The sequence below is a fragment of the Oceanihabitans sediminis genome, assembly GCF_003337215.1.
Lineage (GTDB): Bacteria > Bacteroidota > Bacteroidia > Flavobacteriales > Flavobacteriaceae > Oceanihabitans > Oceanihabitans sediminis.
Genome location: NZ_QPIG01000006.1, coordinates 57,672 through 99,847, shown reverse-complemented (window position 1 = coordinate 99,847; position 42,176 = coordinate 57,672). Strand labels below are relative to the sequence as shown.

At 32.7% G+C, this 42,176-nt stretch carries 38 protein-coding genes and 1 other RNA gene (1 of these 39 only partly in view); 25 read left to right on the top strand and 14 right to left on the bottom strand.

Annotated features, from left to right (window positions below; translation table 11 throughout):
- From DU428_RS13005 to ssrA, 5 genes are all read right to left on the bottom strand, one after another.
- A partial coding sequence (locus tag DU428_RS13005) for an HYR domain-containing protein (protein ID WP_114436865.1) occupies positions 1-839 on the bottom strand: 839 nt, incomplete at its 3' end.
- Between the two features lie 903 nt (positions 840-1,742).
- Positions 1,743-2,018, bottom strand: a complete 276-nt coding sequence (locus DU428_RS13000) for a DIP1984 family protein (protein ID WP_394340980.1) — start codon at positions 2,016-2,018, stop codon at positions 1,743-1,745.
- The gene (locus DU428_RS12995; protein WP_113966688.1) at positions 2,015-2,458 is read right to left on the bottom strand and encodes a TlpA family protein disulfide reductase; all 444 of its coding nucleotides are present in this window, start codon (positions 2,456-2,458) and stop codon (positions 2,015-2,017) included. The genes DU428_RS13000 and DU428_RS12995 overlap by 4 nt, the downstream gene beginning before the upstream one ends.
- A gap of 96 nt (positions 2,459-2,554) precedes the next feature.
- Complete coding sequence (locus DU428_RS12990; RefSeq protein WP_072352975.1) at positions 2,555-2,743, bottom strand: hypothetical protein; 189 nt, start codon at positions 2,741-2,743, stop codon at positions 2,555-2,557.
- A gap of 193 nt (positions 2,744-2,936) precedes the next feature.
- Positions 2,937-3,330: a transfer-messenger RNA gene (gene ssrA, locus DU428_RS12985) on the bottom strand.
- A gap of 397 nt (positions 3,331-3,727) precedes the next feature.
- Here ssrA and DU428_RS12980 point away from each other — a divergent pair.
- Together DU428_RS12980 and DU428_RS12975 are read left to right on the top strand one after the other, a co-directional pair.
- Complete coding sequence (locus DU428_RS12980) at positions 3,728-4,933, top strand: NAD(P)-dependent oxidoreductase (protein ID WP_072352976.1); 1,206 nt, start codon at positions 3,728-3,730, stop codon at positions 4,931-4,933.
- Positions 4,934-4,961: 28 nt separating this feature from the next.
- Positions 4,962-5,741, top strand: coding sequence for an SDR family NAD(P)-dependent oxidoreductase (locus tag DU428_RS12975; RefSeq protein ID WP_083585170.1), 780 nt, complete (start codon positions 4,962-4,964; stop codon positions 5,739-5,741).
- 74 nt (positions 5,742-5,815) lie between these two features.
- Here the strand turns inward: DU428_RS12975 and DU428_RS12970 are convergent, their stop codons facing one another.
- Together DU428_RS12970 and kdsA are read right to left on the bottom strand one after the other, a co-directional pair.
- The gene (locus DU428_RS12970; RefSeq protein ID WP_072352978.1) at positions 5,816-6,676 is read right to left on the bottom strand and encodes a hypothetical protein; all 861 of its coding nucleotides are present in this window, start codon (positions 6,674-6,676) and stop codon (positions 5,816-5,818) included.
- A 19-nt stretch (positions 6,677-6,695) separates the two neighbouring features.
- Entirely contained in the window at positions 6,696-7,514 is an 819-nt protein-coding gene (gene kdsA, locus DU428_RS12965; RefSeq protein ID WP_072352979.1) for a 3-deoxy-8-phosphooctulonate synthase, read from the bottom strand.
- Positions 7,515-8,211: 697 nt separating this feature from the next.
- Here kdsA and typA point away from each other — a divergent pair.
- The 4 genes from typA (at position 8,212) to DU428_RS12940 (ending at position 13,733) form a co-directional block, all read left to right on the top strand.
- Complete coding sequence (typA, locus tag DU428_RS12955; RefSeq protein WP_072352981.1) at positions 8,212-10,011, top strand: translational GTPase TypA; 1,800 nt, start codon at positions 8,212-8,214, stop codon at positions 10,009-10,011.
- A 384-nt stretch (positions 10,012-10,395) separates the two neighbouring features.
- The gene (locus DU428_RS12950; protein WP_243633545.1) at positions 10,396-11,268 is read left to right on the top strand and encodes a GNAT family N-acetyltransferase; all 873 of its coding nucleotides are present in this window, start codon (positions 10,396-10,398) and stop codon (positions 11,266-11,268) included.
- Entirely contained in the window at positions 11,265-12,365 is a 1,101-nt protein-coding gene (locus DU428_RS12945) for a DegT/DnrJ/EryC1/StrS family aminotransferase (protein ID WP_072352983.1), read from the top strand. Before DU428_RS12950 ends, DU428_RS12945 begins: the two co-directional genes overlap by 4 nt.
- A gap of 63 nt (positions 12,366-12,428) precedes the next feature.
- The gene (locus tag DU428_RS12940; RefSeq protein WP_072352984.1) at positions 12,429-13,733 is read left to right on the top strand and encodes an O-antigen translocase; all 1,305 of its coding nucleotides are present in this window, start codon (positions 12,429-12,431) and stop codon (positions 13,731-13,733) included.
- Between the two features lie 15 nt (positions 13,734-13,748).
- Here the strand turns inward: DU428_RS12940 and DU428_RS12935 are convergent, their stop codons facing one another.
- Positions 13,749-14,900, bottom strand: coding sequence for a glycosyltransferase (locus tag DU428_RS12935; protein ID WP_113966690.1), 1,152 nt, complete (start codon positions 14,898-14,900; stop codon positions 13,749-13,751).
- 114 nt (positions 14,901-15,014) lie between these two features.
- On the opposite strand from DU428_RS12935, the gene DU428_RS12930 reads away from it, so the two are divergent.
- Positions 15,015-16,106 carry a glycosyltransferase gene (locus DU428_RS12930; RefSeq protein WP_072352986.1) on the top strand — a complete coding sequence of 364 codons (1,092 nt, stop codon included), beginning with the start codon at positions 15,015-15,017 and terminating at the stop codon, positions 16,104-16,106.
- On the top strand, positions 16,103-16,516 hold the full coding sequence (locus tag DU428_RS12925; RefSeq protein WP_072353026.1) for a sugar 3,4-ketoisomerase: 414 nt from the start codon (positions 16,103-16,105) through the stop codon (positions 16,514-16,516). The genes DU428_RS12930 and DU428_RS12925 overlap by 4 nt, the downstream gene beginning before the upstream one ends.
- Here DU428_RS12925 and DU428_RS12920 read toward each other — a convergent pair.
- The 3 genes from DU428_RS12920 to DU428_RS12910 all read right to left on the bottom strand — a co-directional run bounded on the left by DU428_RS12920 (position 16,499) and on the right by DU428_RS12910 (position 19,129).
- Positions 16,499-17,446 (bottom strand): glycosyltransferase family 2 protein, encoded by a 948-nt coding sequence (locus tag DU428_RS12920; protein ID WP_113966691.1) that lies wholly within the window; start codon positions 17,444-17,446, stop codon positions 16,499-16,501. The two genes, DU428_RS12925 and DU428_RS12920, sit on opposite strands and share 18 nt — an antisense overlap.
- Positions 17,443-18,339, bottom strand: a complete 897-nt coding sequence (locus tag DU428_RS12915) for a glycosyltransferase family 2 protein (RefSeq protein ID WP_113966692.1) — start codon at positions 18,337-18,339, stop codon at positions 17,443-17,445. Before DU428_RS12915 ends, DU428_RS12920 begins: the two co-directional genes overlap by 4 nt.
- A 106-nt stretch (positions 18,340-18,445) precedes the next feature.
- Positions 18,446-19,129 carry a cell division ATP-binding protein FtsE gene (locus DU428_RS12910; protein WP_072352989.1) on the bottom strand — a complete coding sequence of 228 codons (684 nt, stop codon included), beginning with the start codon at positions 19,127-19,129 and terminating at the stop codon, positions 18,446-18,448.
- A 187-nt stretch (positions 19,130-19,316) separates the two neighbouring features.
- Here DU428_RS12910 and DU428_RS12905 point away from each other — a divergent pair, with 187 nt between their 5' ends.
- From DU428_RS12905 to DU428_RS12885, 5 genes are all read left to right on the top strand, one after another.
- Complete coding sequence (locus tag DU428_RS12905; RefSeq protein WP_113966693.1) at positions 19,317-22,337, top strand: tetratricopeptide repeat protein; 3,021 nt, start codon at positions 19,317-19,319, stop codon at positions 22,335-22,337.
- Between the two features lie 52 nt (positions 22,338-22,389).
- Entirely contained in the window at positions 22,390-24,117 is a 1,728-nt protein-coding gene (locus tag DU428_RS12900; RefSeq protein WP_113966694.1) for a TonB-dependent receptor, read from the top strand.
- Positions 24,118-24,288: 171 nt separating this feature from the next.
- Complete coding sequence (locus tag DU428_RS12895) at positions 24,289-25,911, top strand: amidohydrolase (protein ID WP_113966695.1); 1,623 nt, start codon at positions 24,289-24,291, stop codon at positions 25,909-25,911.
- 32 nt (positions 25,912-25,943) lie between these two features.
- Positions 25,944-26,474 carry a DUF2059 domain-containing protein gene (locus tag DU428_RS12890; RefSeq protein WP_072352993.1) on the top strand — a complete coding sequence of 177 codons (531 nt, stop codon included), beginning with the start codon at positions 25,944-25,946 and terminating at the stop codon, positions 26,472-26,474.
- A gap of 3 nt (positions 26,475-26,477) precedes the next feature.
- Positions 26,478-27,197: a hypothetical protein gene (locus DU428_RS12885; RefSeq protein ID WP_113966696.1), complete on the top strand. Its 720-nt coding sequence runs from the start codon at positions 26,478-26,480 to the stop codon at positions 27,195-27,197.
- Here the strand turns inward: DU428_RS12885 and DU428_RS12880 are convergent.
- Positions 27,160-27,888, bottom strand: a complete 729-nt coding sequence (locus DU428_RS12880) for a class I SAM-dependent methyltransferase (RefSeq protein ID WP_072352995.1) — start codon at positions 27,886-27,888, stop codon at positions 27,160-27,162. The genes DU428_RS12885 and DU428_RS12880 overlap by 38 nt on opposite strands.
- 104 nt (positions 27,889-27,992) lie before the next feature.
- Here DU428_RS12880 and DU428_RS12875 point away from each other — a divergent pair, with 104 nt between their 5' ends.
- From DU428_RS12875 to DU428_RS12860, 4 genes are all read left to right on the top strand, one after another.
- Positions 27,993-28,487 carry a YkgJ family cysteine cluster protein gene (locus DU428_RS12875; RefSeq protein ID WP_072353027.1) on the top strand — a complete coding sequence of 165 codons (495 nt, stop codon included), beginning with the start codon at positions 27,993-27,995 and terminating at the stop codon, positions 28,485-28,487.
- Between the two features lie 68 nt (positions 28,488-28,555).
- Complete coding sequence (locus DU428_RS12870; protein ID WP_113966697.1) at positions 28,556-29,401, top strand: sterol desaturase family protein; 846 nt, start codon at positions 28,556-28,558, stop codon at positions 29,399-29,401.
- Between the two features lie 11 nt (positions 29,402-29,412).
- Complete coding sequence (locus tag DU428_RS12865; RefSeq protein WP_113966698.1) at positions 29,413-30,231, top strand: glycerophosphodiester phosphodiesterase family protein; 819 nt, start codon at positions 29,413-29,415, stop codon at positions 30,229-30,231.
- A gap of 251 nt (positions 30,232-30,482) precedes the next feature.
- Complete coding sequence (locus DU428_RS12860) at positions 30,483-31,178, top strand: hypothetical protein (protein ID WP_072352998.1); 696 nt, start codon at positions 30,483-30,485, stop codon at positions 31,176-31,178.
- 52 nt (positions 31,179-31,230) lie between these two features.
- Here DU428_RS12860 and DU428_RS12855 read toward each other — a convergent pair whose 3' ends face one another.
- A complete protein-coding gene (locus DU428_RS12855) occupies positions 31,231-32,478 on the bottom strand; it encodes an exo-beta-N-acetylmuramidase NamZ family protein (RefSeq protein WP_072352999.1) in 1,248 nt (415 codons plus the stop codon).
- Positions 32,479-32,486: 8 nt separating this feature from the next.
- Here DU428_RS12855 and DU428_RS12850 point away from each other — a divergent pair, with 8 nt between their 5' ends.
- Both DU428_RS12850 and DU428_RS12845 read left to right on the top strand, forming a co-directional pair.
- A complete protein-coding gene (locus DU428_RS12850) occupies positions 32,487-33,722 on the top strand; it encodes an ABC transporter permease (RefSeq protein WP_113966699.1) in 1,236 nt (411 codons plus the stop codon).
- Positions 33,723-33,877: 155 nt separating this feature from the next.
- On the top strand, positions 33,878-34,858 hold the full coding sequence (locus DU428_RS12845) for a PLP-dependent cysteine synthase family protein (protein WP_072353001.1): 981 nt from the start codon (positions 33,878-33,880) through the stop codon (positions 34,856-34,858).
- A 79-nt stretch (positions 34,859-34,937) separates the two neighbouring features.
- Here DU428_RS12845 and DU428_RS12840 read toward each other — a convergent pair whose 3' ends face one another.
- Positions 34,938-35,657, bottom strand: a complete 720-nt coding sequence (locus tag DU428_RS12840) for a 3-ketoacyl-ACP reductase (RefSeq protein WP_113966700.1) — start codon at positions 35,655-35,657, stop codon at positions 34,938-34,940.
- A gap of 160 nt (positions 35,658-35,817) precedes the next feature.
- On the opposite strand from DU428_RS12840, the gene DU428_RS12835 reads away from it, so the two are divergent.
- The 6 genes from DU428_RS12835 to DU428_RS12810 form a co-directional block, all read left to right on the top strand.
- A complete protein-coding gene (locus DU428_RS12835) occupies positions 35,818-37,092 on the top strand; it encodes a DUF2851 family protein (protein WP_072353003.1) in 1,275 nt (424 codons plus the stop codon).
- Between the two features lie 73 nt (positions 37,093-37,165).
- Positions 37,166-37,393, top strand: coding sequence for a PspC domain-containing protein (locus tag DU428_RS12830; protein ID WP_072353004.1), 228 nt, complete (start codon positions 37,166-37,168; stop codon positions 37,391-37,393).
- Positions 37,394-37,397: 4 nt separating this feature from the next.
- A complete protein-coding gene (locus tag DU428_RS12825) occupies positions 37,398-38,423 on the top strand; it encodes a potassium channel family protein (protein ID WP_072353005.1) in 1,026 nt (341 codons plus the stop codon).
- A 93-nt stretch (positions 38,424-38,516) separates the two neighbouring features.
- Entirely contained in the window at positions 38,517-40,586 is a 2,070-nt protein-coding gene (locus DU428_RS12820; protein ID WP_113966701.1) for an alanine/glycine:cation symporter family protein, read from the top strand.
- A 9-nt stretch (positions 40,587-40,595) separates the two neighbouring features.
- Positions 40,596-41,495 (top strand): ComEA family DNA-binding protein, encoded by a 900-nt coding sequence (locus DU428_RS12815; RefSeq protein ID WP_113966702.1) that lies wholly within the window; start codon positions 40,596-40,598, stop codon positions 41,493-41,495.
- 26 nt (positions 41,496-41,521) lie between these two features.
- Positions 41,522-42,176 carry the 5' portion of an acyl-CoA dehydrogenase family protein gene (locus DU428_RS12810; RefSeq protein ID WP_113966703.1) on the top strand. It continues 515 nt past the right edge of the window, so 655 of the gene's 1,170 nt are visible here — the first part of the coding sequence; it begins with the start codon at positions 41,522-41,524; the stop codon falls past the right edge of the window.

Sequence of the window (42,176 nt, the reverse complement as noted above, 5' to 3'; positions counted from 1 at the left end):
GAAACATGAGCTACCGTAATCGTACCAGAGCAATTATCCGTTTCATCAGTAACAACCGTTACATCAGGCGTAGGAACATCACCAGCACACTGTACATTAATAGGCGCTGGGTTAGATGCTGTTGGATCCTCATTATCCTCAACAGTTACAGTAAAGCTACAAGTAGCAGTATTTCCAGAGGTGTCTACAACTGTCCAATTAATTGTAGTGCCATTAGGGATTTGTTCTCCATTTAATGTAGATCCACTGTTAATATTGTTTGTAACCGAAGCAATTCCACAGTTATCATTTGTAATTGGGTCAAACTCAGCACCTGAAACGGTATAATAACATTGTCCATTGTCTGCTGATTTTGTTTGGTCTCCAATACATGTGATGGTTGGGTCTTCAGTTTCAAGTATTGTAACTGTAAATTCGCAGATTGTAGGTGGAATGGTTGTTGCACCACCTACGAGCCATCTTTCTTCATATTTTATTGTTGTTGTTCCAATAGGGAAAATAGACCCGGGAGGTGGACCTTCAATGGGAGTCATTCCTGCGCCTAAAGTGGAGCTTGTAGGAGGAAACCATGTAACAATAGTGCTACAAAAGCCAGATATTGTGTTTTGTATTATATCTGAAGGACAATTTTCTACCCCTCTCAAAAAGGAAGTATCTTCTTTGTCTATATCATAGCCCGGTCGGAAAGAAACATAGTTTTCTAACGGACTGTTAAAGAAAAAAGGGTTCTCCTTGTGAACGGAAGAAGATTCATTAATATTAATTGGTTTGGATAATCCTGAAAAACTAAATATAAGTGATGTTATTAATAGCGATACAAAAGTGGATTTTTTAATCATATGAAATTGATTTTAGCACGATTTGGTTGTAATAAGTTTTTTTATTTCTTTTTTAAAAAAAAGAAATAGGTGTAAGCTATTAATCTAAAGGGTAAGTTGAATTTAGGCGGTTTTATCTGATATTCAATTATTTATTCGTTAAAATGCAGGGATATTCTTTAACATGTATATATACTTCAATTTTAGTTTAGTATTGTTTTTGAAAACGCACTTTAATTTGTGTTTTGCTTATAATATGATAAAGTATAGTTGAATATGTTGAAAGTATGTTTGTTGTTTAGGGAATATTTTGTGAATATGATACGATGTGTGTGTCGGAAAAATCTCCAAACTTACATATATGATTATGTAGTTTTTTTAATTTGAAACAAGGGGTTATATTTAATCCTAACTTGGTAGTGTTTTCTGTAAAAAAAACTGTGTTTTAATTTAGTCTAAGTTTTTGTAAGCCAGTTTTTAATAGTGTAAGAAAAATTAAGCTGTATAACTATATTAGGATTTGTTTATTAATCTGTATAGTTGTTTTAGGGCGGGTCAATTAACTGCATATCTAATAGGTATAGCGTATATATACCGTATATGCCCTATAGATACTCCGTAGATACCTCGTAGTATGCTTATAGATAATAAAGCTGTCCTTGGATATAAAAAAGGAATAAAAAGGGAGGAAATAAGTTAAGCGAACAGTTGCTTTTGTGGGGGTAATAAAAAAGAATGATCGGTCAGTACCTGGTAGTACAATTTACGTTTTACTATTGTAATAGGTAAGCAGTAATGGGTCTTAAGCAGTAAGCTTTGCTGCAACCCTAGCAGCTGCTTTCTAGCAGTGTTTTCTGTTTACAACGAAAACCTTACTAGTAAAAAAAGGGACTGACACTAGCCCCGACCATTTCGCCTTTCGGCTTATTCTTTAAGCTCTGTGAGCCAGTTAATTTCTTGAATCTTGCTATCTATTTCTCTAAAAGCTCTTGCCGTTTGATCCATTTCCGCTTGTAGCTTTTTGATATCAATAGTGGTTTTTAGATTAGTATCTCCGCTATTATTTATTTGTGCAGCATCACGAACGGTTCGAAGTTTTTCCGAAAGCATTTTTAAAGAATCTCTTTTAGCTAATGCTTCCATAAGAGAGCTTTCTCCTTCTATAGTAGTTTCGTTATTTGTTTTATTTTCTTCAGTTATTCTTGTAAATCCATTAGACTTTCAAGTGCGTAATACAGTCGGTTTTGCGTGTTGTCCTGCGAACCGAAAACAGATCGGTATATTACTCCTTTTTCAGAAATTAATAACCAATGTGGTGTACCTTCTGCTTTAAAAGTGTCATAGATTTTATGATGTTCGTCTATATATATAGGAAACGGAACTTCGCCACTAGTAAAAATACTCTTAATAGCTTCTTTGTCTGCTTCACGATTAGGGAAATTGGTGTGAATTCCCAGCACTTGAATAGAGGGATATTTCTGTTGAAAATCATAAGCTAAAGGGATAGCTCTTCCGGTGCAACCCAAACAATCATTATTATATATAATAACAAGTAAAACCTGATTCTTATAGGTTTTCATTAAATCAACAGTTTGCCCGTCTAAATCTCTAACTTCTATAGATTGTATTGCTGTTTGCATCAGAATTTCTTTAAAAAAGCAAAGTTAAGGTATAATTAGTATATGAACCCTTTTTTTAAAAGAATCCATACTTTTTCACTAAAGTCATTTGTAGGTTTATTTCTTAGCATCTTTAATTAATTTAAAGATTCCTAATGCAAATAAAACTCCAAAAAATACAATGCAGGCAGTGCCTATGATTTTACCAATAAGCATTTCGCTTGTTTCTAGAATGTAAATGCCTAGTAAAATAAACAATAAGGAAAATCCGAAACCTTTAAAGGCAGTCAGTAATTTGTTAGTCATTTTAGCTTAAATTATCAAAAGGTGTTCGTTTCATAAAATAACTGTAGAACTTGGCTATTAAAATTTGTTCGACAGTCTAATTTAAGAAATAAATAGAGAATTGTACACTAGGAAGAATGATTTTGAATGCAAATTATCCACTAATTTATCACCTAAAAAAAAAACCTTGTATGTCGGTACATACAAGGGTTTTTTGTGGAGTCGGAGAGAATCGAACTCTCGTCCAAACAAGTAACCAAATAGCTTTCTACACGTTTATTCTTTTCTTGTTTTTTCGATTGCAAGCTGGTTAAAGACAACCCACTTACAACTTAGCTTCTAAATCTCGAAAGTGCATCAAAGCGCTACACCATCTTAGTTAACTTTTACGATGCCTCTAATAGAACGCCATTAACCAAGGCTTTCAGGAGACATTTAGCCTTCCTACCTAGTAGGACGAGGCATAATCTTACTGAAATTCAGATTACGCAGCTAAAGCGTAGTTATTCTCGCCGTTTAAAATTTGGTCTAGCCTTTTACGTGTATCAATGCCATTACACGACGTGCTTACCATTTCATTAATCTCGCTGTCAAAACCAGTCGACCCCGTTTTAATAATGATATTATTTTGGGCGTTACGCACTTTTGCTTTTAAGGGCAAAAGTGCGTCAGGCTTTCCGCTGTATCTTTTTGTAAATCAGATAGAAATCAACTAAAAGTAATTTCATTTATAAACAATACTTTTCTTACAAAAACTCTCATTTATAAGCTTTACAAAAAGGATGCCGCTGCAATCCTTAACGCATACAAACCTACGCAAAAGCTTCGGTTTGCAGTGCAAAGTTATTAAAAAGTTTGTATAACCATGCAATTCCTATTACTTTAGTGCAAAAATTATTCCAGTCACAACTATCAGACAAAATTTCATAGCACAGTGACAATAATAAACCAACCAATTAAATAATTCGATTGTCACTTTAGTGGCAATAAAAAACCAAGATTTCTATGAAGTTCGCAATCATAAAAGAACGTAAAAATCCGCCAGATAGGCGAGTGGTGTTTTCTCCAGAAAAATTAGCCGAAGCTCGTGAGCAATTTCCGCAAGCCGAGTTTATAGTAGAATCTAGTGATATCCGAATATTCCCAGACGAAGCCTACAAAGCACTAGGGTTTACAGTAACCGATGATGTGTCAGACTGTGATGTAATGCTAGGGGTAAAAGAAGTGCCAATAGAAAACTTAATTCCTAATAAAAAATATTTCTACTTTTCACATACAATAAAAAAGCAACCATACAACCGTAAGCTACTTCAAGCTATGCTTGAAAAAAATATCGAAATGTATGATCATGAAACCATTGTAAAAATGAGTGGTGCTCGTTTAATCGGTTTCGGACGATATGCCGGACTAGTAGGAGCATATAACGGATTTAGAGCATTAGGCTTACGTGACGGATTATTTAACCTGCCAAAAGTAGAAACCTTAGCAGATCTAGATGCTGTAAAAGCAGAACTAGATAAAATTACCATTCCAAATATTAAAATCCTTCTTACAGGAACAGGAAAGGTGGCTCAAGGAGCAAAAGAAATTTTAGACCACTTGCAAATAAAAGAAGTAAGTGATGCTATTTACCTAACCACTCCAAAGTTTACCGAGCCAGTGTATGTAATGGCAGATGTTATGGAATATAACAAACGTATAGATGGTAAAGTAGGAAATAAAAGAGAATTCTATAAAGATCCTTCAGGCTACCAAAGTAATTTCATGCCTTACGCCAAAGAAACCGATTATTTTATTGCAGGGCATTTTTACGGAAACGGAGCACCTTATTTATTTACAAGAGAAGATGCTAAATCATCAGACTTTAGAATAAATCTTATAGCAGATGTTTCTTGTGATGTAGACGGGCCAGTTGCATCAACATTGAGAGCATCCACAATTGCAGATCCTTTTTATGGTTATGATGCAAAAACAGAAAGCGAAGTAGCTTATAATGCAAAAAATGCAATTACGGTAATGGCAGTAGATAATTTGCCATGTGAATTGCCTAAAGATGCAAGTGAAGGTTTTGGAGAAATGTTTCTAGAAAACGTGCTTCCAGCATTTTTTAATGGAGATCAAAGAGGAATTCTAAAGCGTGCTAAAATTACCCAAAACAAAAAACTTACCGATAAATATTCTTATTTGCAGAATTATGTAGATGGAAAATAATAGTTTTGTGTGTAACCAAAACCAAACAATGACCAAAACAGCTTTAGTAACAGGAGCAGCATCAGGATTAGGGTATGAGCTAGCACAATTACTAGCAAAAGACGCTTACAGCTTAATCTTAGTAGATATAAATGCAGATAATTTAGCCAAAGCTAAAGCAGATATAGAAAGTACATTTGGAGTTCAAGTTATAGTTTTAACCAAAGACTTAAGTCTTCCAAACATAGCCCGAGAAATAATAGATGATATTCAAAACAGACCAATTGATGTGTTAATTAATAACGCAGGATTTGGTCTTTTTGGTTCTTTTGCAGAAACAGATTGGGAACGCGAATCTGCAATGTTGCACGTGCATATAATGAGTACAACACACCTTACCAAGCTAGTACTAAAAGGCATGGTAGCCAGAAATTCTGGTAAGATTTTAAATATGTCTTCCCTTGCAGCTTTTCAGCCTGGACCCTTAATGTCTATTTACTACGCTTCCAAAGGTTATATGTTGTCATTTTCAGAAGCTATTGCCAACGAACTAAAAGGAACAGGAGTAACAGTTACTGCCTTTTGCCCAGGGCCAACCAAGACTGCATTCCAAGAAACAGTTTCAGAAGATTGTAAAGACAATAAAATTACATTCAATATGGCAGAAGCAAAATCTGTGGCAGCCTATGGTTATAAAGCTATGTTAAAAGGAAAAGCCTATGCTATTCCGGGTGGGTTTAATAAGTTTCTAGCAACCCTGCCAAGGTTTATACCTAGAAATACCGCAGCGGCTATTGTAAGAAGAATTCAAGAAAAGAATAGGGAGTAAAGATCTTTTAGATAAATAAAAAGACCTCTTAAGATAATAACTTAAGAGGTCTTTTTTTTATGGGGTGTGTTGGTTTAGATTCTAAACCGTCCACCAAAAGAAATGACACGTTGTAAGAACCAAAAATGTTGCGAAGCACTTTCACTGGTGTTACTTGTAGTTCTTATGTCTGGCATATTTATAAATCCACCTCTTAAATCGGTTTCAATAAAAAAGTATTTAAAGAAGGTGAAGTTAAGTCCGAGATTTAAAGATAAACCATAACCTGCTAGATGAAATTCGTCATATCTTTCTTTTTGTAAAAGCGTGGTGTTGGTTTTAGGATATAATATTCCTGCTCCAAATCCTTCGGTGATATTTACTTGAAATTTATCTGTATTATTTATTTTAAAAATAGAAGAGATATCATCAAATCTATTGAATTCTAAATACACATAATTTAAACCGTTGGTATGTTCAAATAATAAAAAGTCTTCAGAAACAAAATAAGGGTCTCCAGTAAATTGTTGGTTGTAGATGCTTCCGGCTTCTTCTGCAGGAAGATCAATATATCCAGAAACATTTTTATACTGGTTTTCTTTCATTACATATTTCATATGGTCTATACCAAATGCAATATTATATTTATCAGAAAGGAAATAACCAACTTTCAGGTTTGTCTGCGGAATGGTCATTCTTGTAGGATTGATATAGTCAATATGCCAACCTTTAGGTTTATCAACAGCAGAGGCATCATGAATGGTAAAATCATAACCCTCTCCTTTAAAACGTATATCTGATTTTGAAAAAGATTCTCTGTTTCCTCCCCAGCTAATAAAGAATTTTCCTTTATTGTTAGCTGTGTATCTTTCTACTTCTGTTTCTTGTGCAATACTAATTACAGGAAATAGGGTAAGGCATAAAAGTACTAATGCCTTTAGCTTTGCTTTTTTCATTAAAATATAATTTGGGGAATTATAAAGCGTTTATAGTTTTTCTAATAGCAACCAAGTTAGTAAGTAGCTTTTCTAAGTTGTCAAGATGTAACATGTTTGCTCCGTCACTTTTAGCATTTGCAGGATCAAAATGGGTTTCAATAAATAAGCCGTCAACATTATTAACAATTCCTGCTCTAGCAATAGTTTCAATCATATCTGGTCTTCCACCAGTTACACCAGCACTTTGGTTAGGCTGTTGTAAAGAATGTGTTACATCTAATATAGTTGGTGCATATTGACGCATGGTTGGGATACCTCTAAAATCAACAATCATATCTTGGTAGCCAAACATTGTTCCTCTGTCTGTTACCCATGCCTTATCGCTTCCTGAATCCTTTACTTTTTGTACGGCGTGCTTCATAGCCTCCGGACTCATAAATTGTCCTTTCTTTAGGTTTACTACTTTGCCTGTTTTAGCGGCAGCAACTACTAAATCGGTTTGACGGACTAAAAAGGCTGGTATTTGTAAAACATCAACGTATTTTGCAGCGAAGACAGCATCGCTAACTTCGTGAATATCTGTAACTGTTGGTACATCAAACTTTTCAGAAACCTTTTGTAGTATTTCTAAGGCTTTTTCGTCCCCAATACCTGTAAAGCTATCAATTCTACTTCTGTTTGCTTTTTTAAAGCTTCCTTTAAAAATATAAGGGATTTCTAGTTTGTTTGTAATTTCAACAACTTTTTCTGCAATTCTAAAAGCCATTTCCTCGCCTTCAATAGCACAAGGACCAGCTAAAAGAAAAAAGTTATTACTATTTGTATGTTTTATTTTAGGAATATCTTGAAGATTCATCTACTTAAAATTTAAGCAGCAAAGATAATCATTTTAAAACCTTTTTTTCATACTATTTCTCATAATCCATAATGCCATAAGAAAGTTGGCTATTAGGACTGTACTGCTAAAACTAGAGAGGTTTTTTATAGAATTAGAAATGCTTATTAGTTGTAGTGTATCGAATATAAAAGCAATAATCATGTACGAAGAAAGACATACAAAAGTAATACCTAATGAAAAATTTAATTGATTACTGGGTTTTATGATTTGCCATAAAAAAGGAATGCCAAATAAAAGAACAGCGTAAGCAGTTAAACCTTGGTTTTTATTTAACTCTGTAAACCAAAAAGCTATTATAGAAATATAATATAGATAGGGTATAAACTTTGCAAACTTGCTAATTAGGGACATGATTTTATTTTCTTAATTTATTAGCTTATATTATCGGTATAAATAAATGTTTAGTAAGTCGTGTCTATGCATCAAAAATAGAAAGAATTTTAAGAATTCTAAGGCTACTAACAAATCATTAACAAAAAGTATAATAGATAATTAATAGATTATGATTTTAACAAAAACGAAGTAAAACAATTTATAAATTCATTTAACTTACCAAAAGGGGGGGTTATATTAAGAAATTAACAAATAATTCGTTAGTTTCTTATTTTAACAAGAATTTAGTGTACCTTTGCACGCTTAAAATAAGGCACCATATATGGCTAATATTAAAAACATTGCAATTATTGCACACGTTGACCACGGTAAAACAACATTGGTCGACAAAATTATGTACCACTGTCAATTATTTCGTGAAAACGAAAACACAGGGGATTTAATTCTAGATAACAATGATCTAGAGAGAGAAAGAGGAATTACGATTACTTCAAAAAACGTTTCAGTAAATTACAAAGGAACAAAGATTAATGTTATTGATACTCCTGGTCACGCCGATTTCGGTGGAGAAGTAGAGAGAGTACTTAACATGGCAGACGGTGTTCTGTTGATAGTGGATGCTTTCGAGGGTCCAATGCCACAGACACGATTTGTATTACAAAAAGCTATCGATTTAGGATTAAAACCATGCGTGGTTATAAATAAAGTAGATAAAGAAAACTGTACTCCAGACGAAGTACACGAAAAAGTTTTTGACCTAATGTTTGAATTAGGTGCAGAAGAATGGCAGTTGGATTTCCCAACAGTGTATGGTTCTGCAAAAAATAACTGGATGAGTACTGATTGGAAAAATCAAACAGACAGTTTAGAACCGTTATTAGACATGGTTGTAGAGCATGTTCCTGCTCCTAAATTAGAAGATGGAACTACACAAATGCTTATTACTTCTTTAGACTTCTCTTCTTTTACAGGAAGAATTGCTATTGGAAGATTGACAAGAGGAGAATTAAAAGTAGGACAAAACATATCTTTAGTAAAAAGAGATGGTACTATTGTTAAAAACAAAATTAAAGAGCTTCATGTTTTCGAAGGTGTTGGCCGTAGAAAAGTTGATGAAGTGCAAACAGGAGATATCTGTGCTATTGTTGGTTTAGAAGGTTTTGAAATTGGTGATACTGTTGCTGATTTTGAAAATCCAGAAGGATTAAAAACAATTGCTATTGATGAGCCTACAATGAGTATGTTATTTACCATTAATGATTCACCATTCTTTGGTAAAGACGGAAAATATGTAACATCTCGTCATATTAAAGAAAGACTATATAAAGAACTAGAAAAGAATTTAGCATTACGTGTTGAAGAAACTGATAGTGCTGATAAATTTATGGTTTTTGGTCGTGGTGTATTACACTTATCTGTATTAATTGAAACGATGCGTCGTGAAGGTTACGAATTACAGATTGGACAACCACAAGTAATCATCAGAGAAATTGATGGTGTTAAATGTGAGCCTGTAGAAGAAATGACTATTGATTTACCAGAAAGTGTTTCAGGAAAAGCAATAGAAATGGTTACTATGCGTAAAGGTGAAATGCTTAGCATGACAGCAAAAGGAGACAGAATGGTTTGTGAATTTTTAGTTCCTTCAAGAGGGATTATTGGTTTACGTAACCAACTGCTTACTGCTACTGCTGGTGAAGCTATTATGGCACACAGATTTAAAGAATACCAACCATTAAAAGGAGGTATTCCAGAACGTCAAAACGGTTCTTTAATTTCTATGGAAAAAGGACAAGCAATTCCTTATTCTATTGATAAGTTACAAGACAGAGGTAGATTCTTTGTAAACCCTGGTGAAGATATTTACGAAGGGCAAGTAATTGGAGAGAACTCTCGTGGAGATGATATGGCAATTAACGTAACTAAAACAAAAAAGTTAAGTAACGTTCGTTCCTCTGGAGCAGATGATAAAGCTAAGATTGTACCTGCAATTAAGTTTTCATTAGAAGAAGCTTTAGAATATATTCAAAAAGATGAATACGTTGAGGTTACTCCTAACCACATTCGTCTACGTAAAATATATTTAACAGAAGTGGAGCGTAAGCGAAACAAAAATATATAAGTAACTACTTAAACTTTAAGTAGAAAATTTTACGCCAAATGGTAAACTGTATTTATACAGAGCTATTTGGCGTAATTTGTTTTTAACCATTTATAGAAACACCTTTTTTATAAATAGTTAAACAGAAGATTCCTAAGGAAATACTAATCATGTATTCGGCTGCTCAAAAAATTATTTTAGAGCTTATTAGAAACTACAGAAGTTGTAGATATTGTTTTTACAGAATTATCCTATGAGTTACTAATAAAATTAGTATTTTCATCCTTGTAAAAAGCAAGGCAAATCAGTTTAAAAATTCATAAATATAAACCGGAAAATAAAGCACTTTGGGACAGTTTTGTTTCTAAAGCAAAGAATGCTACGTTTTTATTTCAAAGAGATTTTATGGGCTACCATCAAGATCGATTTGAAGATTACTCCCTAATGGTTTATAAAAAAGAAAAACTTATAGCCGTCTTACCTGCAAATGCTTCCGATAAACGTGTTTTTTCACATCAAGGATTAACCTATGGCGGATTACTCTTTTCAGATATGCTTAAACTGAAAGATGTTTCAGTGTGTTTAAAATTGGTATTACAATATTTTCAATCAAATGGCTTTGCGTATTTACACTTGAAGCAATTACCTACTATTTATAGTCCTATTCCTAATGATGAATTGCAATACCTTATGTTTGTTTTGGATGCTAAGTTGCTAGGAAGAGAAACCTTTTCTGTGTTAAAATTAGATAATAAACCGAAGCTTTCTAAAGATAGAGTCGCAGGAAAGAAAAGAGCTATAAAACAAAATCTAGTTGTTAAAGAAGAAAAGGATTTAGCTGCTTTTTGGAATAACATTCTCATTCCGAATTTAGCTGAAAAACACCAAGCAAAGCCTGTGCATAGCTTAGAAGAAATCACCTATCTAAAAACAAAATTCCCTAATAATATAAGGCAGTTTAATGTGTATCTAGAGGATGTTCTAGTAGCAGGGACCACTATATTTGAAACAAAGCAAGTGGCACATTCGCAATATATATCTGCTAATGTAGATAAGAACCTTATAGGGAGTCTAGATTTTTTACATATACATTTAATTGAAAAGGTATTTAAAGATAAAATGTATTTTGATTTTGGAACTTCAAATACAAACCAAGGAAGAAATATCAATGCAGGGTTGCAATATTGGAAAGAAGGTTTTGGGGCTAGAACTATTACCCAAGATTTTTATGAAATAGATTTAAGTAGTGCTAATAAGTTAGATGCCCTTTTTATATGATTAAATTCCTTGACTTACATAAAATCAATGCGCGTTTTGAAAAGCAGTTTCAAGAGCAGTTTCAGCAGTTTTTAAATTCTGGACATTATATTTTAGGAAAGCAAGTTTCTACTTTTGAAGCCAATTTTGCTACGTATTGTGGAACGAAATATTGTGTTGGCGTAAGTAACGGACTAGACGCATTAATCTTGATTTTTAAAGCGTATAAAGAGCTTGGGTTGTTGCAGGATGGCGATGAGGTAATTGTTCCTGCAAATACCTATATAGCGAGTATAATAGCCATTATACAAGCTGGGTTAAAGCCAATTTTTGTAGAACCTGAATTAGCAACATATAATATTTCTGTTACTGAAATAGAAAAGCATATAACAAATAACACAAAAGCCATTTTAGCGGTCCACTTGTATGGTCAGTTAGCAAATATGTCTGCTATTAATTTATTAGCAAAAAAGCATGATTTATTGCTAGTAGAAGATGCAGCACAGGCTCATGGAGCTTTAGATAGAAGCGATAGGAGGGCAGGAAGTTTGAGTGATGCAGCAGCTTTTAGTTTTTATCCAAGTAAAAATTTAGGAGCTCTAGGAGATGCAGGCGCTGTAACAACAAATAATAAAGATCTTGCTGAAGTAATTGTGAAGTTAAGAAGCTACGGAGCCTCCAAAAAATACGTTAATGATTTGATTGGTTTTAATAATCGATTAGATGAAGTGCAAGCTTCTTTTTTAAATATAAAGCTTCAAATGCTGGATGCCGATAATGAAGTTAGAAGAAGTGTAGCAAAGCGATATATTTCAGAAATTAATAACGATAAAGTGAAACTTCCTTTTTACGATAATTCTAAAAACCATGTGTTTCATGTTTTTGTAGTTTTAGTAGAAAACCGTGAGGAGTTTGTCGCTTATTTAAAGCAACAGCAAATAGAAACTTTATTGCATTACCCTATAGCTCCACATAAGCAAGAAGCTCTTAAAGAATATGCTTCTCTAGAGTTGCCAATTACAGAACAGATTCATAAAAACATTGTAAGTTTACCAATAAGTCCTGTGATTTCAGAAGCTGAGGTTTCTCAAGTTATTAAAGCAGTAAATCAGTATTAACTAACAGTTTGCTTTTAGTTAGTCGTATCTTATTTAATTTTTAAAAATTATCTCTAATAAAGATTGAAACGCATATTAAAACATATAAATTCTAATGTTTTATTTAAGGTTGCTTCCTTAAATTCTGCTGCAATTCTAACGAAAGTAGTCACAGGTTTTTTGACTTCAAAAGCTATAGCATATTTTGTTGGTGCAGAGGGGATGGCTTTGATTGGGAATATGCGAGATTTTTTGCGATCTGCACAATCTATTTCTACTCTTGGGTTTTATAATGGTGTAGTAAAATATGTAGCCGAGTTTAAAAAGAATACTTTAGAGTTAAGTAAGACTATTTCAACTGTTTTTTACTTAGGTTTTATAGCTACTTTTTTAGTCGCTTTTACTTGTTATTTTCAAGCAGAGAGAATTAATAGTTATCTCTTTCCGTCCTATAGCAACTTCGCTTATATTATAAAAATATTTGCCATTGCCTTGCCCTTCTATGCTTTGAATATGTTTAGTTTTTCCATTTTAAATGGATTTTCTAAATACAAAACCATCTTAATTATAAATATAATTGGGCAAGTTCTGGGTGCTATAATAACCATTTTGTTAATCTGGTTAAATAAGATTGACGGTGCTTTGATAGCTGTTGTGATAGCAGAATCGGTAGTGTTCTTAATAACCTTTGTGGCTATTTTGAATCAGCGTAGTTTGATTCATTTGATTAAAGTAAAAAACGTTCGGTTTTCTTCCATAAAAAAGTTGAGCTCTTATTCGGTAATGGCATTGTTTTCTGCAATTGTTTTGCCGTTTGTAGCTATTACTATTCGAGCTTATATTATTGATACTGTTAGCTATCAAGCAGCAGGTTTTTGGGAGGCAATGAATAGGCTTTCTAATTACTATTTAATGTTTGTTAGTTCTTTGCTAACACTATACATACTGCCAAGATTCTCAGAAATTGATAGTGTAAAAGAATTTAGAAAAGAGGTTTTCGGTTTTTATAAAACTATTATTCCAATATTCGCTTTAGGTTTAGTTGCTATTTATTTTTTAAGGCACTTCATTATTGCAGTAGTTTTTACAAGTGAATTTTATGCGGTTGAAGATTTGTTTTTCTGGCAACTACTAGGAGACTTTGTTAAGGTTTTATCTATTGTAATTGCTTATCAGTTTTTGGCAAAAAATATGTTTTGGCATTATATTATAACCGAAGCTTTTTCGGTGCTTACCATATATTTAACCAGTATTTATTTTATAGATTTATACGGAGTAAAAGGCGCTACGATAGCACACTTTGTAAGTTATACTATCTACTACCTAATTATCCTATTGGTATTTAGTTCTTCGTTGTTTGGTGTTTTACCAGAAGAGAATGAAAATTAATCAAACCAGTATTTCTTAAAAGTATTTATCGGTAACAGACCAAGTGTCTATGTACTTTTTAGCTATTAAAATATAGTGATGTTCTTTTTCAATAAAAGCCCTAGCATTTTTAGAAATTTCAGCGATTTTTTCAGGATGAAGAATAAGCCACTCAAGTTTTTCTGCAATTTTCTCAGCATCAGGAAGTGCGTTAATAGCAACTGTATCTTCTTCTAAATTATAATGATTTAGCCATTCTTGTTCTGCTCCAGTAAAAACTACTTTTCCTTTAGCCATTGCTTCTAAGGCATTATAACCTTGGTCGTAAGCATATACTTGATCTAATAGTATATGTGCCGTATTATAGGACTCTATGTATTCCTCATAGGGTAGGCTTCTAGCTTCAATGACTTCTACTTTATCTCCGTGTATGCTTTTAATTATTTCTAGGGCAGCATCAAAGATGTCGTTTCCTTTTTTGTAATAATTTCTATCGTTTATTCCGTGAAAAATAACAAGCTTGTCTGTTGGACTTACAGGTTCTAAGGTTATTTTATTGATGTTTATTGGGTTTGGGATTAGCCCTAAGTATTTGTTGTACCCAAGTAGTGGCAAATGATAATCTAAATCACTTGAGATTATTCCGTCTACATTATTAAACACATATAAATGTAGCAGCTTAAATGGTTCTGTTTTCCATTTTAAAATATTCCAATATTCCGATTTAGATACTTTATTGTTTTCATAAGGAGTATAAATAGAATATCTAAATTTTTTATCGAAAGCAAAATTCACACTTACATAATCTGCGCCGCAGGATAATAAATACACTTTTTTATTATGCCTGAATAGGTGTTCTAATAACCTAGCTTCCGTTTTTGGTAGCGTTGAAAATGGGTTTTCATTAATTAGCTGTACAATATCAAAATTAACTAGTTTCGATTTATGTTTATGAAATTGCTTTTCAATACTTACAGAACTAAGGTCTGTACCTGTTAGTTTGTAAATAACCTTCTTAATAAATAAAGGAATCCCTTTACTATATGGATTTTTAAAACGAATATCAACAGGGTAGTTTTTGAAATCATCGCCAAAACCAGCAATAGTAACTTGATGTCCTAGAGCTTTTAAGCCTTCTTTTAAGGAATTATGCAATCTACTATATTCTCCTATTAATAAAATCTTCATATATAATTTTACTTGTAAAAGTGGATTTAAAATTTTGCTTTCAATAATTCATATTAGCTTAGAAGCTATTCATGAATGTTTCATTTACTATATTTGATATCTAAACCTTAGAACTTGCAAAATAACAATAAAAAGATTTGTATTGTAACATCTTCCTTAGGAAAAGGAGGTGCAGAACAATCTACAGCACTTTTATCTAAAATGCTGTTTCAGTTAGGGTATCAGGTTCACATAGTAAGTGTTCTTAATATTATTGAATATGAATATGCAGGAGAGCTTTTAAATTTAGGCGAATTAAAAGAAAAAAAGGACGGGTTTTTTGCACGTTGGAACAGGCTTCAAGTGTTTAAAAATTATCTTAAAAAGCATCAGTTTCATTGTATTATTGATAATAGAACTCGGAATTCCTGGCTCAGGGAAACTATCATAGCTAAATGGCTTTATGCTGCTTATAAAACCATTTATGTTATAAGAAGTTATAATTTAGAGTACTACTTCCCAAAAAGGGATAACTTATCTAAATACCAGTATCAAAATGCTGCGGCTATTGTTTCTGTTTCTAAAGAAATTCAATCTTTGGTGGAAAAGAAATATGGCTTCAATAATGTAACTACCATTTATAATCCTATTGAAAGATACAGTATAGAAGAATCGGAAACGCCAACTATAAACTATAAGTATATTTTAGCTTACGGAAGGTTAGACGATGCCGTGAAAAACTATTCCCTTTTATTAGATGCTTACAGTAAATCTTCTTTAGCAAAAGAAAAAATGAAACTGATAATTCTAGGTTCTGGAGATGATTTAGAATTACTAAAACGCAAGGTCGCTAGTTTACAGTTACTGGAGGATGTTATGTTCCTGCCATTTGTGAAGAATCCACTTCCAATAGTTTCAAAAGCTAAGTTTGTATGTTTAACAAGTAGGTTTGAAGGGTTTCCAAGAGTTTTAATAGAGTCTCTTTCTGTAGGAGTTCCAGTTGTTTCTGTAAATTGTAAATCTGGTCCCGAAGAAATTATAAGCAATAAGCAAAATGGCTTATTAGTAGAAAATTTTGATGAAAAAGCGCTAGCGGAAGCTATGGATAGTTTTATATTTGACAAAGAACTCTACGAAAAGTGTAAAGGTAAAGCAAAACAAAGTGTGGAGCGGTTTTCAATAGAAGCTATCTCTAAAGATTGGAAAAATTTAATAGAAAGGATATGAGTACTACAACAATAGAAGATGTAAAAATCATTGATATACCTAAAATTGAAGATAATAGAGGTAATCTTGCGGTTATTGAAAAAGAATGCATTCCTTATCCTATTAAAAGAGTCTATTATTTGTATGATGTCCCTAGTGATGCATATCGTGGAGGTCATGCACATAAAGAGCAAGTGGAGTTTTTAGTAGCTTTAAGTGGAAGTTTTACGGTTACTTTAGATGATAGTGTGAATAAAAAATCTGTTGTGCTTAAAAAACCTAATAAAGGTTTGTTGATTCCTACAGGGATTTGGAGGGAGTTGGAAGATTTTTCTTCAGGATCTGTGTGTTTGGTTTTAGCTTCCGATGTTTTTAGTGAAGCAGATTATATTAGAGAATATAAAGACTTTCAGTTATTTAAAAGAACTTAAGTTTACTTGAAACTTGCGTAAGAAGTTTTGTGACTTCTTTAATAAAACTAACAAACTTCTGTTGCAGTTAAGTAAAAAGCGTTGCTTATAATTGAGGTTGTTTTTGTCTAAATGCTTTAAATAAGCATGCATCTTTTTTTTATTTCCTGCTAGTTTGTATTGAAGTGCAATAGAAAATCTATTTATATCTAAATACTTTTTTAGCGAAGCATTGTTCTTGGCTTCCGCTTCGTATTTGTCTAGATCAATAAAGTTTCTAGAGTTGGTATTAGTATTTGATATCCTATTATCTGCATGTAAATTATAAATAGCGGTAACTTTATTGTTAAAGGCTACCGGATATTTTAATGCTATTTTAATCCAAAGGTCGGTGTCTTCTCCAGCACCTAAGGTTATTTTTTCGTCAAACCTGTTAACAGCTTCTAATATCTTTTTAGGAACCATCACAGCAGATGTCCATGCTATGCTGCTATACATGCTAGCATCAAAATAGTCTTCAACAATTCCTTTCCAATTTTTTGTGCTAGGTATGTTTTTATAGTTAGACGGAATGATAGTTTTTCCTATTCGTTCCTCGTAAGCATTAGCGTATAAACCACAATTAGGATACGATTCTAGCAGTTTTTTTAACTCTCCTAAGTGATTGTTTAGCCATATATCGTCTGCATCTAAAAATACGATATAATCTGAGCTTGCTTTTTTTATCCCGTAGTTTCTTGCGTGAGAAACCCCTTGGTTTTCTATAGTAAATACTTTTAGTTTAGGATTTTGGATGGTGTGCAGTTTTTCTAAACTTGCATCTGTAGAACCATCATTAACAATAATGATTTCAAAATCTTGAAAGCTTTGAGCAAGGACACTTTCTATTGTTTGTACAATAAAATGTTCTTTGTTGTATAAAGGGATAACTATGGAAAAAAAAGCGCTCATTCAGATTTGTTGATGTAGCAAAAGTAACTTAATCTGTAAAGATTATAAATTTTAAGGGAAGAAATAGGAGATATTAAGTTCTTCTCCATAGTTCTTTTAAATAATGTATATATAGTTGCAAAAACAAGATTTAATTTAAAAGACTTTAATTTTTTGTGAAAGCGAAGCATTTTAACGAACTCAGCGTTTACTAAAGCATTTGCTTCTATGTACTTTAGGTTATTTAAAGCTTCCTTAGTCTTTTTTAAATATTCTTTATTGCTGTCTAATCCAATATGAAAAACAGGGCTGTCTATATGAAGCACTTTCGTGTTTAGATTTTGAAAACTATAAGCGAGCAAGGTGTCTTCATGACCATAAGTGCTTAGTTTATTGCTAAATTGTGTCTTCAAAAACAGTGATTTTTTAATTATTGTATTACTAAAAAGTATACTAGCATATTTGCTTTTATTTCTATCTGAAGCACTTTTACTTTCTATAGAGCTTCCGTATTTCCAACGTAGAATATAATCTTTAGCAGGTTTTTCTTCTTGATACCTAATGCCTCCGTAAATTACTGGATAGTCTGCTTTAATTTCTTTTATATACTTAGCAAGAAAGTTGCTTTCTTTTGGAAGAACATCAGCATCTAAAAAGAGTAGGTGTTCGTGTTTAGCTTTTTTTGCCAAAAGGTTTCTAATGGCACTTCTTCCTATGTTTTTTTCTAAAATATGATAACGCGTATGGGCTAGATTGTTGATTTCCTTGTTGGTTTCAATAAGCTCTTTTTCTGTAGAACCATCGTCAAAACAAAGAATTTCAAAAGTTATATTTAAAAGTGTTGCTTGCCTATGTATTTCATGAACTAGCTTTACAATACTGTAGTTATATGTAGGTATTAATATAGAAAGCATAGGTTCTAGATGGGTTTTTCAAAACTAACAATTTATGATAATAAGTATGAAGTTGTTAGAAGTGAATTTAATGCGTCGTTTTATACTCCAAAGCTAAGCAAAGGGTCTAATTCTTACGCTGCACCACTTCGTAAATTTGATTTTCATCACATTTTAAAGTTTTACTAGGATATTTTAAAAGCAATGCATAATCGTGCGTTGCCATTAAAATAGTATTTCCATTTTTATTGATTTCTTGTAAAACCTCCATCACCTCAATACTTGTTTGTGGGTCTAGGTTTCCTGTAGGCTCATCTGCAAGAATTAATTCTGGATCATTTAGTAATGCTCTAGCAATAGCTACACGTTGCTGCTCTCCTCCAGAAAGTTCATGAGGAAATTTAAAACCTTTAGTTTTCATTGCAACCTTGTTTAAAACTTCGTCAATTCTAGTTTGCATTTTAGCCTTGTCTTTCCAGCCTGTAGCTTTTAAAACAAAAAGTAAATTTTCGTTTATTGTTCTGTCTGTAAGTAGTTTGAAATCCTGAAAAACAACACCTAGTTTTCGTCTTAAAAACGGAATATCTTTTTCCTTTAGTTTGCGTAAGTCGTAATCTACTATATGCCCTTCGCCCTGCGTTAAAGCTAAGTCGCCATAAAGGGTTTTCATAAAACTACTTTTTCCAGATCCGGTTTTCCCTATTAAATACACAAAGTCACCTTTGTTTACTTCTACGTTAACATCAGCGAGAACTAAATTATCTCCTTGAAAAATAGAAACATCTTTTAATTGTAAAACAGGATTTGACATATAGAATTTTGTTTTTTAAGAGTTGTAAATGTATTACTAAAATAATCAAATCCCAAAACGCACTTTGTATATTATAATTATTTTACCTTCAATTTCAATTATCATTCTCCGTTATAATTATAACAAAATTCTAACGTTATGATTTATATATTGATTTATCTTTGATTTTTTAACTAAACAGTAGTTCATGACTAGAAAAAAACTTTATATATTTTTGATAGCTATAGCTTGTAGTTTTCAAATAATCGCCCAAGAATCTGCAACATATACCAGTGATATTGTAGATTACCAAAAAGCCTTGTCTCTATTTAATAATCAGCAATATTTGGCAGCGCAATCTTTATTTACTCAGATTAAGAAAACTGCAAAAACCGAGGTTCTAGAATCAGATTGTGCATATTATATTGCTAATTGTGCTGTTCGGTTAAATCAGCAGAATGCCGACCAATTAATAGAGGATTTTGTTTCCGATTATCCTACAAGTACCAAACGAAACACAGCTTATATAGATGTTGCCGATTATTACTTTTCTAACGGAAAATATGCTTATGCAAAGAAATGGTATGATAAGGTAGATGAATCTGGATTAGCTAGATCCGAACGCGATAAGTTTAGTTTTAATAATGGTTATGTGGCTTTTGTAACTAAAGATTATAAATCTGCAAAATCCTATTTAAGTAGAGTTGAAAACTCCGAAAAATACGGGGCACAAGCTAAGTATTATATCGGGTTTATGGCTTACGAAAGTGATGATTACGATACTGCAAATGAGTATTTCGGACAAGTAGGAGGCGAAGAGAAATACAAAGAAAAGTTATCCTACTATCAAGCAGATTTACATTTTAAGCTAGGGAAATTTGAAGAAGCTATAAAACTAGCCAAAGAGCAATTGCCAAATAGCGATAGAAGTGAAGTTTCACAACTAAACAAAATAATAGGGGAGAGCTATTTTAATTTAGAAAAATATGCGGAAGCTATTCCGTATTTATCCGAATACGAAGGGAATCGTGGAAAATGGAATAACACAGACTATTACCAACTGGGTTATGCTTACTACATGCAAAAAGACTATAATAATGCAATTAGTGAGTTTAACAAAATAATTGGTGGGAACAACAGCGTTGCTCAAAACGCATATTACCATTTAGGAGAAAGCTATGTAAATGTTGATAAAAAGCAAGAGGCTTTAAATGCTTTTAAAAATGCTTCTGAAATGGATTTTGATTTAAAAATTCAAGAAGATGCTTGGTTAAATTACGCGAAAGTTAGTTATGAAATAGGTAATGCTTACCAATCGGTTCCGCAGGTATTAACGGCTTATTTGAATAAATACCCGCAGACTGCTTATAAAAATGAAATTGAAACCTTATTAATCGATTCTTATATCACTTCTAAAAACTACGAGGAAGCATTAAAACTTCTCGAAGGAAAAAAGAGTTTTGAAAATAAAGTAGCTTATCAAAAAGTAACTTTTTATAGAGGACTTGAATTATATAACGATAATAAATTTCAAGAGGCACAAACGCTCTTTGAAAAATCTTTAAGCGAACCACAAGATGCGAAATTTACTGCTAGAGCAACATTTTGGAAAGCCGAAACCGATTATAACTTAACAAATTATAGCGATGCTTTAGTAGGATTCAAACAATTTGAACAACAGATAATAGCTTCAGAAACACCAGAGGTTAAAAATTTAGATTATAATATTGCTTATACTTATTTTAAACAGAAAAACTATACGCAAGCAACTTCCTATTTCAATCAGTTTATACAAGCTAGAAAGGAAGATAAAATCAGATTGAACGATGCTTACCTTCGTTTGGCAGATGGATATTTTGTTTCTAGTCAGTACGACAAAGCAATTCAGGCTTATGACGAAGCAATCAAAATAGGAAAAATGGAAGCTGACTATGCGTTTTTCCAAAAGGCTTTAAGCTATGGTTATATAGGGAATGCTTCAAAAAAGATAGCAGCATTAGAAAGTTTTATCAATCAATACAAAACTTCTAAATTACGAGATGATGCAATGTACGAACTTGGAAATTCCTATGTGAAAGAAGGAAATACCAGCAAGGCGATGCAGGTTTATGACACATTAAATAACGAATATAGCAGAAGTACCTTTGTGCCAAGAGCATTGCTTCGCCAAGGTTTGGTGCACTATAATGCAAGTAAAAACGAACCTGCTCTAATTAAATTCAAAAAAGTTGCGGCAGAGTTCCCAGGAACTCCAGAAGCAAACCAAGCAGTTGCTACGGCTCGTTTAATCTATATCGATTTAGGTAGAGTAGATGATTATGCAAATTGGGTAAGAACTTTAGAATATATAAATGTTACCGATGCCGAATTAGATCATGCAACCTACGAAGCTGCAGAAAAAAGGTATTTAGATAATGATACAGACGAAGCAATCAAACAGTTTAATGGATATTTACATGAGTTCCCAAATGGATTACATGCTTTACAGTCGCATTTTTATATAGCACAATTGTATTTCAAAAAAGATTTAAAAGAAACGGCAACTCCGCATTTCAAATATGTAACCAATGCTTTACAAAGTGAATTTACCGAAGAAGCTTTACTTCGTCTAGCACAAATTTATACAGAAAACAGACAATGGAAAGAAGCTATTCCTGTCTTATCTAGATTGGAATCTGATGCAAGTTTCCCGCAAAACGTAGTATTTGCTAAGTCCAATTTAATGAAAGCTAACTACGAATTAGAAAATTATACTGAGGCTGTCGCTTACGCGGAAAAAGTGCTAACCCACAGCAATATTGACAATAAAATAAAAAGTGATGCATATGTTATTATTGCTCGTTCTGCCATGAAAACAGGAAATGAAGCTAGAGCGAAAACTGCTTATGCACAAGTGGAAACTACTGCTACAGGAGAAACCGCTGCAGAAGCACTTTTCTATAATGCATACTTCAAGAACAAAGCAGGAAGTTACGAGGGGTCTAATACAACGATACAACGTTTAGCTAAAGACTTTTCAGGATATAAATATTATAGTGCAAAAGGATTAGTGCTTATGGCGAAAAACTTTTATGCATTAGACGATGCTTTTCAAGCTACCTATATTTTAGAAAGTGTCATCAAAAACTTCAAAGATTTTGAAGATGTTGTTGCAGAAGCTCAGGCCGAATTAACTAAGATTAAAGCAGAACAAGCCAAAACAAACTCATCTATTGTACCGGAAGATTAATAATTAGAATTAAGAATCTTTCAACGTAAATAAAAATATAAATAACAGAAATATGCGAAAGCAAAATAATAAAGTTCTAGTATTATTCTTAATGCTAACAAGCGTTTTAGGTTTCTCTCAAGAAAGAGGCAAGGACACATTAAACCCAGATGTTATTCAGGTTGTAAAACCATATACGCCTACAGTTTCTGATGCTTTTAAAGTAAAGGAGGTTCCTTCGTTAGATGATGAAACTACTACCACGAAAAAAGAAATAAAATACAATATTTTTTCCTTTCCGGTAGCTTCTACTTTTACTCCAGCAAAAGGAAAAGCGGCGGTAGTAGATAAAGAAAAACCTGCTAAATTATTTGATAATTATGCAACTCTAGCTGCAGGAATGTACACAACTATTTTAGGAGAAGTTTATTTAAATCATGCTATTAGTAGAACCGAAAGTGTAGGGGGATATTTAAGTCACCATTCATCGCAAGGAGGTGTTAGTAATCTACTTTTAGATGATAATTTTTCTATCACAAAACTACATGCAAACTACGCTATAAAAGAAAGATATTTAGCATGGAATGTAAACCTAGGCTTATTACATCAAACTTATAATTGGTATGGATTACCACAGCCTATTTATGATCAGGAAACTGCAGATGCTATAGGGGATGTAGATCATACTTTTTATGGAGTAAATCTTGGTGGAGATGTTGCTTTTACAGATTCGTATATCAACGAAGCAAGTGTTTTATATAGAATGTTTGGAGATAATAATAATTCAAACGAAAACAGATTGGTTTTAAAGTCAAATGGAGATTTCTCTATACAAGATTTAGATTTCAATATGGCACTTAAAATAGATTACCTAGGAGGAAAGTTTGATAGAAATTATTATGCAGAAGAAGCATTAAAATACGGAAACTTCCAAATAGGACTTTCCCCAACTTACCAATTAGTGCGCGATGATTTAACCCTAGATTTAGGACTGTCATTTACTTACTTAAACGACACAGAATATGGCGAAAGTAAATTTTATATGCATCCAAATATAACGGCTTCTTACCGAATGGTAGACGAAATTTTAATTGCTTATGCCGGACTAAAAGGAGGGATAATTCAGAATTCATATTTTGATTTTTCTCAAGAAAACGCTTTTGTATCTCCAACCTTATTTATCACTCCTACAGATCAAGAATACAATCTTTTTGCAGGTTTAAAAGGAATGATTGCAAACGGAGTAAATTATAATATTACTGGGAAATATATGTCTGAAACTAATAAAGCTATGTATATAAGTAACCCAATTAATACTGCAGGTGAAAAATATATGCATGCTAATTCTTTTGGAATTGCTTATGATGATGTTACCACTTTCAGCATTTCAGGAGAAATAAACGCCGACTTAAACAGAAATTTCAGCTTAGGAGTAAAAGCAGAATATTTTGCTTATGATGTAGATGTGGAGGCAGAAGCTTGGAACTTACCGGATTTTAAAGCAAATCTGTTTTTAGATTACCAATTCACCAAACAATGGTTTGCAGGAGCTAATCTGTTTTTTGTAGGAGAGCGTAAAGATCAGTTAGTAAAACCAAGTGTGATTAGTCCAATAGTAAGCACTGTAAAATTAGATAGTTATTTTGATGCGAATGTTCACGCTGGATATCATTTAAACGAAAGATTTTCGGTTTTTGCTAGAGTAAATAATATTGCAAACCAAGAATATAAACGTTGGCAAAATTATCCGGTGCAAGGATTCCAAATGCTAGCAGGGGCAACCTATAAATTCGATTTTTAATAACATGCTTTTTTCCGTGTAAACGGAAGTTTTATCGAGGTTTCTTTATAATAATCAAAACTCCTTCTCTTAAAATAAGTGAAGGAGTTTTCTTTTGAAAGTACATTATAAATTCAAAACATCTATATTTACTTCTAGATTCAATATCAAAAAGATTAAAGAACAAGCTAAATGAAAAAAATAATATCCTTTGCACTTCTATCTATTTTGTTTTCATGTAAGGAAACGAAACAACAAGTAGACACTATTATAACAAATGCCAAGGTGTATACCGTAAACTCTTCTTTTGATACAGCCGAAGCATTTGCTATTAAAGACGGGAAGTTTCTTGCTGTAGGAAAAGCAGAACATATTCAAAATACCTATACTGCCGCTGCTACTATAGATGCAAAAGGACAAACAATTGTACCTGGATTTATAGATGTGCATTGTCATTTTTACGGATTAGGTTTACAAGAGCAACGAGTAGATTTATTAGGTACAACTAGTTTAGAAGATGTTGTTAAACGAGTAGTTGATTTTCAGGAAGAAAGAAACATGTCTTTTATTATTGGTCGCGGTTGGGATCAAAATGATTGGGAAGTTAAAGAATATCCCAATAAAGCTTTATTAGACGCGTTATTTCCAGACATACCAGTTGCTTTAACAAGAATAGATGGTCATGCTATGTTGTGCAATCAAGCAGCATTAGATTTAGCAAAAATCACTAAAAACACTAAAGTTGAAGGTGGAGCAATTTTATTAGAAAACGGAGAACTTACAGGTGTTTTAGTCGATAATCCTATGCGTTTGGTTAGAGAAGTATACCCGAAACCAAGCAGAAAAGAACAAATAAGAGCTTTGTTAGACGCCCAAAAAATTTGCACAAACCTTGGTTTAACAACTGTTTCTGATGCAGGCTTAGATAGAGATGTTATTGAGTTGATAGATAGTTTGCAACAAGCGAAAAAAATAAATATGAGAATGTATGCTATGATTAGCAATACAGATGAAAATCTAGACTACTATTTGCCTAAAGGAAAAATTAAAACCGAAAAGTTAAACGTACAATCGGTAAAAGTCTTTTCAGATGGTGCGCTTGGTTCTCATGGTGCAGCGTTAAAAGAACCATATTCCGATAAGCATAATCACTATGGCGCAATGATTATCGGACATGAAGCATACAGGGATTTAGCAAGTAGAATTGCTAAATCAGCATATCAAATGAATACACATGCTATTGGGGATTCAGCTGTTAGTTTTGTTTTAAAAACCTATAAAAACGCTTTAGAAGGGCAACATAAGAAAAGATGGAGGGTAGAGCATGCGCAAATTATTACCGATAATGATTTTGATTATTTTGATGATGAAAATATTATAGCTTCGGTACAACCAACACATGCTACTAGCGATATGTATTGGGCAGAAGAACGATTAGGAAGCGATAGAATTAAAGGGGCTTATGCTTATAAGACTTTATTAAATCAAAGTGGGAAAATTGCCTTAGGAACAGATTTTCCGATAGAACAGGTTAGTCCGTTTTTAACATTTTACGCAGCAGTTTCTAGACAAGATACAGAAGGGTTTCCTGATGGAGGTTTTGAAATAGAAAATGCATTAACTCGAGAGGATGCGCTAAAAGGTATGACTATTTGGGCGGCTTACGCAAATTTTGAAGAAGAGGAAAAAGGGAGTATTGAAGCAGGGAAGTTTGCCGATTTTATTATTTTAGATAAAGATATAATGGAAGTTCCGCTTCAAGACATACCAAATATTAAAGTACAACAAACCTATATAGATGGCGTGGCACAATAATTGCTCCCATAAAACGTAAAATCCAGCTAAATATGAAAAAATTATATACCCTAGTTCTAGCATTATTAATTTCATTTGCAAGTTTTTCACAAGTAGATGCTTATAGTGAAGAGGTGAAAAAATGTATTAATAGTAACGGTACTATTGGCTATTACGAAAATGTAGTAGATCAAATGTTTGCAATGTTAGAGCAGCAATATGCTTCACAAAACGTTCCAGAATCTGTATGGGATGAGTTAAAAGGCCATAAAAAAGCATCTTTAGAAGAGCTAAGTCAAATGGTAGTATCTGCTTATCGCGGACATTTTACTCATCAGGATGTAAAAAACATGAATGCCCTATACGCTACAAAGGCAGGAAAGAATATGTTTAAAGAAGAAGGTAATCTTACGGAAGAGGATAAAGAAGCTTTAACAGTCTTTTATAGAAGTGAAACAGGGCAGAAAATCACAGGTTCACAAGACTCCATGAACGAAGCTATGAGTAAAATTTCTGAAATGTGGAGCAGAGATTTTTACCGAAGTATAGTTGAAAAATTAAGCGAAAAAGGATACAACTTATAATATATGAAAGCTGCTGTACTTACATTCTTTGCTTTTCTTTTTACAGTAAGTACATATGCTTGCACTTGTAGTTATGGAACTACTTTGAGTAGAGTAAAAGGTTTTGAAAATGTATTTACAGCGAAGGTTGTTGAGGTATTAGAAACGCATAAAAACTCTTCAAGAGCAAAGAAATTACGAGTAGAAATTCTTGAGAATTTTAATCAGAAGCTAACTTCTAATATTGTTTGGCTTTCAACCTCCAAAACCTGTCCGGTTCCTAATCCAACCATTAATTCTACATGGCTTTTTTATATTTCAGAAGCCGAAGATGGAAAACTTTCTATTCCTGCTTGTAATCCTTCTATTTCTTTACAAGATAAGAGAGGAGCAGAAGAGTTACAGAAAGTTAGAATTGTAAAAAACTTGTTAGAAACTCATGATGAAACATCCATTTTAAAAAATGTTTCAGAATTAAATTCGGCCTTCTTTCAAGCTAATTTTAGTAGATCTAAAAAGTATGCTTTTGATGATGATTATGGATTATATGTCATTCAGTACGAAAAAGGCGCAGAAACTATAAAGCATATAGAAACCCTTAAAGGTCTAGGGAGTTCTTTAGATGCTAAAGTTGTAAATTACTATAAAAAAGAGTTTAATATACAGCGTTATAATAGTTATAAATCTAAATTAAAGGATGCAGATTTTAAGTTATCGATTCTGGTTTGGAAGGTGCAAGACTAATTTTTGCTAAATAATCAAAATATTCACCTTCATAAACTATTTCACAGTGTAGCCCTACCGAAGCACAAGCAATATTTAAAGTGCTAAAATCTAGATATAACCATTTCATAGGTTCTTCTTTCTCTTCTTTGTAGCTTAAATAATAATCTACTTCACCAAAGTAGCCAGCATTTAGGTCTTGCCAAAAGCCTCCATCTTCATCTTCAAACATATATTTAATATCACTTGAGTCAATTAAAATTTGTCCGTTTTCATGCAACAAAGCTTTTAAATGATTTAAGTACATCGGGACATCTTTAAGTTTTTGGAAAACACCAGTACCATTCATTAAAATTAAAATAGTATCAAAGGTTTCTTTTTCATCTAAAAGTGCTAATTTTTCAACATTCATAACACCTCTTTTTTTAGAAACTTCCACAGCTCCTTCAGAAACATCAATCGCTTTTACTTCAAAGCCCTTTTCTTGTAGGTATAAGCTATGACTACCAGAGCCGCAACCAACATCTAAAACTTTTCCTTTGGAAAGCTTTAAGGCTTCTTGTTCTATCTTTGGCATTTCGGAATAACTTCTAAATAGATAGGAGAGTGGTAAAACATCTTCTTCTGAAATACTTGTAGAGGTAATTATGTCTTCTGTAGCATCTCCGTTATAGAAATCTAATAGCGCCTTTCCGAATATATCTTTCTTCATATTATTTTTATTGCTAGATTTTTGTTCTGCAGTCTGGTTTCAAAATTATGCTTATTGTAGCAACTAGCATAGTCAAAGTGTTTCAAAAATACTATTTTTGTTTTATGGAAGAATTTCTAAAGCAACTCCCAAAGCTTGCCAAAGATAAGCATAAGGAAAACAAAACCTTTTTTACTAAGCTAAAAAAGAAGACACCCAAAAACCTAGATTATATCATGCAGGACTTGCATGAAGAGGAATTTCAGCAAACAGATTGTTTAACCTGTGCGAATTGTTGTAAAACTACAGGGCCTTTGTTTACTACAAAAGATATAGAAAGAATTTCGAAATACTTTAGGCAAAAGCCACAGCAATTTATAGATAATTATTTACGAATAGATGAAGAGAACGACTACGTTTTGCAGTCGGTACCATGCACTTTTTTAGGGGCAGATAATTATTGTTCTATTTATGAAGTACGACCAAAAGCTTGTAGAGAATTTCCGCATACCGACAGGAAAAAGTTTCAGCAAATCTCTAATCTTACCATGAAAAATGTAGCAATTTGCCCTGCAGCTTATAATATTGTGGAAGAAATGAAACGAAAAATAAAGTTTTAATTCTTTAAAAAAATATAATACCTTAACTGATTAGAGTTTCAACCCTTTTTTATAAAAATTAAGCAACAATGGAAAGCCTGATAAACTATTTTGAAACAATTCCTACCTTACACCGAAGCCTTATTTTGGTTGGTGGAATTACCTTATTTTGGTTGCTAGAAGGTTTGTTGCCTCTTTATAATTTTAAATATAAAAAATGGAAACACGCAATTCCTAATTTGTTTTTTACGCTTACAACGGTTATTGTAAACTTTGCTCTCGCCTTTTTATTGCTTAGCAGTGCAGATTGGGTAACGGCAAATGACTTCGGAATTATAAATTGGTTGCCAGAAATGCCCTTATGGTTATATGCGCTTTTAGGAGTTTTATTATTAGACTTTTTCGGTGCTTACCTAGCGCATTATGTAGAGCACAAAGTAAAACCTTTATGGATGATTCATATTGTGCACCATACAGATCATAAAGTAGATACTACAACAGCAAACAGGCATCACCCTTTAGAGAGTGTCATACGTTTCGCTTTTACCTTAGTAGGTGTTTTTATTGTAGGAGCTCCAATTGCTCTAGTAATGTTGTATCAGTCTTTGTCACTTGTAGCAACCCAGTTTACTCATGCAAATATTAAATTACCAAAGAAACTTGATAAAGCAATGAGTTACTTTTTAGTATCACCAGATATGCATAAAGTACATCATCATTATGTTTTGCCTTATACAGATTCCAACTACGGAAATATTTTTTCTGTATGGGATAGACTTTTAGGAACTTACATGGAATTTGATAGAAAGAAACTAGTTTATGGTGTAGATGTTTTTCCGGATGAAGCAGAAAATAGTAGTATAGGAAATTTACTAAAACAGCCTTTTCAAAAATATAAAGCACCTACAGTAAAACCAATAGAGGGTAAAGATTAATACTTCTTTGTATGAGTGAAAAAATAGACGTACAAGGCCATAGAGGTTGCCGCGGACTAATGCCAGAGAATACCATTCCTGGTTTTTTAAAAGCAATTGAAATTGGTGTAGATACTTTAGAATTAGATATAGCCATATCTAAAGATCACAAAGTAATTGTAACTCATGAGCCTTTTATGAGTAGGAAAATTTGCCTAGACCCTAACGGGAATGAAATTCCTAAAGAAGACGATAAGAAGTACAACTTATATGAAATGACTTATGAAGAAATTAAGGCCTTTGATTGTGGTACTAAGATTCATAAAAAGTTTCCGAAGCAAAAAAAACTCAAAGCATATAAACCATCATTAGATGAGGTTATTGAAGCTTGTGATGCTGTAAATAAAAACATTAAGTATAATATAGAAATCAAGGCAAAACGAAAATTCGATGGAATCTATACTCCAGGTCCTAAGGTTTTTGTTGAGCTAGTTTTACAAACTTTAAAAAAACATTCGGTATTACATAGATGTAATTTACAGTCTTTCGATATACGAGTTTTAGAAGAAATCAAAATACAAGAGCCAAAAACTAGAATGGCTATTTTGATAAATACCGACGAAAAAATCTCTAAAAAACTCAATAAATTAAGTTTTAAACCAGAAATAATTGGTCCGTATTATAAGCTGCTAGACAAAGAAACAACCCGAAAATTTCAAAAACAGGGATTTAAAGTAATTCCTTGGACGGTGAATATTGCAGATGAAATGCGTGAAATGATTCACTGTAACGTAAATGGAATAATTACAGATTTTCCAGATGTATTATTGGAGGTGCTTCAGAAAAAGTAAACAAATCTATATTTCTTCAACTAAAATCTAAAACCTACAAGCTTGTTTTTTAGACTTACAATTTTATTTTCTACGTAGTTGTAAGTCCTTTTCTTTCAGGCAAGTAGTTGTTTTGTCTGTTAAATTTGAAATTCAACGAATTTTCTTTCAAGTGTTTTTGTAACGATTAACTTTATCGTAAATTAAATTTCGAACCCTAAGAATTGATTGAATTAATAGCTAAAAACGTTAATCGATTAATTATTTTAAAAATGAAAAAGTATAGAAACCTTGTTTTATGTTTATCAGTAGCCTTGTTGACTTTTAGTTCTTCATTTGCTCAAAGCACTGTATATTCTACTATAGCAAAAAACATGAATTCTGATGCCAAAAGTTTAAAGCATGATTTAAATACTGTAGGAGATACACTTCAACTAAATAGTGATTTCGACTTGTTTAAAGTGGAGTTTATTAGTGAGAAAGGTTCTAAAGTTTTTAATACGCAGGTTTCAAAAGGGATGTCGTATATACCATTAGAGTCTGTTCCTATAGGGGATTATACCATTGCAGCTTATCAGATTTTAAGTAGTGATGATGTATACCAATATCAAAAAACTATAATTTTTAGACTATCTAGAGTTTTACCTATTAATGATGGTATTGCGGAAGTTAGGTCGGAAAGTGTACAGCCTCTTCAAGTTAATTCTGATCTAGTAGCAAGTTCTTTAGCTATAAATGGTACCGATTCAGATATGCAGGATCTAGTATCTTCACTAATTGAAAACGATATAATTATAGAAGAAAGAACTAATATAATTGCTGATAATAATCTCGAAAGAAAAAAGCATGCAAGAGGAAAATTAAAATCTTATAATCTTACAGACGCTAGCAGCAGACGATATGCTGTTCAGTCTCGAGAAGACTATAGAGCAAATAATTTACGACCAAACGGTAAACCCTACGATTAACTTATTTGAAAGTAAATCAATTAAAACCTTTAGAGAATCTCTAGAGGTTTTTTTATTTATATAATAAGTATGTTTGTCTCATAGCATCGTATTCGGCTAAGCCACTAACCCAAGTTTTTTTTATTTCCTCTGCACTAAGTCCTGATTCAATTTGTTTTTGAAGTTTTTGTGTACCAGCCAACTTCGTAAAGAAATTATTAAAGAAGGATTTTTTATCTCCTGTAGCTTTATAGGCATTAATTACATAGCTTAAATTTATTTCGCTTAAATAAGCGCTATTACTTAAATCCATACCATGGCATATTCTATCCTGATGCTTTGGGTGTTTTGCGCCTTCATTTGGTTCTGGCATAAATTGATAGGTGAAAGGAAATATTTCGGTATTTAAAAACGGACTTCCAAAAACTTGAAATTGCTTATCAGTTCCTCTACCTGCACTTACGTTTGTTCCTTCAAAAAAACATAAACTTGGGTATAGGTTTATAGATTTGGCATTTGGTAAATTTGGAGAAGGTTTTATAGGTAAATCATACTTAGCATCATGGCTGTAATTTTTCATGGCAATAACGGTGATGTCACATCTTATTCCGTTTTTTAGCCATTTTTCACCATTAATCATTTTTGCATATTCTCCAATTGTCATTCCGTGAACAACAGGAATAGGGTGCATACCAACAAAACTAGTATGTTCTTTTTCTAAAATAGGTCCGTCAATATAATGGCCATTAGGATTTGGTCTATCAAAAATTAAAACAGGAATTTTTGCTTCCGCACAAGCTTCCATTACATAATGCAAAGAAGAAATATAAGTGTAGAAACGAGCTCCAACATCTTGAATATCAAAAATAATAAGGTCTATATCTTGAAGTTGTGCAGCTGTAGGTTTTTTGTTTTTTCCATAAAGTGAAACTATTGGCAAACCGGTTTTTGTGTCTATCCCGTCTTTAACAACTTCTCCAGCATCTGCAGTTCCTCTAAAACCATGCTCAGGAGCAAAAACTTTTTTCAAATCTACTTTTAAGGAAACTAAAGAATCTACAAGATGCGTATAGTCTCCTTCCTTGAAAATTACACTAGTTTGGTTTGCTACTACACCAACACGTTTTCCTTTTAATAAAGGAAGATATGCCTCTGTTTGGTTTGCTCCAACAAGTATAGCTTCGTTGGGAATTTGTTCTGTAAGTTGAACATGTTCTATAATTTCAGTGCTGTCAGATATTTTTTCTTTTGTTTTAGAAGCACAAGAAATAAATACTAAAACAAATAATAAAACTGTATTTTTGAAAATATTTAATAGCATAACCTGATTTGAATTTTGAGTTTTTTATAGCTAAACGCATTATTGATAGTAAAGCGTATAAAAGTAGTGTTTCGGCACCAATTATAAAAATTGGAATCGCAGCAATAGCTATTGGTATCATTGTAATGATGATAGCGGTTGCAACCGGAATCGGATTGCAGCAGAAAATTAGAGATAAGGTTTCGGCTTTTAACGGACATATTATTATATCGAATTTTGATAGTAATAATTCACAAGAAAGCGGTAGGCCTATTTCAACCCAACAAGATTTCTATCCAACTTTCACCAGTGTTGAAGGTATAAAAAACGTACAAGCAGTAGCTTCTAAGTTCGGAATTATAAGAACCGAAACAGATTTTGAAGCAATTATTGTAAAGGGAGTAGGAGCAGATTATAACTGGGATTACTTTGAAGAGTTTTTAATAGAAGGTCGCCTTCCAGATTATACAAAAGAAAGAAATCAAGACGTTTTAGTTTCCCAAGATTTAGCAAAACGTATGCAGTTTGATTTAGGCGATAGCTTTACTACATTTTTTAGAAAAGAAGATCCTAACGCGTTACCAACACCGATCCGTTATCATATAGTTGGAATATACAATTCGGGTTTAAAAGAATTTGATGAAACCTATGTGATAGGTGATATTCGACATATACAAAGACTTAATAAATGGGAAGCTAATCAGGTTGGGAGTTTTGAAGTTTTATTGGAAGACTATAATCAGTTAAATGAAAAATTTAAAGAGGTTTTTCAGAACACATCCTCCTTACTTAATACCTATACGGTTGAACAGAAACATGCTTCTATTTTTGAATGGATTAGTATTTTTGATAAAAACACCTATGGAATTATAGGTATTATGATTCTTGTTGCAGGAATTAATATGATTACTGCTTTGTTGGTTTTAATATTAGAACGAACTAAAATGATTGGGATTTTTAAAGCTCTAGGAAGTAGCAATTGGAGTATCAGAAAAATGTTTTTATACAACGCTAGTTATATAATATTAATTGGCTTGTTCTGGGGGAATCTTATAGGAATATCTCTTTTGTTAGCCCAAAAATATGGCAAGCTTTTTCCTTTAGATCCTAGTGTATATCATGTGAGTGAAGTTCCGGTTTATATTAATATAGGTTATATAGTTGCATTAAACATTGGTACATTCATTCTTTGTTTATTGATGCTTTTGATTCCTTCTTATATTATCACAAAAATTTCTCCAGTGAAGGCTATTCGCTTTGAATAGTGTGTTCTTTCTAAGAATTTCTATTTATTCTAAATAGCTATATTTCTAAGAAACAACTCGTTTCAAAATGTTTTCGTGTTTTAAAAGCAAAAACTTACCTTTGCACTTCAATTTTTAGATAAAATTTAAAAAGATTTTCGCAGTAGCGAGCATATATGGAATACGCAAAAAACATACTAGAAACTATTGGAAATACACCATTAGTAAAACTAAATAAATTAACGGCAGAATTGCCTTGTTTGGTTTTAGCAAAATACGAAACCTTCAATCCAGGAAACTCTACAAAAGATAGAATGGCCTTAAAAATGATTGAAGATGCTGAAGCAGACGGAAGATTAAAACCAGGAGGAACTATTATTGAAGGTACTTCAGGAAATACAGGAATGGGCTTGGCGCTTGCAGCAATCGTAAAAGGTTACAAATGTATTTTTGTGATTAGCGATAAGCAGTCTAAAGAAAAAACAGATGTATTAAGAGCCCACGGAGCAGAGGTTATAGTTTGTCCTACAGATGTAGAGCCAACAGATCCTCGTTCTTATTATTCGGTTTCTAAGCGTTTAGGAGAAGAAATTCCAAATTCTTGGTATGTAAATCAATATGACAATCCGAGTAATGCAAAAGCACATTATGAGAGCACAGGTCCTGAAATTTGGAAACAAACAGATGGTAAAGTAACACATTTTGTTGTTGGAGTAGGAACAGGAGGAACTATTTCTGGAGTTGGTAAATACTTAAAAGAACAAAATCCTAATGTAAAAGTTTGGGGAATTGATACATATGGTTCGGTTTTTAAGAAATACCACGAAACAGGGATTTTTGATGAAAACGAAATTTATCCATACGTTACAGAAGGCATTGGTGAAGATATTTTACCTAAAAATGTAGACTTCGATATTATTGATGGTTTCACTAAGGTTACCGATAAAGATGCAGCTGTTTATACGCAAAAACTAGCCAAAGAAGAAGGGATGTTTTTAGGAAACAGTGCAGGTGCTGCAATCAAAGGTTTATTACAACTTAAAGACGAATTCAAAGAAGACGATGTTGTTGTGGTGCTTTTCCATGATCACGGAAGTAGATATGTTGGAAAAATGTACAACAACGACTGGATGAAAAAAATGGGTTATATCGAATAGTTTTTAACTTTAAATCCATGGTATCAAAAAAGCCTCTTGAAATTTCAGGAGGCTTTTTCTTTTTGTGATAATTTCTTGATTACGGATTTGTAGACCATAAAGCAGCACTTTTTAACATGGCTCTTCTAGGTAATTTTAATCCTGAAACAATTAATTCTGCAAAATCTTCTGGTTGCAATACACTATCTTCAGAATCTTTATTAGCAATTCCAAGTCCTATAGACATATCAGAAACAATAGTACTTGGAGTTAAAGTACAAACGCGAATGTTGTTCTTACGAACTTCTTTCATTAAGGATTCAGACATTCCTATTACAGCAAATTTTGAAGCAGAATAAGCAGAAGTAGTTGCATTTCCGTTAAGACCAGCTGTTGAAGAAATGTTTATAATATCACCTTCGTTCTTCTCGATTAGGTGTGGTAAAACCTCTTTTGTTACATAGTACATTCCCATTAGGTTTGTCTGTATTATTTGGCTCCACACTTTTACATCCATATCGTTTAAAGTTCCAAAAGCAGAAATTCCAGCATTGTTTACTAAAATGTCTACAGTACCAAAAGAATCTATAAGGTTTTTAATACCAACTTTTACTTCATCGTAGTTGCCAACATCAAAAACAGCGTAGGTAGCATCTGCACCTAAAGCTTTTATTTCAGAAACAGTTTCCTTTAATATAGCTTCATTTCTACCTGTAATCGCTACGTCAATTCCTTCTTTTGCAAAGGCTAAAGCTGTAGCTTTACCAAGACCTCTTCCGCCTCCAGTAATTATTGCTTTTTTGTTTTTAAGATTTTCCATTGTATTTATTCTCTTGTATAATTATTCATTCTTTTATAATGCAAAAATAGATATGTCTAATTTTATAAACGAAGTTATAAGGAATATTTAACAACATACTTCACTTATAAAGTGTTTTTTGCTTTTTTGAAAATCAACTAGCAATGTGTAAATTAGTTGTATGCAAGAGGATTTTTTACATTATATCTGGAAACATAAAAAGTTTTCGTTTGCTAATTTACAAACTACAGCAAATGAAGCGGTTTCTATTTTGCAGGTTGGTACGCATAACTTGCATGCGGGTCCTGATTTTTTCAATGCGAAAATTAAGATTGGCGAGCAACTTTGGGCAGGTAATGTAGAAATTCATATAAAATCTAGTGATTGGTTTCTGCATAACCATGAAAAAGATAAGAATTACGATAATGTAATTTTACATGTGGTTTGGGAGCACGACACAGAAGTGTATAGAAAAGATAACTCGGTGATACCAACTCTTGTTTTAAAACAATATGTTCATACGACTGCATTAGAGAGCTATCAAAAGCTTTTTAGTAAAAAACAACGTTGGATAAATTGTGAGAATGATTTTGCTAGTGTTTCAGATTTTGAGTTTCAAAACTGGTTAGAGCCCTTGTACTTTGAACGCTTAGAAAGAAAATATCAAGATATTCAAAGCATGCTAAGCGCTTCTAAAAATAATTGGGAAGCTGTGTTGTTTAAAATGTTGGCTAAAAACTTCGGACTAAAAGTAAATGGAGCAGCCTTTCTAAGTCTAGCAAATTCTTTTGATTTTTCTGTAATACAAAAAACACAAAGCAAGAGTCCTAGTTTGGAAGCCTTGTTTTATGGTCAGGCAGATTTGCTGAATGAGGATATTCAAGACCCTTATTATATAGTACTTCAAAAGGAGTATCGGTTTTTAAAACAGAAGTTTCATTTATCTAGTAACTCAGTAAGCCCTTTGCAGTTTTTTAGATTGCGACCTCCTAATTTTCCAACCATTCGTTTATCACAACTCGCAAGTTTATATCACGAGCAGGTGAATTTATTTTCCAAAGTTATAAATGTTAAGAGGAAAGAAGAGGTGTATGATTTGTTTCAGGTTAGTACTTCCGCTTATTGGGAAAATCATTTTAGTTTTGGTAAGGTTTCTAAAGCTTCAAAAAAGAAAATTACTAAGTCTTTTGTAGATTTACTTATAATTAACACCATAGTGCCTATTCAGTTTAGTTTTGCTAAACAAAAAGGAAAGCTTATAGACGAGGCGATTGTTAGTATTATGCAGCAAGTAGCTTCAGAAAAGAATAGTATTGTTTCTAAATTTCAAGATTTAAAACCTATTTCAACTTCCGCTATGCAAAGCCAAGCACTTATTCAATTAAAAAACGAATATTGTGATAAAAGTAGATGTTTGCAATGTGCCATTGGTAACAGTTTGTTAAAAGGCAAATAAGCAAAAGCGAGTCCATTTGAAAAATTCAACATATTATCTTTTAAACTAGGGAACTAAACATTAAATTGCAATCATGAAATTTTTCTACAAAATACTTCTATATTTTCAAAAACACGGCTATTATGTATGCCAGCGTATTGCAGATAGGTTTGGTATGCGGGCAAAGCTGGTTCGTACTTCGTTTATATACCTCACTTTTGTAACTCTAGGTTTTGGATTTGCCTTGTATTTATTTCTTGCCTTTTGGATAAAAATAAAAGATAGTTTGTATACAAAACGCTCTTCGGTTTTCGACTTATAATAGTATGAAAAATCCATTAATATACTTTTTTAGAACGAAAATATACACAGCTTTCGCTTTGTTGCTTATCATCCTTCTAATTGGTATGATAGGATTTAGATTTCTTTCAGGCTTCACATGGATTGATGCATTATATATGACGGTAATTACTATTACCACGGTAGGTTTTAGTGAGGTGCAACCGTTAGACCCAATAGATAAAATATTTACTATATTCTTAATCCTAACAAGTATCATTACGGTTGGTTATGCTTTGTCTATTATAACCGAATATATTTTAAGTAAAAATAGTTTAGAGAATTTTAAAAAACAGAAGATGCAAAAAAAGATCGATGCACTGCATAATCATATCATTATTTGTGGTTATGGAAAAAATGGAAGAGAGGCAGCAAACAAACTATTTGCTTACAAAAAGCCTTTTGTTGTTATTGAAAAAGATAAGGAGATAATAGAAGAGCACGAAAGTGATAAGATTCCTTTTGTTTATGGAAATGCAAATGAGGATGAGGTATTGTTAAAAGCAGGAATTGAAAGGGCAGACACCTTGATTTCTGCACTACCGAATGATGCAGACAACCTGTTTGTAGTTCTTTCTGCAAGACAGATTAATGAAAAAATGCAGATAATTAGTCGTGCTTCTATAGAGTCTTCCTGTAAAAAACTAAAGTTAGCAGGAGCTAATAATGTGATTCTTCCAGACAGAATTGGTGGAGACCACATGGCGTCTTTAGTTGTTGTTCCAGGTTTAATCGAGTTTATAGATAATTTGGGAATAGTGGGAAACACAAAAATTAATATTGAAGAAATCGCTGTAGAGAAACTTTATAACCCGAAAGCAGGTTTAAAAACCATAAAAGAATTAGACTTGCGAAAGAAAACAGGCTGTAATGTTATTGGTTATAAGGACAGTAAAGGAGAGTATTTTGTCAATCCGGAAGCAGAGCAGAAACTAGAAGCAAATGCTAAAATTATTGTTCTTGGAAAACCAGAACAAATTCAAAAATTAAATTCAGAATACGACATTCATTAAATTCCTAATTTAACAACAGAATCTTTAAAAAATCATTTTTTTTTAGGATATTGCTGACTTAAACCAATATTTTAACTAACTAACAATAAATTTATGAAGAGATATCTTCTTGTCATCTTTGCTGTAATTCTACCCATATTAACCTTTTCACAAAGTTTTGAAATTGTAGGAGAAACGTATAACCCATCTAAGACAATTAATGATGGAGTTATAGAAATTAAAGTAAAAGGTGGAGTTGAACCATTTACTTATCGATGGAATAATCAAAGTACTCCCTTAAACTCACAAAGGGCAATGAACCTTACGGAAGGTGTGCCTTATACGGTTGTTGTAACCGATGCTACAGGAGCAAGTAAAACAGCAGAGTTTACAGTTAAAACAGAAGCAATTACAGAAGTTTTTAATGGAACCATGACACCAGCAGTTGGTGCTTTAGGTTCCGTTTTATTTTGGGACCCTTTCGCGGCAATAGGAGTTTATGATCCGGTTGTTTATGCAGATGTAAAACAAATAGGGATTCCTAATTGGAGTAATGATTTAGAAAACAAATACACTTTAAAAACTTGGTTGAAAGGAGATGGTGCAAAGGTTGCTAAAGATGAGCCTGTTGCTATTATTCAAGATAAATCAGGTAAAGAAATTCAAGTAAAATCCTTAGCAAAAGGAACCTTAAAACACTTAACACTTGAAGGGAAGACCATTTATAACTCAGATAATGCTGAGCATGTAATCGAGCAGGGAGCACATTATTTTGCCGAAGTAAAATATGATGAGCCTATTGCATTAACACACCCTAACGGTGATCCTTTAACAAAACCAATTTCATTTATTGTAATTTGGTTAGTCCTAGGGGCTTTATTCTTTACTATAAGAATGGGCTTTATTAATATTCGCGGATTCAAACATGCTATCGATTTAGCACGTGGTAAATATGATGATCCAGATGCTCCAGGGCAGGTAACACACTTTCAGGCTTTGGCAACTGCAGTTTCAGGAACCGTAGGTTTAGGAAATATTGCAGGTGTAGCGGTAGCAGTTTCATTAGGTGGGGCGGGAGCTACTTTCTGGATGATTGCTTGTGGTTTATTAGGTATGTCTACAAAATTTGTAGAGTGTACTCTAGGGGTTAAATACAGAGATATATTACCAGATGGTCGTGTATTTGGTGGTCCGATGAACTATTTACGTTACGGATTAGAAAAAAGAAATATGAAAGGTCTAGGTAAAGTACTTGCAGCTATGTTTGCGGTGCTTGCTGTAGGTGCTTCTTTTGGAGGTGGAAACATGTTCCAAGCGAATCAATCTTTTGAGCAGTTAGCTGGGCAATTCCCAATGTTAGAAGGAAATGGTTTTTATTTCGGAATTATTACAGCTATTTTAGTAGGTGTTGTAATTATTGGAGGAATCAATAGTATTGCGAAGGTAACTGGAAGAATTGTTCCTGTTATGGCAACTTTTTATATAGTAGCTGCATTAGCAGTTATCATTATGAATATCCAAAATATCGGACCTGCATTTTCTGCTATTGTAGAAGGAGCTTTCAATCCTTCTGCATTAAAAGGTGGGGTTATAGGTGTTTTAGTTGTAGGTTTCCAACGTGCAGCATTCTCTAATGAAGCAGGGGTTGGTTCTGCGGCAATCGCGCATAGTACAGCAAAAACAAATCATCCACCTTCTGAAGGTTTTGTAGCTTTACTAGAACCTTTTATTGATACGGTTGTGGTTTGTACGCTTACCGCTTTAGTATTAATCTTTACAGGTATGCATGAGGTAGAAGGTTTAGCTGGAGCTCAATTAACATCTGATGCTTTTGGGTCTCAGATTTCTTGGTTCCCATATTTATTAGCTTTTGCAGTATTCTTATTTGCATTCTCAACAATGATTTCATGGTCTTATTACGGAATGAGAGCATGGACATACCTTTTTGGGAAAAGCAAAAAAGTGGAGTTAATTTATAAAATGTTATTTTTAGTATTTGTAGTGATAGGTGCATCTGTAAGTTTAGGTGCGGTACTTGACTTTTCAGATATGATGATATTAGCGATGTCTTTCCCTAACATTATTGGACTATATATAATGTCTGGAGAAGTAAAAGGAGATCTCGCCGATTATATAAAGAAATTAAAAGCCAACCAACTATTTAGGAAGTTGGAAAATAAATAACCAACCAAAATGAAAAATATTAAATCCCATTTCACGTTTACAAGAAAACAACGGAATGGGATTTTTTTGTTGTTATTTATTATTGTCGCTTTACAGTGCTTTAGTTTTTTTGTTTTACCGAAGCTACTAAATAAAGCTTCTGCAGAAGATATAAGCAATCCACAACAATTAGATTTATTCCGAAAAGAAATGGATTCATTGCGTTTTGTGGAAGCAGAAAAACGAAAGCCAAAAATCTACCCTTTTAATCCTAACTTTATAACAGATTATAAAGGTTATACTTTAGGAATGTCTACAGCAGAAATCGATAGACTTCTTAAATATAGAAGTCAGGATAAATGGATCAATTCCACTAAAGAGTTTCAGCAAGTAACGCAGGTTTCAGATTCTCTTTTAAATATAATATCTCCTTTTTTTAAGTTTCCAGAATGGGTTACTAACCCGAAACCCAAAACCCCAAGTAGTTTTAAATCGACACCTTCATCAACTTCTCCAAAAACCTTTCAGCAGAAAATAGATTTAAATAAAGCAACCGCTTTACAGCTTCAAAAAGTACATGGAATTGGAGAAACCTTTTCCGATAGGATTATAAAATATAGGAATAAACATCAAGGATTTATTGCGGATGTAGAGCTTCAAGAAGTTTACGGATTAAAACCAGAAGTCATTGATAATATTTTAAAAGAGTTCACGGTAAAATCCCCAAAACAAGTAAAAACCATTGGTCTGAATACAGCAAGCAGAGATGAGTTGGTTTTAATTCCTTATATAGATTATGAGGTTGCTCATCAAATAATTGAATACAGAACTTTGAGGGAGGGGTTTCAGTCTCTTGAGGAATTAACAAAAGTAAAGGACTTTCCAATTCAAAAAATTGATATAATTAAATTATATTTGACTCTTAATTAGATTAAATCAAATTCGAAAAAAAAGATATGAACAATAGGTACTTTACAGAAGAGCATCAATTATTTAGAAAAAGCTTACAAGACTTCTTACAAAAAGAAGTGGTTCTACATATAGATAAATGGGAGAAGACAGGAACGGTAGAGCGTTTTATTTGGAAGAAATTTGGTGACATGGGATTCTTTGGCTTAGCTTATCCAGAAGAGTATGGAGGGTTAAACTTAGACTTATTCTATACCGTTATTTTATTAGAAGAATTACAGAAAGTTAATTCAGGTGGTTTTGCAGCAAATATTTGGGCGCATACTTACCTTGCAATGACGCACGTTAATAAAGAAGGATCTCACGAAATTAAAGAAAAATATCTTGCACCTAGTATCGCTGGAGATAAGATAGGATGTCTTTGTATTACAGAGCCTTTTGGAGGATCGGATGTAGCAGGTATGCGAACTACTGCTGTGAAAAAAGGAGATACTTACGTAATTAATGGATCTAAAACTTTTATCACTAATGGGGTGTATAGCGATTATTTAGTGGTTGCTGCAAAAACAAATCCAGAGCTTGGTAATAAAGGGGTTAGTATTTTTATTATGGATAGAGATACTCCAGGCATTTCGGCTACCAAATTGGATAAATTAGGATGGAGAGCTAGTGATACTGCAGAGATTGCTTTTGATAATGTAA

Coding starts and splice junctions, on each gene's coding strand:
- DU428_RS12995 (WP_113966688.1), bottom strand. CDS start 2,458: ATGCAAACAGCAATACAATCTATAGAAGTTAGAGATTTAGACGGGCAA.
- DU428_RS12990 (WP_072352975.1), bottom strand. CDS start 2,743: ATGACTAACAAATTACTGACTGCCTTTAAAGGTTTCGGATTTTCCTTA.
- DU428_RS12980 (WP_072352976.1), top strand. CDS start 3,728: ATGAAGTTCGCAATCATAAAAGAACGTAAAAATCCGCCAGATAGGCGA.
- DU428_RS12975 (WP_083585170.1), top strand. CDS start 4,962: ATGACCAAAACAGCTTTAGTAACAGGAGCAGCATCAGGATTAGGGTAT.
- DU428_RS12970 (WP_072352978.1), bottom strand. CDS start 6,676: ATGAAAAAAGCAAAGCTAAAGGCATTAGTACTTTTATGCCTTACCCTA.
- kdsA (WP_072352979.1), bottom strand. CDS start 7,514: ATGAATCTTCAAGATATTCCTAAAATAAAACATACAAATAGTAATAAC.
- typA (WP_072352981.1), top strand. CDS start 8,212: ATGGCTAATATTAAAAACATTGCAATTATTGCACACGTTGACCACGGT.
- DU428_RS12950 (WP_243633545.1), top strand. CDS start 10,396: ATGGGCTACCATCAAGATCGATTTGAAGATTACTCCCTAATGGTTTAT.
- DU428_RS12945 (WP_072352983.1), top strand. CDS start 11,265: ATGATTAAATTCCTTGACTTACATAAAATCAATGCGCGTTTTGAAAAG.
- DU428_RS12935 (WP_113966690.1), bottom strand. CDS start 14,900: ATGAAGATTTTATTAATAGGAGAATATAGTAGATTGCATAATTCCTTA.
- DU428_RS12925 (WP_072353026.1), top strand. CDS start 16,103: ATGAGTACTACAACAATAGAAGATGTAAAAATCATTGATATACCTAAA.
- DU428_RS12920 (WP_113966691.1), bottom strand. CDS start 17,446: ATGAGCGCTTTTTTTTCCATAGTTATCCCTTTATACAACAAAGAACAT.
- DU428_RS12915 (WP_113966692.1), bottom strand. CDS start 18,339: ATGCTTTCTATATTAATACCTACATATAACTACAGTATTGTAAAGCTA.
- DU428_RS12910 (WP_072352989.1), bottom strand. CDS start 19,129: ATGTCAAATCCTGTTTTACAATTAAAAGATGTTTCTATTTTTCAAGGA.
- DU428_RS12905 (WP_113966693.1), top strand. CDS start 19,317: ATGACTAGAAAAAAACTTTATATATTTTTGATAGCTATAGCTTGTAGT.
- DU428_RS12900 (WP_113966694.1), top strand. CDS start 22,390: ATGCGAAAGCAAAATAATAAAGTTCTAGTATTATTCTTAATGCTAACA.
- DU428_RS12895 (WP_113966695.1), top strand. CDS start 24,289: ATGAAAAAAATAATATCCTTTGCACTTCTATCTATTTTGTTTTCATGT.
- DU428_RS12890 (WP_072352993.1), top strand. CDS start 25,944: ATGAAAAAATTATATACCCTAGTTCTAGCATTATTAATTTCATTTGCA.
- DU428_RS12885 (WP_113966696.1), top strand. CDS start 26,478: ATGAAAGCTGCTGTACTTACATTCTTTGCTTTTCTTTTTACAGTAAGT.
- DU428_RS12880 (WP_072352995.1), bottom strand. CDS start 27,888: ATGAAGAAAGATATATTCGGAAAGGCGCTATTAGATTTCTATAACGGA.
- DU428_RS12875 (WP_072353027.1), top strand. CDS start 27,993: ATGGAAGAATTTCTAAAGCAACTCCCAAAGCTTGCCAAAGATAAGCAT.
- DU428_RS12870 (WP_113966697.1), top strand. CDS start 28,556: ATGGAAAGCCTGATAAACTATTTTGAAACAATTCCTACCTTACACCGA.
- DU428_RS12865 (WP_113966698.1), top strand. CDS start 29,413: ATGAGTGAAAAAATAGACGTACAAGGCCATAGAGGTTGCCGCGGACTA.
- DU428_RS12860 (WP_072352998.1), top strand. CDS start 30,483: ATGAAAAAGTATAGAAACCTTGTTTTATGTTTATCAGTAGCCTTGTTG.
- DU428_RS12855 (WP_072352999.1), bottom strand. CDS start 32,478: ATGCTATTAAATATTTTCAAAAATACAGTTTTATTATTTGTTTTAGTA.
- DU428_RS12845 (WP_072353001.1), top strand. CDS start 33,878: ATGGAATACGCAAAAAACATACTAGAAACTATTGGAAATACACCATTA.
- DU428_RS12840 (WP_113966700.1), bottom strand. CDS start 35,657: ATGGAAAATCTTAAAAACAAAAAAGCAATAATTACTGGAGGCGGAAGA.
- DU428_RS12835 (WP_072353003.1), top strand. CDS start 35,818: ATGCAAGAGGATTTTTTACATTATATCTGGAAACATAAAAAGTTTTCG.
- DU428_RS12830 (WP_072353004.1), top strand. CDS start 37,166: ATGAAATTTTTCTACAAAATACTTCTATATTTTCAAAAACACGGCTAT.
- DU428_RS12825 (WP_072353005.1), top strand. CDS start 37,398: ATGAAAAATCCATTAATATACTTTTTTAGAACGAAAATATACACAGCT.
- DU428_RS12820 (WP_113966701.1), top strand. CDS start 38,517: ATGAAGAGATATCTTCTTGTCATCTTTGCTGTAATTCTACCCATATTA.
- DU428_RS12815 (WP_113966702.1), top strand. CDS start 40,596: ATGAAAAATATTAAATCCCATTTCACGTTTACAAGAAAACAACGGAAT.